Genomic DNA, 56,643 nt, shown 5'->3' with positions numbered 1-56,643 from the left:
ACGCCTTTACTTCAGTTGTTGAATCGACTCGATGGCCTCGTGGTTCATGCCAGGCATCATGTTGGTGTTCAGGTGGTACATCACCCAAATTGAACCCACCAGCGTAATCACGACCAGTATCAGTGTAAACATCAACGCCAGCATGGTCCAACCACCTTCGGACTTGCTATTCATGTGGAGGAAGTAAATCATGTGGACCACCATTTGGACAGCACCCAGACCAAGGATCACCAAAGCGGTGGTCACTGAACTTTCGATGAAACCACCCATCACCAGGGCAAATGGAATCACCGTGAGGATCACCGCCAGCACAAAGCCGATGGTGTAATCGCGCATGCTGACGTGGATTTCATCCTCGTTATCGTGGTGATCGTGATGGTCGTTGGAATTGTGTGGATGCGCGCTCATGGCAGTACTCCCATCAAGTAGACAAAGGTAAACACACCGATCCAGATCACGTCCAGGAAGTGCCAGAACATGGACAGGCACATGACGCGGCGGCGGTTTTCAACAATCAGACCGTGCTTTTTCAACTGAAACAACAGCACCACAAGCCACACGATACCGAAAAACACGTGCAGACCGTGGGTGCCCACCAAGGCAAAGAAAGCAGTCAGGAAACCGCTGGTTTGCGGCGTGGCGCCAATGCTGATGAAATGCCAGAACTCGTAGATTTCAACAGCAAGAAACGCCAGGCCCAACACGCCGGTGATGCCCAACCACAACAAAGTGGTATTGAGCTTGCGGTTTTGCATGCCCACCATGGCCACGCCGTAAGTGATGGAACTCAGCAACAGAAACGCTGTGTTCAAGGCCACCAGGTTCAGATCGAAAATTTCTGCCCCGGTGGGGCCACCGGCGTAGTTGCGTCCAATCACCGCGTAGGTTGCAAACAGGCAAGCGAAGATCAAACAATCGCTCATCAAGTAGATCCAGAAACCCAGCAGCGACCCGTTTTTTGGATGATGGTCTTTCACGTAGTAACGTGAACTGGGATCAATGGACGCACCTGCGGATGCATTCATGGCTGTATTCAAAGTCATCTCAGACATGGGATTGCTCCAGTTGTGTACGTGCAGCTTCAGTTTTGGCCACAACATCGGCCTTGATGTAGAAGTCGCGTTTGTAATTGAATGTGTGTGCGATCACAGCGGCCACCAGTGCAACGCTTGCGCCGGCAGCCATCCACCAGATGTGCCACACCAGTGCAAATCCGATCACCGCGCTGATACCGGCAATCACGAAACCAGCAGCAGTGTTCTTGGGCATGTGAATGTCCACAAATCCTTCAGTTGGGCGCTTGTAGCCGTTCTTTTTCATGTCAGCCCAGGCATCAGTGTCGTAGACCACGGGTGTGAAGGCAAAGTTGTAGTCTGCGGGTGGGCTAGAAGTGGCCCACTCCAGCGTACGGCCGCCCCAGGGGTCACCAGTGGTGTCACGCAACTTGGCGCGATCACGGAAGGTGACATAGAACTGCATGATCATGGCACCGATACCGACTGCGATCATCGCTGCTCCCAGCGCTGCAATCTGGAACCAGATCTGCAGTGAAGGATCTTCAAACTGGCTCATGCGGCGGGTTACACCCATCAGGCCCAGCACATACAGCGGCATGAAGGCGAAGTAGAAGCCGACAACCCAGAACCAGAACGACACCTTGCCCCAGAACTCGTCCAGCTTTACGCCCAAGGCTTTTGGAGCCCAGAAGTTGATGGCTGCGAACAGGCCGAACAACACGCCGCCAATAATCACGTTGTGGAAGTGGGCGATCAGGAACAGGCTGTTGTGCAGCACAAAGTCGGCTGGAGGTACGGCAAGCAATACACCAGTCATGCCACCGATCACGAAAGTGATCATGAAGGCAATGGTCCACATCATGGGCAATTCAAAACTGATTTTGCCTTTGTACATGGTGAACAACCAGTTGAAAATTTTCGCACCCGTGGGGATGGAAATAATCATGGTTGTAATACCAAAGAAGGCGTTCACACTGGCCCCACTGCCCATGGTGAAGAAGTGGTGCAACCAAACCAAGTAAGACAAAATGGTAATCACGACTGTGGCATACACCATGGAGCTGTAACCAAACAGGCGCTTGCGACTGAACGTGGACACCACTTCAGAGAACACACCAAACAGCGGCAGAATCAGAATGTAAACCTCGGGGTGACCCCAGATCCAGATCAGGTTCACGTACATCATGGAGTTGCCGCCCAGGTCGTTCGTAAAGAAGTTGGTGCCCAGGTAACGGTCCATGGTCAGCATGCCCAACACGGCGGTCAACACAGGGAAAGCGGCCACAATCAACACGTTCGCACACAGGGAAGTCCAGGTGAAAATTGGCATTTTCATCATTGACATGCCAGGGGCACGCATTTTGACAACCGTCACAATCAGGTTCACACCCGAAAGCAGTGTTCCAACCCCGGCTATTTGCAGCGCCCAGATGTAGTAATCAACCCCCACATACGGACTTTGCAATGCACCCGACAGCGGTGGGTAAGCCAACCAGCCAGTCATGGCAAATTCACCCACGAACAGGGACGCCATGATAAGTGCGGCACCCATGGCAGTCATCCAGAAGCTGAAGTTGTTCAGGAATGGAAAGGCCACGTCACGCGCACCAATCTGCAGCGGAATCAGGTAGTTCATCAAGCCCGTGATCAAGGGCATGGCCACGAAGAAAATCATGATCACGCCGTGGGCAGTGAAAATCTGATCGTAATGGTGAGGCGGCAGAAAGCCTTCATTGCCGTTGAAGGCCATGGCCTGCTGCGCGCGCATCATGATCGCGTCTGCAAAGCCGCGCATCATCATCACCAGGCCCAGAACCATGTACATGATGCCGATCTTCTTGTGGTCGATGCTGGTGAACCAGTCGTTCCAAAGCGTGCCCCACAAACGGTTTTTGTGGATCAGATACAGCAGTATCAAACCACCTGTCATGGCCACGGCCAACGTACCCATGATGATCGGGTCGTAGTACGGGATCGCATTCAGTGTTAGCCGCCCGAATATCGGGCTTGTTTCAATTGGATACTGAGTCATAGCCATTCTTCTTGGATGAAGTGATAAGTGGAAGTGCGTCGTCGTTGGGTGCGATCTGGCACATGGCGTCATTGATCAAAATTGCCAATTCGTCAGCAGACAAACCGGTACGGTTGCGCATGGAATCGGCCATCATTTGCATGTCCATACACACAGTGCCTTCAACCACACAACGATTTACAATCGCGTGGAACAAATCGTTTTCAACCGTTGCGAAACGTTCAACGGGGTGCTTGCTGGTGGGTTTTTCCAGCTCCAAGTAGGCAGCACGATCCAATGTTTTGGCAGCCGCCTTGTTGCTGGCCACCCAGTCATCAAACTCTTCCTGGCTCACCCCGTTGTACTTGAAGCGCATATGAGAAAAACCCGCACCGCTGTAGTTTGCGGAGAACCCTTCCCAACTTCCTTTCTCATTGATCACCGCGTTCAAGGTGGTCTCCATGCCCGCCATCGAATAGATTTGGCCAGCCAGCGCGGGAATGTAGAAAGAATTCATCACGGTGCTTGATGTGATCTTGAAACGCACCGGAACATTCACGGGTGTCACCAACTCGTTGACTGTGGCAATACCCTGTTCTGGATAAATGAACAACCATTTCCAGTCCAGTGAAACAACCTGCACCACCAAAGGCTTGTGGTCAGCCGGTAGCGGTGTGCTTGCATTGATACGGTCCAGTGGGCGATAAGGGTCCAGCTTGTGCGTACTGACCCAGGTCACCAGGCCCAGCACGATGATGATCAACAGGGGCGCACCCCAAATGACCAGTTCCAGTTTGGTGGAATGGTCCCACTCGGGATCATATTCCGCCTCGGTGTTTGCCTGGCGATATTTCCACGCAAAGAAACAGGTCAGGAAAATCACCGGCACAATGATAATAAGCATCAACACCGTAGACAGCACGATCAGGTCGGCTTGCTGCGACGCGATATCGCCTTTCGGGTTCATCACGATGGTGTTGCAACCTGCAAGCAGGAGAAGCGGCACCAACAAAAGACTTCGTTTCAGTGGCTTGAACATATTATCCAGCATGGTTAGGAATTGATTTCATGTTAATTTACTGACATGGGTGCCCCCTGGGCATTGGACATATTGTCCCACTTGACAGAAACCGCTGTTAAGCCATTGAAAATAAAAATAATATTGTCACAAGCAGAAGATTCGAGGAGAAGTACAAATGTCCGGCACCAACACAATTCAAGCAGAACAAGGCGTTACACCGGGCCATCACGGCAGCAACAGCAATGTCACACCCGGCGAGATCGCGATTGGTGTGGTTATCGGGCGTGCCTCAGAATATTTCGATTTTTTTGTATACGCGATCGCATCGGTCCTCGTATTTCCAAAAATATTTTTCCCCTTTGAAGACCCACTGACCGGAACGCTGTATTCGTTCATCATCTTTTCCTTTGCGTTCATTGCCCGGCCCCTGGGCACAGTGGCATTGATGATGGTGCAACAGCGGTTCGGACGTGAAACAAAACTGACAGTCGCCTTGTTCATGCTGGGCATTTCAACCGCTGGCATTGCCTTCCTGCCCACTTACGAATCACTGGGTGTTGCGGCAATCGTGCTGCTTTCCGTTTTACGGATTGGTCAGGGCTTGGCGCTGGGTGGTTCATGGGACGGCCTGCCTTCCCTGTTGGCCTTGAACGCCCCTGAGAACAAGCGCGGTTGGTATGCCATGCTGGGGCAGTTGGGCGCACCGGTGGGCTTCATCATTGCCGCGGGTCTGTTTGCTTACCTGCTGTCAGCCCTGTCCAGCGAAGATTTTCTAAGCTGGGGATGGCGCTACCCCTTCTATGTTGCCTTTGCAATCAATGTGGTGGCCCTGTTCGCGCGCTTGCGCTTGATTGCCACGAATGAATATTCCCGCATGCTCGAAGAACGCGAACTACAGCCTGTCAAGGTGACAGAGATGGTGGGCTCGCAAGGCTACAACATTTTGGTGGGTGCACTGGCCGCATTGGCCAGCTACGCCCTGTTCCACGTGGTCACCGTGTTTCCGCTTTCCTGGATTGCCCTGAACTCGGAAAGATCCATCTCCGAGTTTCTGGTGATCCAGATTGCAGGCGCGGCGCTTGCGGCCGGTGCTGTGGTGCTCAGCGGTGTGGTGGCTGACCGTTTGGGTCGCCGCAACACGCTGGGCTTTCTGGCCATCCTGATTGCGCTGTTCAGCTTTTTCGTGCCGCACATGATGGACGGTGGCGACAACGGACAAACTGCCTTCATCCTGATTGGTTTCGTGCTCTTGGGCTTGTCCTATGGTCAGGCTGCCGGTGCGGTTACTGCCAACTTCAAAGCCCAGTACCGCTACATGGGTGCAGCATTGACCGCTGACCTGGCCTGGCTGGTTGGGGCTGGTTTTGCACCCTTGGTGGCCTTGGGCCTGGCTGCGCATTTTGGCCTGGAATATGTCAGCCTTTACCTGCTCTCGGGCGCTGTGGGCTCATTGGCAGCACTTAGCCTGAACCGCGCACTGGAACTGAAAGACTAAGAATCAAAATACCCGCCACAGGCTGTGTGCGTGTGGTGGGGTTGTTCGATGAATCCAACAGTGGTTTGCGGAAGTAGAAGCTTCATATACATAATAAAATCCGCGAGACATGCATCACCTTTCCCTTTTGCGCAAACGCACCTTGGTCGTTTTGTGCGCTGCCGCCTTGCTGGCGGCCCTTGGCTATTGGGCTGATCACGCAAGGGGGTTGCTACACCAGCTCTTCCCTGGCCATTCCAGTGAACAGAATAAACCGCAAGTGGGCCCTGTTGATGCCGGCTTTGCTCGCAGCATGCTGTTGCACCACACCCAAGCCATCCAAATGTCCATGATGATGCGGGAAGCTGCATCCCCCGAAATTCAGGCCTTGGCGCAGTCCATCACCATCAAGCAAACACGTGAAATGGGCGTGATGGAAGGTTGGCTGACGGTGTGGAATGAGCCAGTCATGGTGGCTGGCCCGCCCATGGCCTGGGTTGAAGAGGCAAGCAATGTTCGCCACCTGGATGACAAGCTGTTTCAGGCCCGCTGCAAAGCGGAAGGCGGCGCCATGGCTGGTGTAGCCACAACCGAACAACTTGAACAACTCAAAAAGGCCACCGGTACTGACAAGGAAATTCTGTTTCTGGAGTTGATGCTGGCACACCACCGTGCGGCATTGCCCATGGCCTGGTTTGCCAGCCGAAATGGCGAATCCAGCCTGGTCAAGGCACTGGCCACCAGCATGATCCGCGACCAAGGCATGGAAATTGGCTGGATCCAGATGAAACTGCAACAACTTCAAAAAAATTGACCCGGAGACACACCATGTTGAACCTGTATCCATGCCGTCTGTTCGCGTCATTGCTGCTGCCCACCCTGATTGCAGGCTGCTTTGGTAGCTCGGACAGCCCGTCCACCGCCACAGGTAACCGCACCAACCCCAGCCAGGTGGTGGATGGCTTGAACATCACCGCGACTCCACAAGGGGTTTGCGGGCCTGGATCACGTGAAGAAACAGGTATGCAAGGCCGGGTTTCGCAGGCAGACCACGATGCAGGGCTTGCCGCTGCCGGTTTTTCCTGCAACACACAGATGGTGGGTTCGTTCGCACCCGAACGCGTTATTGGTACAGTGGGCGGCTTCAAGGTTGAACGCTACCGCGACAAGGCAGGCCGTGACTGCGCATTCGCCGACAGCACATTGCTGTTCCCCACCAACATCCTGGACCTTGAGCTGGGCGTGAATGTTTTTGACATGAGCGACCCCACCAAGCCAGTGCGCACAGCCCGGCTGATTACGCCTGCCATGCTGTCGCCGCATGAATCGTTGGTAGTAAGCCAGGAAGGTGGCGTGCTGGCTGCCGTGCTGGGCAACCCTGCTTTTGGCCCTGGCATTGTCGACATTTACGATGTGTCGGAAGACTGCCGCAAACCGGTATTGAAATCGTCGACACCGCTGGGTTTGTTCGGCCATGAAAGCGGCATTTCACCTGACGGAAAAACCTTCTTTTCAGGTTCTCCAAGCACCTTCACGCTGGTGGCGCTGGATATTTCCAACCCCAGCTTCCCTCGCCCGCTGTGGACTGGTTTTTACGCCTCGCATGGTTTGTCAATCAGCCCCGATGGCAACCGAGCCTACGTGGCCAGTTTCACCAACCCAGCTGGCATGCTGGTGCTCGACATTTCCGAAATTCAAGCCCGCAAAGCCAACCCACAGGTGAAAGAAGTATCGCGTCTGAGTTGGGACACTGTCACCATCCCACAGAACGCCATTCCGTTCACCAGCAACGGCAAAAAATACATCATGGAAGTCGACGAGTATTCGGGCAACCCAGGACCAATACCCGTCGCGATTCACGGCTCAAAAGTAGGTGCGGCGCGCATCATCGACATTTCAGACGAAACCAAGCCGAAGGTGATCTCCAACCTGCGTCTGGATGTCCACAATGTGGAGAACCGGGAAAAAATTGCCAGTGACCCCGGCGCACAAAACCCCACGGGTGGCTATGCTGGGCACTATTGCAACATTCCGACACGTGTCAACCCCACCATTGTGGCGTGCAGCATGATCTTGTCGGGCTTGCGTATTTTTGACATTCGCGACCCGGCCAACCCGGTTGAGGTGGCCTATTTCAACGCACCCGTCAAACCCCGGGTGCTGACGCTGCCCGCACCCGCCAGCAACTGGGCCATGTCCAGCCCGGCCTTTGTGCCGGAACGCAAGGAAATCTGGTATACCGACGGCTATCAAGGTTTTTACGTGGTCAAAGTGACCAACAACGCATGGAAATAAGAACAATGAGTTTTCAATATTTGAATCTGGACGTGTCAGAACGGGTAGCCACTGTCACCATCAACCGGCCAGACAAAGGCAATGCCCTGGCACCCGACGTACTGGAAGAAGTCACCCGCATGTTCAATGACTTGGGTGCACGCACGGATGTGCATGTGATCGCATTCACCGGCGGTGAACGTTACTTCTCCGCAGGTTTTGACCTGAATGAAATTCGCAAGCTGGAAAAAGTCAGCAACGAAGCCTACACCGCCCTGTTTCACCGCGCCTACCGCGCTGTTCTGTTTTGCGAACAGCCCGTGATTTGTGCAGTGGGTGGTGCAGCCATTGCGGGTGGATTCGATTTGACCATGATGTGCGACATTCGTTATGCCTCCACACGGGCCAAGTTCGGACAGCGCGAAATTGTGTTGTCACTGACCCCAATCATGGACCCGCTGTGGCGCATCATCGGCATGGGTCGTGCCAAGGAAGTAGCACTGACTGGCCGAATTTACGATGCAGCCGAGGCCGAACGCATGGGCTATGTCAGTGCAGTATTTCCCGAAGGCGAATTGCTGACATCGGTTTCTAAAATTGCCCGCGACATGGCGCAATATGACCGGGCTTGCCTGGCGGAAACCAAGCGCCTTTCCAATGTGGTGTTGAACCAGGACTTGGACATGTCCATGCGCACCCAGGAATGGCTGTTCAGAAGCTACATTGGCTCGGAAGAAAACCACCAGCGCATTGATGCGCTGCAGGCGCAGTTGGCTGCAGCGCGGAAGGCCAAAGGCTAATGTTTGACTCGGTAGCGGGACTTCCGATTCCCGCTATCGCCTACCGGTATCGCGCAAATTCAACCGGATCGTGCGCACAAAACAGCTCGACCTCTTCTCCGTTTTTCCTCACCAGTTCACGCAAACGCGCCTGCGTGGCCTTGCGTTGCGCAGGCAGGGTTTGAACCAGCGTTTCAAAAAATGCCAAACCGGGGGGAATGGGTTCATCGGGTTTCAAAGCCACTTCACTGCGATGGAAATAAGCGTCACCGCAATGCAGCAACCATTTTTCGCCCTTCTTCACAGCCACACCCACATGACCGCGCGTGTGGCCGATCAGCGGAACCATCAACAGATCAACATCGGCAATGGGGCGAATGGCCTGAAAACCAAACCAGGACTCGCTGGTGGCGGCATGGATGGACCACTTGGGCCCATGCGCAAACTGGGCTTTTCTGAATCGTAGCGAATCCCGCAAGCTGGGCTGAAGGGCATGGCGGTGTTCCGGTTCATACACATGCACTTGGGCACCTGGAAAATCACTCAAGCCACCGGCATGGTCCAGGTCCAGGTGGGTTGGCACTATGTGCTTGACATCGCTGGCCTGAAAACCCAGTGAAGCAAGCTGCTCCAGTGCGGTTTCCTGCCGCAACAGGCTAGGAGACAACATAGCCACAAAACCAGCACCCAAACGCTTCGCGGGTTGATCAATGTCATGGCTACCAATCCCGGTGTCCACAAGAATCAAACCCTGACTGCTTTCGACCAGCAAGCAATGACAAACCATTTTGGCGCGTTCAAAAAAGCCGCCATTGCCGTTGATCAGACGCCTGCAAACCGGGCACATGGTGCCGCAATTCAGGTGATGAAGTTTCATGTGTAATTTCCCGAAAAAAATGTCTTCGATTGATGTTCGACAGCTCTATTGATACACCGAAATTGCAGAATACAGATTCAAGTGCCAGGGCGTGCATCCACCCTGGCATGGCAGGTGTAGAAAAGAATCTACCCACCATGAATTAACAGGTTTGCACAAGGATCCACGCGATGTCACAGATCACCATTCCTCTTTTCCCATTGGGCACTGTACTGTATCCCGACGCACTGCTTCCACTTCAAATTTTTGAAGTCCGATACCTGGACATGATCCGAAGATGCCTCAAGGAAAACACTGGCTTCGGCATCATCAGTTTGAAAGCCGGCGCGGAAACCCGGCAGCCCGGTGAGAAGATCGACCTTGCAAAGTACGGCACGCTGGTCAAGATACAAAAAGCGGATGCGGCTGACAGCAACCTGATCAAGATCACCGTGGAAGGCACACAACGCTTTGAACTGCATTCCTATGAACAGCAGAAAAATGGCTTGTGGACCGGACAGGTCACATTGCTACCCGCGGACACAACCATTGAAATTCCAGAAGACCTGAAGAGCTGTGCCAATGCTTTGGCTGAGTTGATTGAATCGTTTGATGAAAAAGGAATTACACCCGAACAAATTCCCTTCTCCAAACCCTACCGCTTGATGGACTGCGGCTGGGTGGCCAACCGCTGGAGCGAGTTGCTGCCGCTGGACCCGACAACCAAGATTCAGTTCCTGACCATTGACAGTCCACTGTTGCGGCTGGAACTGGTATCCGACCAGCTTCAGGACTACGGTTTGATCAAACCATAAATACTTCATGTGGTTGTCATCAAATTAGACTATTATAAGAGTTGATTAAATTGATTAGACCTATCGGGTCGAAGTCGTTAATCTGAATTTGCTAGATAGCAATGAATAAACTCGAACAAGGAGAGGATCCACATGTCAAACGATGCAAAGTGCCCATTCACAGGCCATGGCCCAAAAACTGCCATTGCAGGTACACCAACCAACGCCAACTGGTGGCCGAATCAGCTCAACCTGAAACTGTTGAATCAGAACTCCCCTTTGACAGACCCCATGGGGGAAGACTTCGACTACGTGGAAGAAGTCAAAAAGCTAGACGTCAATGCCCTGTTGGCTGACCTGAAAGCCCTTTATACGAATTCACAAGACTGGTGGCCAGCCGATTACGGTCACTATGGCCCCTTCTTTGTCCGCATGACATGGCACGCTGCCGGTACTTACCGCATCGCTGATGGCCGTGGCGGCGCGGGCACCGGCATGCAGCGCTTTGCACCATTGAACAGCTGGCCAGACAACGGCAACCTGGACAAGGCACGTCGCCTGTTGTGGCCCATCAAGCAGAAATACGGCAAGCAATTGTCATGGGCCGACCTGATCACCTTGGCCGGTACCTATTGCATGGACACCATGGGTTTCAAGACCTTTGGTTTCGCATTCGGCCGGAAAGACGTTTATGAGCCTGAAGAAGTGTACTGGGGCCCTGAAACAGAAATGTTGGGCAACAAGCGTTACACCGGCAACCGCGAATTGGAAAACCCATTGGGCGCGGTTCAGATGGGTTTGATTTATGTAAACCCTGAAGGCCCGGACGGCAACCCCGACCCCAAGCTGTCAGCCCACGATGTGCGCACAACTTTCGCACGCATGGCCATGAATGATTACGAAACCGTGGCCCTGGTGGCCGGTGGCCACACCTTCGGCAAGGCCCACGGCGCAGGTAACCCTGCACTGGTCGGCCCCGAACCCGAAGGTGCACCGATTGAAGAACAAGGCCTGGGCTGGATCAACAAGCACGGCACCGGCAAAGGTGGCGACACCACCACCAGTGGAATCGAAGGTGCCTGGAAACCCAACCCAACCACTTGGGACATGGGCTACCTTGAAACCCTGTTCAAGTACGATTGGGAACTGACCAAGAGCCCGGCTGGAGCTCAGCAGTGGACACCCAAGAACGGCGCAGGCGACGGCACGGTTGTGGATGCACACGACCCCAACAAGCGCCACGCTCCCATGATGACCACGGCCGACATGGCGTTGCGGATGGACCCGGCTTACGAAAAAATTTCGCGCCATTTCCTGGCCAACCCGGACGAGTTTGCTGACGCCTATGCCCGCGCCTGGTTCAAGCTGACACACCGTGACATGGGACCAAAGGCACGTTACATCGGCCCATTGGTACCGGCAGAAGACCTTATCTGGCAAGACCCTGTGCCCGCAGTGGATCACCCACTGGTCAATGATGCCGATGTGGCTGCGTTGAAAGCAAAAGTTCTGGCTTCAGGCTTCAGCATTCCCCAACTGGTGCGTACAGCCTGGTCTTCTGCTGCAAGCTATCGCAACAGCGACAAGCGCGGCGGTGCCAACGGTGCCCGCATTCGCTTGGCACCCATGAAAAACTGGGAAGCCAACAACCCGGCTGAACTGGCCACGGTGCTGGAACAACTGGAAGGAATCCAGAAGGAATTCAATGCGGCAGCAACAGGCGGCAAGAAAATTTCTCTGGCCGACTTGATCGTGCTGGCAGGTGCTGCGGGTGTTGAAGCAGCCGCGAAAAAGGCAGGTCACCATGTGACTGTACCTTTCGCCCCCGGCCGCACTGACGCCAGCCAGGAACACACGGATGTGGATTCCTTCGAAGTGCTGGAACCCACAGCCGATGGCTTCAGAAACTACGCACGCAAAGGTCTGGAAGGCAGCACCGCCGAACGCCTGATCGACAAGGCCAGCTTGCTGGGTTTGACTGCACCTGAAATGACTGTGCTGGTGGGTGGCCTGCGTGCCATGAATGCCAATGCAGGCGGCTCGCAACACGGCGTGTTCACCAAGCGCCCTGAAGCATTGACCACTGACTTCTTCACCAACCTGCTCGACATGAGCACCAAGTGGACCAAATCAGCCAGTGCAGAAGGCGTATTGGAAGGCCGTGACCGCACAACAGGTCAGATCAAGTGGACAGGTACCTTGGCAGACATGTGTTTTGGTTCCAACTCGCAACTGCGTGCACTGTGCGAAGTGTATGCCGGAGCCGACGCAGAGAAGAAGTTCGTGAACGACTTCATTGCGGCCTGGAACAAGGTGATGAATGCAGACCGCTTTGACTTGAAGTAATTCAAATCAGTTTGCAAGTGAATGAAAATCCCGGAGCCGGTTCAGCTGGCCCCGGGATTTTTTTTATTGCCAATCAATTCGTAATCACCACCTTACCCACAACCTTTCTATCCAGCAGATCCTGCAAGGCCTGTGCGCCCTGCGCAAGGGAATAAGTTTTTGACACCAGCGGCTTGAGCTTGCCCTGTTCAATCAGCGCAAACATTTCACCCAGGTCTTTGATGAAATCGAAGAGTTGCCTGTTCACAAACTCACCCCAGAACACACCCACAATGGAAGCTCCCTTCAGCAGCGGCAAATTCAAAGGGATGCTGGGAATATCACCATCGGCAAAGCCCACCACGAGATACCGACCATTCCAGCCTATGCTTCGAAATGCAGGTTCCGCATACTTGCCACCCACCGGATCAAAAATGACATTGGGGCCTTTGCCTGCGGTCAATTCTTTCACGCGCTCACGCAAATCTTCAGTGCTGTAATTGATCAGTTCGTCAGCACCATTTTCTTTGCAAATGGCCAACTTTTCCGCGGTCGAGGCGGCGGCAATTACCTTTGCGCCCAATGCCTTGGCAATCTGAATGGCCGCCAAGCCGACACCGCCAGCTGCACCCAGCACCAAGAGGGTTTCGCCCTCTTTCAACTGCGCTCGGCCTTTCAGGGCATGGTAAGACGTGCCATAGGCCAACGTAAATGATGCTGCCGCCTCAAAACTGAGTGCTGGCGGCATGGGAATAATCTGTTTGGCTTGAACCAGCACTTGTTCAGCAAACGCGCCATGCGTGCAAGCAGCAATGACACGGTCACCGGGCCTGGTGTTTTTAACACCCTCGCCCACTTGCAGTACCACGCCAGCCAGTTCTGCACCCGGCGCAAACGGCAAGGCAGGCTTGAACTGGTACTTGCCTTGAATGATCAGCGCATCGGGAAAATTCACCCCGGCCGCCTTCATGTCGACCAGTACCTGGCCAGGGCCGGGTTTAAGGTCGGCAGTTTCTTCATAGACCAATGTGTCAGGCAGACCCAAGGTTTTGCAAAGCAATGCTTTCATGTTGTTTGTCTCCTTTGTATTCTTATTTGGGCAGTGTCGGGTTTTGCTGAGTCAGAATTTCCTTCATGCGGGTTTCAATAAATGGAAACATGTAGTCGTGGGGAATCACATAAAAACGCTTTTCGCCGATGGCTTTGAATGTTTCGCGCGCCATGTCGTCTGCGGTCAATTGCCCACCTGCAATGGCCTTGCCAATCCGCTTGTTCAGTTGGGCTGAAAGCCCTTCAATAGGCTGCGTGTGCGCCACATCAGCCGGGCGATTGCGTTCCGAACGACCAATTCCAGTGGGTACCCAACCCGGACACAGCAAAGAAATGCCAACTGGCGATTGGGTCATCTGCAATTCTAGGCTCAAGGTTTCACTCAAGGTGACCACACCATGTTTGCTGACGTTGTAAGCCGCCATACCGGGGTTGGAAACCAAGCCGGCTACGGAAGCGGTATTCACGATGTGAGCAGCCCCGCCCTGTGCCTGCATGCGGGGCAGGAATTCTGAAATGCCATGCACCACGCTCCACAGGTTGACCTGCAGTATCCATTCCCAATCTTCCACCGTGTGTTCCCAGGTGGTGCGGGCCAATGCCACGCCTGCGTTGTTGAACAACAGGTGCACTGCACCGAATTGGCTGTAGGCGGCATCGGCCAGTTTTTTGATTTCGGCAGCATGGCGCACGTCCGTGCGGACCGCCAGGGCTCGGCCTGCGGCCAAATCAAGTTGCTGCACGGCGCTGTTCAATGCCGCCTCATCGATGTCGGCCAACACCACATTCATGCCCACTGCGGCTGCATGCCGGGCCAGGGCCAAACCGATTCCACTGGCCGCTCCGGTAATGACCGCGGTCTTGTTTTCAAAATTGTTCATTGAATGCTGTCTCCATCTACTTGTTGTGCTTCTTCTGAGCCAATCCAGATTAGCAGAACAAGTGCCCGTAGAACGGCAGGCCGGGCATTGAGAAAATTGATTTCTTTACCTTTCCTTTAAAAATATTGAAAATCAAAAAATCAAAGGAAAAGCAATTAAATACAGAGAGTTGGACAACAAGCAACTTCGGTTTCTGACGTGGGCAAAGCCGATGCACAAGCGCGCCAAGCAGCCTGCGTAAATTGGTTGCGAGCCGCTGCGCCTAAGGGCAGGTCCCGACGATGGCTGGAGAGACCCCTGCATTGTAGAAGGCGCGGAACGCCGGATTGCCCGGCGACACGCTCTGGACAAGTGCGGCTACCTGTGGCTGCCCATCGTACTTGAGCGTCATCACGTCTCCCGTGTAAGCAGCAGGATTCTCGTTCACGAATATCGCGATCCGATACTTGAGATTCGGGTAAAACTGCTTCGGAAAGAACTGAGTTGCCGGGCTCAGCGAGAAGGCGCTGCGGGCAGCGTCCAGAACCTGGCTACTTTGCGAAGACATCACCACTGACGCGACGTTGACGTTGCCGGGATTTCCCGCACCGTACTTCGCAGACCCTCCGTCAATGAAGAACTTGCTGGCGTCGTAATTGAAACCAGTGAGTGCACTGCCCTGGATGTCAAGCGTACAGACGTCGAAAATGGCCCAGAAGCTGCCATTGGCTACACCCACCAGTTGAGCCTGGGAAGTGCCGACCTGCGTCTGAAAACTATTTACATTGGCGACATGCACATACTTCATCGCAATCGCCTTCTTGAGGTTGTCGTCCAGTTGCTTCTGTGCACTGGGAGTGCAACCCTGGATCAGCGTCAAAATCAGCAGTGCCAGAGAGAGTGAACCGATGTGGCGGGTGCGCGTGATCATGATCGACCTCCATTCCCTGTTGGTGTGCAGAATCGAGAAAAGAATTGGGGAAAGCAGCGACCCCCACGGATCGATTTCGCACTGCCTTGGTAAAACACGAGCTGTTGCCCAAGTATATTGCGAATAGAACCTGGATTCGTAAGCTAATTTGTAGTGGTTCCGGTCTGGTCTGACAGTCTCAATTTTTTCGAAAGTACGGATGTCGGCTTGGGTCAGAGCATTCACTTTTCCAGGCCATGTACTTGATCACAGCAAATTTGATTTCGATCTATAGGAATTGCAGATGAACCCTGTCGAAAAAAGAATATTGAAAGTTTTTACCCTGCTGGGCGCGTTGCTACTTGCCCCCACAGCATGGGCCGGCTGTGAATACAAAACCATTCCCAACCCCCACCCCGATGGAATTGCTAAATCCTATTGCGATCGCCCCATTTCAAAAGTCATGGGCTGGCAGGGTGCGCCGTGGCTGGAGCGGCCCCAACGCATTGAAGAAGAGCGAACCGATTTGCTGATCAAGCAACTGGAGTTGAAGCCGGGCATGGTGGTGGGCGACATTGGTGCAGGCACGGGCCACATCAGCCGCATGATGGCCGAAAAAATTTCCCCCAACGGCACCGTGTGGGCCGTGGACATTCAGCCGGAAATGATCAAGCTGTTGCGCAAGAAAGCTGAAAGTTTACCGAAGGGCCGCATGGAAATTCGGCAATCGCAAGCCACGTCCCTTAACCTGCCCGACCGGGTATTGGATATTGCTGTGATGGTGGACGTGTACCACGAACTGGAATACCCGCGTGAAACCCTGCAGTCGCTAATGAAAGCGGTGAAAAAAGGCGGGCGTATCGTGTTCGTGGAATACCGCGCATTGGATCCGGATGTGCCCATCAAGCCCCTACACACCATGAGCGTTGCGCAAGTTCAAAAAGAGGCTCAAGACCTTGGACTGAAGTTTGAAAAAACACAACTGTTGAGCTGGCAAAACATGATCAGTTTCATCAACCCGTAGACCCGTGAAAAAAGCGCTTCAATTTCCGCGCTGTTCGTTAATCCACCTCACTGCACCCTGCCCCGCAGCCTGCCCGGTTGCAAAGCAGGCTGTCAGCAAATAGCCACCGGTGGGTGCTTCCCAGTCCAGCATTTCACCGGCCACAAAAGTGCCGGGCTTGCAGTTCAACATGCTGTCGGCTGTCAAACTTTCAAAACACACGCCACCCGCGGTGCTGATTGCTTCCGCGATGGGCCGCACCGCATGCACAGTAATCGGCAGCGCCTTGAGAGTACAGGCCAGTTTCTCGTAATTGCGAAAATCTTCCTTGCTCAACACCTCGTGAAGAAGCGCCAACTTCACACCGGTTATACCCAACTTGTTCTTGAAATAAGCAGGAAGCGAGTGGCTGCTGCGTGCCAAACCAGCCACCTCGCTGCGAACACGTTCCAGCGAACGGCCAGGCAGCAGGTCAAGCTTGAAAGCGGCGCGGCTCTTGGCATTCAGGCACTGGCGTATTTCCCGTGAGAATGCGTAAACCAGGCTGCCTTCCACACCGTGCTGACCAATGACCATTTCGCCAGGGCGTTCTGTTTCATTTCCATTCAGATCGGTGAACTTCAGGCTGACTGATTTCAACGGTGCACCGGCAAATTTTTCACGAAGGTAATCGCTCCACTTCACCTCGAAACCGCAATTTGCACTTTCCAGTTCAGCAACCTCGGCACCTGCTGCGCGAAGCCACGGCACCCAGGCCCCATCGGACCCCAGCTTGGGCCAACTGGCCCCACCCAAAGCCAGCACTGTGGCCTGCGGCTTGAGTTCAATTTCGCCTTTGGGTGAAGAAAAGCGCAGGCTGCCATTTGCACCCCAACCCAACCACCTGTGGCGCACATGCATGCGCACACCACCTTGGCGCAATCGATGAAGCCAGGCACGCAGCAATGGTGCTGCCTTCATTTCCTTGGGAAATACACGCCCTGAAGTACCCACAAAAGTTTCAACACCCAAGCCGTGCACCCAGTCGCACAACTTGTCAGGGGTCATGGAATCAAGGGCAGTTTGCAAGTGGGGCTGCGATTCGGAATATCTCTTACAAAATTTCTCATATTCTTCGCTGTGCGTAATATTCAGCCCACCAATACCCGCCAGCAAGAACTTGCGCCCAAACGATGGCATGGCATCAAACACATCCACCTGGATACCTGCATTGCAGATTATCTCGGCTGCCATCAAACCCGCCGGGCCGCCGCCGATGACAGCAACGCTTGTTCGGGATGCATCAAACATGGGGTGGCTTCTTAAGGGAACTTGCATCACGCAAAGGTTTGAGCAAATGGCTTAAACCATTGTGATCAATTTCCTGCATCAAGGCCAACAGCCGGCCGATTTCCCCATTCGGGAAACCTTCACGGGCAAACCAGTTCAGGTAATTGCCGGGCAGGTCTGCAAGCAGTTTGCCTTGGTGCTTGCCAAACGGCATTTTGACGGTGACCAGTTTCTGTAGGTCTTCAGCATTCATGGGGTGGCGTGCATCCAAAACGGGGGTATTGATACCCCCGGATTATAAATGCAAGCAGCCTCAGATCTGTACCCGCGTTCCCAGCTCTACCACCGCGTTCGAAGGCAACCTGAAGAAATCCACCACGCCACCCGCGTTTCGGCTCATGGCGGCGAAAAGCTGTTCGCGCCACCTGACCATTCCCGACCCAGGTGTAGGCACCACGGTTTCCCGACTCAGGAAATACGTGGTTTCAAACAGGGATACCTTCAGACCCATGTCTTCCGTCAGGCTCAAGGCATGCGGAATATTGGGGGTGTTCATGAACCCATAACGCACGGTGACCTGCCAGAAGTCTTGGCCCAAAGGCTTGATTTCGACTCGATCTTTGGTACCCACCCAAGGCACGCTATCAAAAACCACCGTCAGAATCAGGTTTCTTGCGTGCAACACCTGGTTGTGTTTTAAATTGTGCAACAGGGCCATGGGTACTTTGCTTGGGTCCGCCACGGGATAAACCGCTGTGCGTTCAGCTTTGTTGATCTCGTTCACATTCAGGGTCGGCAGGAAATCGGCAATGTCGATGCCCTCTTTCTGGATACTTTGCATCAACAGTTTGCGACCACTCCACCAAGTCGCCATCACGGTGAACAATACCAGTCCCAACAAAATGGGGAACCAGCCACCATCCATCAGCTTGAGTGCACAACTGATAACCAAAACCAGATCAATGAGGACGAAAAAGCAGGTGGCAGACACGGACAGCCAGGCAGGCAGGCCCCAACTGCGGCGAATCACGAAGTAAGTCAGAATTGTGGTGATCAACATGGTCAGCGTGACGGCAATACCGTAAGCGCCAGCCAGGTTGGAAGAAGTTTTGAACAGCAGTACGGCCAGCAACACGCCCGCCAGCAACAGCCAGTTCACAGCAGGCATGTAAATTTGCCCAGACTCCTTGGCTGAAGTGTAATGAATTTTCATGCGTGGAAGAAAACCCAGTTGAATGGCTTGCTTGCTCATTGAATACGCGCCGGAAATCACAGCCTGAGAAGCAATGATTGCCGCCATCGTGGCCAGACACAATGCAGGAATGACCCAGGTTTCAGGGAATGAACGGTAAAACGGATTTTCGATCGCACTGGGATCAGCAATCAGCAAAGCACCCTGCCCCAGATAATTGAGGGCCAGGCAAGGAAACACCAGAAAGGTCCAGGCCAGTCGAATCGGTTTTTTACCGAAATGGCCCATGTCGGCATACAAGGCCTCAGCACCAGTCAAGGCCAGCACAATCGCGCCAAAAGCAGCAAACAGGGCCCAACCCCGCTCCATGACAAACTGAATCCCGTGAAGCGGGTTCAAGGCGTGCAGAATTTCGGGGGCCGCTACGATATTGAGAATACCAACACCCCCAAGCACCAGGAACCACAACACAATAATGGGTCCGAAGTACCTGCCCACTACCGATGTGCCAAGCCTTTGAACAGCAAACAAACCGATCAGGATCACCACACTGAGCGGGATGATGTACGGGGTCAGGGTTGGGGTGATCAGGGTGAGCCCTTCCATGGCACCCAACACTGAAATGGCTGGGGTGATTACGCTGTCGCCATAGAACAGGGTTGCACCAAACACGCCGATCAACAACAAGGCCCTTTTGAGCTGGGGATTGGCTCGCACTGCTTCAGAAGCCAGGGCTGTTAATGCCAGCCCCCCGCCCTCTCCGTTGTTATCTGCTTTCAAAATCAGAATGACGTATTTCAGGGTCACGACCAACATCAAAGCCCAGAAAATAACGGAAATTGCACCCGTCAAATTCTCAGGGTTCAACGGCACACCCGTGTTTTCCCCAAAAACCTCTTTGACCGTATACAGGGGGCTGGTACCGATGTCGCCATACACAACGCCAATTGCACCCAGTGTCAAGGCGGCCAAGCCTGCCTTGTGAGCTGCATTTGAATCTGGTTTGTCTGTCATCTTGTTGCTCGCGTAGTGATTACGAACGACAGGATGCACCGCCGGGTATCAGGAAGTTATAAGGAAATATTCAGACAACTGGTTCGTGCTTGGTTTCTGCTTGATTTGTGCTTGATTTGTGCTTGGTTTGTACTTAGTCAGCCGCCAGCATTCGGTAGCCCACACCGGTTTCCGTCAAAATAAAGTGTGGGTCGGCCGGGTTGGCCTCGATTTTTGCGCGCAACTGCCCTATGTACAAGCGGGTGTAGTGGGTGTGCTCAAGGTATTCCGGGCCCCAGACATCGGTCAGCAACTGGCGATGCGACACCGCTTGCCCCGCAGTTCTCACCAAACGGGCCAGCAATTCATACTCGGTCGGGGTTAATTTCACTGGCAGGCCATTCAGCAAAATTTCCCGCTTGATCAGATCAACATGAAGACCGTCTCTTTGATACAGCAAGGTGGCAGGCTGCGCCAGATTACCCCTGTACCGAAGCGCCACGCGAATACGCGCCAACAACTCGCCAATGCTGAAAGGCTTTACGAGGTAATCGTCGGCACCCGCATCCAGCAGTTTGATCTTGCTCTCTTCCTCTGGCCGGGCGGAAATCACAATCACTGGGATATGACTCGCTTTTCTCGCCACTTCCAGAAAGCTGTAACCGTCGCCATCGGGCAAACCCAAGTCAAGCAGTACCAAATCAAATGGCTGGGTGGTGTGCGTATTGTTGGGCTGAATCGCGGAATGATTGGCCAACAAAGCACGCGCTTCGGACAAACTGGCCGCGCTGACCACAGCATGCCCTTCCGTGGTCAGTGCTGTACGCAATGCACGGCCCAATTCCCGGTCATCTTCAATCAGTAAAATTCGAACAGCCATAGCGTGGTCTATCGGTTGTGAACAGCAATCGGCAAACAAAAAACAGCAGTAGTCCCTTTTTCAAGGCCAGCAGAAAAGTGAAGCCGACCGGAATGTACCTGGGCCACAGCGCGGCAGAGTTGAAGACCAATACCCAAGCCTCGAGACTGGTCACCAGGCTGAATTTGAGCCAGTGGCATGCCCTTGCCCAGATCAGACACCTGAAAACACACTTCACCCTGACCCTGAACCACATTCAGTTCAACACTGCCAGGCGCCCCCGAGTGCTGTAGCGCGTTGTCAATCAGGTTATCCAGAACCTGCTCGACAAGCACCATGTTGCACAGTACCAAGGGCAAGTCCTGCTCCACCTGAACTTTGGGCAAGTGCTTCTGTTTGCGTTGTCTCAAACGTTGAAGTACCGAAGCAACCATGTCTTCGACAGACTCATCCCGCATGGGCACCTGAACCTGCTCACCACTCAAACGCGCAAGGGTCAATGTGTTGTCAGTCAGGCGGCTGACCTGTTGCGATTCAGCTTGAATCAGCTCTGCATAATGTCGAATTTCATCTTTCGTCAAGCGCTCACCTTGCTCCAGCAACGCGGAGGCCGAGGTCATGATACTGGCCAAAGGCGTTCGCTGATCGTGAGCAATCGAAGTCAAAAACAGACTGCGCGTGGCCTGGTTTTGAGCCAGTTCACGCGCCTGTTGCGCCCGGCGGGCGCTTTCATGCCGTTCACAGGCCAAGCCCATTTGGTCCAGCAGCGCTTGAACATCTTGAATCCAGACCGCATCCAGAAAATCATCGCGCTTTCCAACAAACAGGCAAACCCCATACGCACCCGATTTTGCACGCATGGGCAGGTAGAGGTCATCCAGATTTTCATATCGCCCAGTACCACAACCCAAGGGTTTGTTGTCTTGAAGGCAAGCCCCAAACCCTTCCTGCTGAGTCGAATTGACCTTGAATGTGGGTGGATATTCCAGCGCGTGATAACCCAAGGCGATCGCCAGTTGATTGACCCCCAAGCCGCCGACAAGTCCGGCAATCAGGTCATGCAGAACAGGCAATAGCGTATGCGGATTGTCCACCTCACGAAGTTGCTCACTCCAACGCATCAACTGCAAGGTACGTCGCGCCAGCACATGTTCACGTTCTGCAATCTGCTTTTGACGCCTGAGCAGATAGGTGATGAGCCAGGACACGCCCATCACCGTAATCAGAAGAATGCCGTGTTCATGCAAATCGACATGAAATGTGTGCACGGGTGGCACCATTTCATAATTGAACATCAGTACAGCCAGTGCGCTGAGTGCCAGGGACCAGCCCAAAGGCATCAGCAGGGAATAAATCGAAGACACCAAAATGAGCAGCACGGGCGTGCTGCTCAGTGAAAGCCAACCTTGGGGGTACTTGATCAGCAGCATCATCGCTGCCCACAGGAAAAACCCCAAGGCTCCTGTCGAAATCGGGTTGAGTTTCATCACCCCATTCTACTCATTCACCCGGGGTGAATTAAACCCAACTCGGTACGCCAAGCGAATTTATCAAGCCTGCAATTTGAACCGGGCACTTTGCGATTGAACAATGTTGCAGACGGATTGAATATTGACCACCAGCTCATCGAGTCGGAAACAGGCATGCTGGCTTTCTTCCGTGGTGCGCGCAATCGATTCCACCTGCTGGGCAATTTGCAACGAAGCTTCAGACTGTTCAGCCATGGCCCGGTCTATTTCGCCAATGGCCACTTCCGCATTTTTGGAATTCTGGTCAATTTCACCCATCAATGCCTTTGCACCTTGGGCATGCTCCAGCCCGGTTGAAAGCACGGTGCCCCAACCCCACACCAACTCAGCTGCATTTCGGGTGTTCAACTGCAAGCTTGAAATCAGCTCGGCAATTTCCTGAGTCGATCCCGCAGTTTTCTCAGCCAGGCCACGCACCTCGTCGGCAACCACAGCAAAGCCCCTGCCTTCTTCACCGGCGCGCGCCGCTTCGATGGCCGCATTCAAGGCCAGCAAATTGGTTTGTTTGGCAATCGATCCAATAGTATCCACAATGCCGGAAATCGCCACCGAGCTTTTCTCAAGGTTTTTAATCAAGCCGGTGAGCTCAACCGACGAACTGTTGATGTCCTGCATGCTGTCTGTCACTGCCGCAACCCCACCAAACCCCGCACGCGCAGAAACACCCACCGATTCTGCCACCTGTCGGGTGCTGCGAACATTGTCTGAAATCTGGGTGATCGACACAGTCATTTCTTCGACAGTGGCCGCCACAGAAGACGACGAATCAGATTGACTGGAAGCGGATCCTTTGACCTCTTGAGACTGCTTGCGCAGCACGTCGGCTGCATCCGACAAATCTGCAGCAGAAAGCTGCATGGCCTTGGCAAAGGTGTGTTGAGACAGTCGCAACGCATTCAATGCATCAGAAATTTCACCAATTTCATCCTGACTGGTCGTTCGCGGAAATTCCCGCAAATCGCCCTGCACCAATCGTGCTGTTTGTTCCAAGACCTGCGTCACGCGCGACTTCAGGTCTGCAACGGTTAACCACGCAGTAATGCCAGCCATGCCAATACCCAAAACAAGTGCCACGGTGCTAAGCAACAAGTCAAAGCTGTAGCCGTCGGCCCGCTGTGTCAAGATATCCTGCAACATAAGCGAATTGGCCTGTGCCAAACTGATTGAAGTTTGAATCATTCCGGTTGCGGTGTTGAAAAACACCATGGGCGTTACTGCGGGGTCTTTCTGCTCGACACGCACCAACAGGGCTTTCAGCTCGCTGGCCTGCTTTTGCAGGGCATTGAATAGATCAACCTGAGTTCTGGGTAAACCTTCGGAATCCTCACCCACCTTGCTGTAGCTGCGAGCAACTGCATGCAGGGACTGATCCACCATGCCCAGTCGCATGTTACTCATCAACATCGAGTCCCGATCCACTGAACCACTGGCAATCAAGCCTGCAACCTGCCCGCGGATCTGGGCAATGGATTCCTGCAACTGGGGCAATTCAAAGTTGATCACGCTCATCAAGTAGTAGCTGGACAAAACCGGGTCAAGAGTTAACTCGCTGTCATCAGAAACTTGCTTGAGCAGCAAGACAAGGTTTGCAATCAACTCGCTGTGCAGCTTGAAACTGTCTGCCGGACTCAAACTTCTTAGCTTGCCCTGCAAGTCAGTCCAATCACGCTGGCTTTGGCTGGCCAGCTCACGAGACTGCGTCCAGCCGGCAGGCAAATTGGTTTGAAAGCCTGTCCAGGCGAGGGAAATTTCGGCCGCAACAGGCTGAATCTTGGATTGTGCTTCAGTGTCACCATTGAGCAATATATTGCTCAGACCACGGTGCACCTGCACTTTCGAGATCAGCGCAGTCAAGCGCTGCACTTCATCCACACCTTGATGTTCATTCAACACCGTGCCACGCAAGGCCGACAAGCTGCTGATGGCCTGCCAACTGAGTACCAACATCAACGCAGCCATCATGGCGCCAATCATCAAAAACTTTTGACCCAAACGGCGATTGGACATCAATCTTTTAATTGTGAACATTTAAACATTTCTCGAGTAACAATCTAACAGTCATTATTCTCCGAGGGGGTCGCACCAAAGGAAGAAGGAAGCCGATGAAAAGCCATCAATTCTGGGGATAGTCAACTGGGTCGATGACAGGTAACCAAACATTCCTGTTGAACGAATGGGTGTGATAACTTTGGTTATATGATCAAAAGATCATTCAATCATGTTCAGTTGTTTCACCCCCGCTTAACAGGACTGCTTCAATGAAAATACGCTTACCCTTGAGTTCCACGGCATTCGGCTTGTTGATTTTTGTTGGTAGCCCCGTTGCGCAGGCCAATACATCCTGGGATCAGTTGGATGGGAAAAAATCCATTGTGTTGAGTAATCCCGCGGGTGAACAAATCAGGATCGCGACGATTGAATTCACGCCGCTGAATAGCGAGAGCAAATCCTTCAAAGTCACTTTGGCCGAAGACAGGATACAGGAATATTTTCTGGCCATGCGGCCTTTCAAATGCGTGTCGGGCCCATCACAGCAGTACTGTCTTTTCCCGGTCAGCAATGAACCAGCGGTGATCAGTAAAACTGACTTCACCACGCTTGAATATCAGTTGATGTTCATGAAAACCAAGCCTAACGCTTTGCACGTGAACCCTTTCAACGGTTTGTACTACAGCCTGTCACTGGCTGAGAATGGAGAGATCACAGGTGTTCAGAAAGAACTGGACATGGACCCCTTCATCACGCCAGACGCCGTGCCTGCGACCAAAAGGTTGCGACCGGTGGATGGAAAGGATCTGAGTGCAGTCGACCTCAGGTCATCATGGATGCCGAACATGACGATTCGAAGGGATTAAAGCGAGAGAAAGAGATTGACGAATTCTCTAATACGAATGCAACAAGGGCTTGGGGTTTTACACCCAAGCCCTTGTCTTGTTTGGTCGGAATGAGAGGATTCGAACCTCCGACCCCTTGCACCCCATGCAAGTGCGCTACCAGGCTGCGCCACATTCCGAGAAGGCGTGATTATAACCACGAAACGCCTAGACTTTCAGAACTTCTCGCAAATTCAGCAATTGTTCTTTCAAAACTTCACGATCGATCAAAATTGGCAATGGTGCATCGCCGGCAGGGCCATTTTTTTCCTGGTCCAGGCGGTTGCGTGCACCGTTGATGGTGAAGCCATGTTCATACAGCAATTCGCGAATTCGCCGAATAAACAGCACTTCGTGGTGCTGGTAATACCGACGATTTCCCCGACGGGTGATCGATTTCAACTGGGTGAATTCTTGCTCCCAGTAACGAAGCACATGGGTTTTCACGCCACACAGATCTGACACCTCACCAATGGTGAAGTAACGCTTGGCCGGTATGGGAGGCAAGCTGGCTGTGGGTGGCGCACCGTCTACGTTCGCGGGTTTTTGCATTGAGTAATTGACTTGTACTTGAATCAGTTAGTAGGGACTATTCAACCAAAGCTTTAAGTTTCTGACTGGGATGAAAGGTTACCACTCTACGCGCAGCAATGGGGATCTCTTCACCGGTTTTTGGATTTCTACCCGGCCGCTGCGGCTTGTCACGTAACTGAAAATTGCCAAAACCTGACAACTTCACCGAGTCTCCACCTTCAAGGGTGGTACGGATTTCATCAAAAAACGCATCCACGAAATCTTTCGCTTCACGCTTGTTCAAGCCCAGGCTGTCAAACAGCATTTCGGCCAATTCGGCCTTGGTCAAAGAGCCTGAAGCAAGGCCATCTTCAATCAGGTCCATGCGGTCAGAGCGCGCATTCAGGTCATTTGATCGGTCGTCGTTCAACACAAATTGATCCACAGTGAGTTCTACCTATTTATCAATATTTATCGCAAGCGTGCTGTGCAACGCTGCCCAGCATGCTCAATCATTTTTGTCAACAATGGTTCAATGTCGGCGTCGGTCAGGCTGCGGTCACTCGCTTGCAGGGTCAGCCTCAAGGCCAAACTTTTCTCATTTAGATTCAGACCCTTACCCTCTTCTTTTGGCACGAATTCATCGAAAAGGATAACCGATTTCAACCACCCAAGGTTGTCGTCTTTCACTTCCAGCAAGGCTTTTTTAAGTTGCGCAGCAGCAATATTCTGGTCAACCACAAAGGCCAGGTCACGAACTACCACTGGCTGCTTCGACACCTCCTTGAAAGCGGGCAACTTGCGGGTGTTCAGTCCATCCAGAAGCAACTCAAACACGATTGGAGCCACGGGCAAGTCATACTCCTGGGCCAGTTTCGGGTGCAACTCACCAATGAAGCCGATCACTTGGCGGTTAACCAGCACGCGTGCACTGCGGCCCGGGTGCAAAGCAGGATGCGGGTTGGCAGTGTCAAACCGCTCGAAATCCACTTTCCGGCCATGGAGCAGTTGTTCCACATCACCCTTCACATCAAAGAAATCAAGCGGACGGTTGTTGTTCGCAGCCCATTGCAGTTGGTCGGCCAAGCCATAGGCCAAGCCACCCAGCTTCCAGGTTTGCTTGAAACCCGCCACGGTTTGGGCGCCGTCTTGCACTTTTTCATCATGTTCGAACACGCGAGCCACCTCAAACACCCGCAGGCGGTCCACACGGTGACCCAGGTTGTGTTTCAACACACCGGTCAAGCTACCAATCAGGGTGGAACGCATCACGCTCAAATGGCTTGCAATCGGGTTGAGCAAGCGCACGGGGTTCGTGTTGCTGTTGAAATCGGCTTCCCATTGTTCAGGAGTGAAGCTGTAGCTGACCACTTCCTGATAGCCCAAAGCAGCCACCTGGCGGCGAATGGCATGGCGGCTGACCTTGCCTTCAGGGGCGGGCAGCATTTTAAGCTTGCCCATGGGTGCACGCAAAGGCAGGTTGTCGTAACCGACCACGCGTATTACTTCTTCAATCAGGTCTTCTTCAATCTGAATATCGAAGCGATAGCTGGGTGGGTTCACCACGTATCGGGTTCCTGCAGCTTGACCCTCTGCGCCCTGCCCTTCGGTCGTGAACTCAAAGCCCAGCTTGGTAAATACGTCCTGAACCTGCGCCACGGTAAACGGCATGCCAATCACCATTTCCGCACGCGCATGGCGCAGGGTTACAGGCTTGCGTGCAGGCAAGTTCAATACCTGATCAACCACGGGGCCAACCTGGCCGCCACAAATCTCGATAATCAGCGCAGTGATGCGTTCCAGGTGCTCGGGAATGGTCTGGAAGTCCACGCCCCGCTCGAACCGGTGCGACGCTTCGGATGAAAAATTGAATTCACGAGCACGGCCCACAATGGCATTGGGGTGCCAGAAAGCCGCCTCAACAAAAATATTTACGGTGCCTTCGTTCACCGCTGTTTGGTCACCACCCATGATGCCGGCGAGTGCTTCAGGTCCGTTGTCATCACAAATCACGCCCATGTGCGGCTTCAGATTCACTTCCATGTCGTTTAACAGTTTCAGCTTTTCGCCTTCACGCGCCCAGCGCACGGTGAGGTCACCTTGCACTTTGTCGAGGTCGAACACATGACTTGGGCGACCCAACTCCAGCATCACGTAGTTGGAAATATCGACCAGTGCATTCAAGCTGCGTTGGCCAGCGCCTTCCAGGCGATCGACCATCCACTGCGGAGTTTTTACCGTGTTGTTCACACCGCGAATGACCCTGCCTGCAAAGCGGCCACACAGGTCGGTGTTTTCAACAGTCACATTCAAGGTGTCGTTGATGCTGGCTGCAACAGGTGAAAATGAAGGCGCGTTCAAGGTGGCACCAGTCAGTGCAGCCACTTCTCGGGCCACGCCCCACACGCTCAAACAATCCGCGCGGTTGGGTGTCATCTTGAGCGTGAACTTCATTTCATTCAGGCCCAACAGTTCGCGAACATTGCCACCGACGGGGAAGTCGCCATTCAGAATGTGCAGACCATCGACATCACTGGGAACACCCAGTTCTTTGCCGGAACACAGCATGCCACCACTTTCAACGCCGCGCATCTTGGTAGGCTTGATCTTGAAGCCACCGGGTAGTTCCGCACCAGGCAAGGCGCAAGGCACTTTCAGGCCTTCAGCCACATTGGGTGCGCCACACACGATTTGGCGCACATCGCCCTCGCCCACCTGCACCTGGCACACACTCAAGCGGTCAGCATCGGGGTGCCTGTCTTTTTTTACGACCAAACCCACCACCACGCCTGAAAACTCAGGGGCCAACGGTTCCAGTTCTTCCACCTCAAGGCCCGCCATGGTGAGCTTGTCACCTAACTCTTGGGTATTCAAAGGGGTGTTGACGAGTGACTTCAACCAGGATTCTGTAAATTGCATCTTGTAATATCCAATACCGGCTTGGTTAGACTTGATTGTGCTTAGTTGAATTGCTGCAGAAAACGAATGTCGTTTTCGTAGAACAGGCGCAGGTCGTTGATGCCATAACGCAACATGGTCAAGCGATCTGGGCCCACGCCAAAGGCAAAGCCGGTGTAGGTTTCAGGGTCAATGCCCACATGGCGAAGTACATTGGGGTGCACTTGGCCACAACCTGCAATTTCCAGCCACTTGCCCTTGTTGGGGCCACTGGTGAAGGCCATGTCGATTTCGGCAGACGGTTCAGTGAATGGGAAAAACGAGGGGCGAAACCGAATGGTGATGTCATCGGTTTCGAAAAAGGTTTTCAGGAAATCCATGAACACCGCTTTCAGATCAGCGAAGCTAACACCTTCATCAATCCACAAGCCTTCCACCTGGTGGAACATGGGCGAATGGGTTGCATCGCTGTCAACGCGATACACGCGGCCCGGCGCAATAATGCGAATTGGCGGCTTGTTGGTTTGCATGTAACGCACCTGCATGGGCGAGGTGTGCGTGCGCAAAAGGTTGCCACCCGTGCCTTCAACATAGAAGGTGTCATGCATGGAACGCGCAGGGTGATTTTCCGGCGTGTTCAATGCAGTGAAGTTGTGAAAATCGGTTTCAATTTCGGGGCCATCGGCCAAGTCGAACCCGATGGTCGTGAAAATTTCCTCAATGCGTTCCAACGTGCGCATGGCCGGGTGCAAGCCGCCGGTGCCGCGCATGCGGCCGGGCTTGGTCACATCAATGGCCTGCGCCTGCAACTTGGCTTGCATGGCTGCGTCCGCCAGCGCCTGGCGCTTCGCGTTCAAAACAGCCTCAACCTGTTGCTTGAGCTGGTTGATTTCAGCGCCACGGGTTTTCTTCTCTTCGGGCGACAATGCTGCCATGCCTTTGAGCAGCTCCGTGACCTTGCCTTGTTTGCCCAAAAACTGGGCCTTGATGTTTTCCAGACTGGCCGGGTCGGTTGCAGATGACATGGCCTGTTCGGCCTCGGTGAGAATGGCTAAAAGCGAAGCATCCATGGACATTGGGTCGATTCTTTTTGAGATTGGAACGGCTTTGATTGGAGCTGTGAATTGTACCGTCTGAAAACAAAAACGGAGCCCTAAGGCTCCGTTTTTATCAGTCTTTTCGTGTACTTAAGAGAAATACTTAAGCAACAAAAATGTTGACTTTTTTACTTAGGCTTGTGCTGCGCGCACTTGACCCACGATGGCGGCGAATGCTGCCTTGTCGGTCACTGCCAGATCAGCCAGCACCTTGCGGTCCAGACCAATGGCTGCTTTTTTCAAGCCATTGATGAACACACTGTAGGTCATGCCGTGTTCACGCACTGCTGCGTTGATACGGGTGATCCACAGTGCGCGGAATACGCGCTTCTTGTTGCGGCGGTCACGGTATGCGTACTGACCAGCACGCATCACCGCTTGCTTGGCAACGCGGAATACATTATTACGACGACCGCGGAAGCCTTTGGCTTGGGCGATAACTTTTTTGTGACGGGCGCGTGCCGTTACACCACGTTTTACTCTAGGCATTTATTGCTCCTACCAGTTATGCGTAAGGCATCATGTCGCGAACGCGGCCGATGTCAGACTTGTGAATCGTTTCCATGCCGCGAAGCTGACGCTTGCTCTTGGTCGTTTTCTTGGTAAGAATGTGGCGCTTAAAGGCGTGACCACGCTTGATCGATCCGCTTGAACGGACCAAGAAACGCTTTGCGGCGCTCTTTTTGGTCTTCATCTTGGGCATCTTGGTGCTCCTGATACTGTTCGGCAATTCAATTGCCAAACCTGCTTGCAGGTGGTTTCGACGAAACTCTTTTAAAACCTGGTGGGCAACTTGCTGTTATGCACAATACAGTGCATTCCGGCAAGCCCGCGATTATAACGCGGGATCGCCGAACTGGGCAAACTATTTGATGCGGAACGTGTAAGGGTCGATTATTTCTTGCGGGGAGCGATCATCATGACCATTTGGCGGCCTTCCATCTTGGGCATTTGCTCAACCACACCCATTTCTTCAAGGTCGGTTCGAACACGTTCCAGAAGGCGGGCACCAATGTCCTGGTGAGCCATTTCACGTCCGCGAAAGCGCAAAGTGACCTTGCATTTGTCGCCGTCTTCAAGAAAACGGGTCAAATTCTTCAGCTTGACGTTGTAGTCTCCGTCGTCAGTACCAGGACGGAACTTGATTTCCTTGATCTGGACCTGCTTCTGCTTGGACTTGGCTTCTGCTGCCTTTTTCTGCTCTTGGTAACGGAACTTGCCGTAATCCATCAGCTTGGCAACCGGGGGAACGGCCTGCGGCGCAATTTCCACCAAATCCACACCGCCTTCTTCTGCCATTCGCAAGGCGTCAGATGTTTTTACGATGCCTAACTGCTCACCCTCAATCCCGATGAGGCGCACTTCGGGGATTCTGATTTCCTCGTTGGTGCGATTTTTCTTTTCCGCTACGATATTTAGCCTCTTTTTTCTAGTTTAAAAAATCAGGCCCTGCTGCTGATTTCACCCAGCAGGCGCTGGAGGAATTCTTCAACAGGCAATGAGCCCAGGTTTTCATTGCCGCGCAAACGCACGGCAACTTGGTTTGCATCACGCTCTGCATCGCCGATTACGGCGATATACGGAGTTTTCTGCATGGTGTGTTCACGGATTTTACGATTGATCTTTTCATTACGCAAATCCGCCTCCACCCTAATGCCTTGTTTTTTCAACATTTGCACCACATTGTGGGCATATTCATTGTGGGCCTCGGTGATGGTGGCCACAACCACTTGGACGGGCGACAGCCACAAGGGCATGGCGCCGGCGTGGTTTTCGATCAAAATACCGATAAACCGCTCCATGGAACCCACGATGGCCCGGTGCAACATCACGGGTACTCGACGGCTGTTGTCTTCTGCCACGTACTCAGCACCCAGGCGACCTGGCAACTGAAAGTCCACCTGAATGGTGCCGCACTGCCAGGAACGGCCAATGCTGTCTTTCATGTGGTATTCAATCTTGGGTCCGTAAAACGCACCCTCGCCCGGTAGTTCAGTCCATTCCACGCCACAGGCTTTCAAGGCCTGGCGCAGCGAATCTTCAGCCTTGTCCCAGGTTTCATCAGTACCCAAACGGGCTTCCGGGCGCAGGGCCAACTTCACGTTGATTTCGCTGAAACCGAAATCGGCATACACCTGCATGGCCACCTGGTTGAACTGCGTGACCTCTTCGCGAACCTGGTCTTCAGTGCAGAAAATATGGCCATCGTCTTGTGTAAAGCCGCGTACGCGCATGATGCCGTGCAACGCACCTGAACTTTCATTGCGGTGGCATGCACCAAACTCACCATAGCGCATGGGCAAGTCACGGTAGCTGCGCAAATCGCTTTTGAATACTTCAATGTGGCCGGGGCAATTCATCGGTTTCAAGGCGTAGTCGCGCTTTTCCGACTCGGTGGTGAACATGTTGTCTTTGTAGTTGTCCCAGTGTCCTGATTTTTCCCAGAGCTTGCGGTCCAGAATCTGGGGGCAGCGGATTTCCTGATAACCGCCGTCCACGTACACGCGGCGCATATACTGCTCCACCTGCTGCCACAGGGCCCAGCCCTTGGGGTGCCAGAATACCAGGCCAGGAGCTTCATCCTGCATGTGGAACAGGTCAAGCTGCTTGCCCAGTTTGCGGTGGTCGCGCTTTTCGGCTTCTTCCAGGCGATGCAGGTAGGCGGCCAAGTCTTCTTTCTTGGTCCAGGCTGTGCCGTAAATGCGCTGCAGCATTTCATTGTTGGAGTTGCCTCGCCAGTAAGCACCTGCCACTTTCATCAATTTGAAGTGCTTCAGCTTGCCAGTGCTGGGCACGTGGGGGCCGCGGCACAGGTCAATGAACTTGCCTTCGCGGTACAGGGAAATGTTTTCATTGCTTGGAATGCTGGCAATGATTTCCGCCTTGTAGTGCTCGCCCTGGTCTTTGAAAAACTGAACGGCGTCATCGCGCACCCATTCTTCGCGGGTCACGACTTCATCCAGCCGTGCAAGCTCGGTCATCTTCTTTTCGATGGCTTCCAGGTCTTCAGGCGTGAAAGGACGTTCGTAGGAGAAATCGTAGAAAAAGCCGTCTTCGATCACGGGGCCAATGGTGACCTGTGCCGTGGGAAACAACTCCTTGACGGCATAGGCCAACAGATGCGCGGTGGAATGGCGGATGGTGTCCAGCCCTGCCTCGTCTTTTTCAGTGACGATGGCCAGGTTGCTGTCCGCAGTCATTGTGTAGGAAGTATCCACCAGCACGCCATTCACCGTACCTGCCAATGCGGCCTTGGCCAGGCCAGGGCCAATGCTAGCAGCCACTTGGGCCACGGTCACAGGGTGATCGAAAACACGTTCGGATCCGTCAGGCAGGCGGATAACTGGCATAAGTACTTCCCTTAGGTGGAATAAGCTTTTGGATCCAAAACAACAGGTCCGGACACAGCTCAAATTTTTCTCAACCCTGTATTTTAGCCTCTGGAAGCTTGCCTGAACATTCGCGGGCTGTTGATTCGGATCAAAAGCATGATCAATCAGGAGATTTTGGGCTTGTGGATGCCCTCCTTGATGTCTTTTTTCAATTTCTTGGCCACTTTTTTCTCTTTGGGTGTGCTCAAAGGTTTCTTCTTGTCCTGCTTGTTACTTTTCTGTTCATGCGTCATCGAACGGGCTCCTTTCTGGTTTCAAGACCGACAATTCAGCCCAGAACGGAATTGTCAGGTCAACGTACCCACAGGGTATGTACGTTACCGTACTCAGCAACATCAAACACTTGCACTATTGTTTCAAGTATTCACCCATCTGGCTTTGATTATCAGGCTTGGGCCAAACTTTTAGAACGTGGGGCACGATGACCAATCCATGCTGCAATCAATTGCTAAACGCATTGCCAAAAGAGGCATATTCGCGCATTGCACCCTTTCTGGTTCCTGTTGAACTGGAACTGGGCGAGGTTCTCTATGAATCCGGGGACCAACTGCGCCATGTGTACTTTCCAACCACTGCCATCATTTCGCTGCTGTATGTGCTCGAAAACGGGTCGTCTGCCGAAATTGCTGTGGTGGGTAACGAGGGCATTTTGGGTATTGCCTTGTTCATGGGCGGCAACACGACACCCAGCCGGGCTGTCGTTCAAAGCAAAGGCTTGGGATACCGCTTAAAGCCTCAGGTTCTACTTTCCGAATTTCATCTGGGTGGGCCAACACAGCAACTGCTGCTCCGGTATACCCAGGCCCTGATTACCCAGATGACGCAAACCGCCGTCTGTAACCGACATCACTCGGTTGAACAACAATTGTGCAGATGGTTGCTTCTAAGCCTGGACCGCCTTGAAGGCAATACCCTGAACATGACCCAGGAATTGATCGCCAACATGCTGGGGGTCAGGCGGGAGGGTGTAACCGAAGCGGCGGGCCGCTTGCAGCGGGAAGGCTTGATCCAGTATGCCCGTGGCCGCATTGAGGTATTGGACCGGCCGCGCCTCGAAGCGCGTGTTTGCGAGTGCTATCAGGTTGTAAAAACCGAATTCGAGCGCTTGTTGCCCCAGCCGGAGGCGAAAGATCACGCGCAGAGTGACATGGTCACATCTGCGCCCTGAAAGCAGACGGCGAGCTTTCCGTACGAGAACGAACAGACGCCGCCACTACAGAGAATTACCCTGAAATTTGTTTTTCACCACTTAAAGGAAATCAATTATGGAAAAGCTACCCGTTAATCCAGACCACTCCATCGGAAGCACTAACAGTAATCTCAGCAGTAACCGATGGCCTGATGTTGAACACGCTCTGGCAACCAAAAGCCGTGAAGTTGAAAACATGGGCCGGGATTACATCACCGAGTCTCCGTTCAAGGCTGCACTGGCTGTAGGGGCCTTCGGCCTGTTGATGGGCTTTTTGCTCTCGAAAATTCGCGCCTGATTTCATTCATCTAATCTAACAAGGACATCAATTCATGATTACAAACAAGCACGTTGTTCGCGTATTGGGCATATTTTCCTTGCTGTTCATGGTGGCCTGTGCTGCAGGTCCAGGCCAAAGCAGCACGGGTGAATACATTGATGACTCGGTCATTACAACCCGAGTCAAGGCAGCCATTTTCAATGATTCAACCCTGAAAGCCTCGGAAATCAATGTCGAAACCTTCAAGGGCGAAGTTCAACTCAGCGGTTTTATCAATTCCAAGGAAGACATGAACAAGGCTGTTGAGTTGACTCGATCGGTCAAAGGCGTGGAATCCGTAAAAAATGACATGCGCATGAAGTGATATCTGTTTTTGGCATTGGAGAAAATGATGGAAAAAAGAAAATTCTTTCACTCGGGCAACGTGGTGTTGTACGAAGACTTTCAACACATGTTTTCAGACGACATTACGCTCAACAACACGGTCAAGACAATCTTGCTGGGTGAGCCATTGTTGTTCGACTCCATTGTCAATGTGAATACATTCGGTCAGGTTGTTACCCTGAGCGGTTTTGTGGACTCGGAGATTGAACTGGACCACCTAAATAAAATTGCCACAGAGCTGCGCAAATTTGTTTACGTAGAGAATATTGTGCAGGTCATTCCTGTGCTGTGGGTCAGGTCTGGTTCGGCTGTTCAACACAGAGAGAACTAAAAGCCCAGATCAAGGATCCGCTACAAAAAACCCCTGAGCCTCTTGAAGGTGACTCAGGGGTTTTTTCTTGGGCCTCTAACAATGTGGTGATTCGCTCAATCGAGAATGGTGGCCTCAACACGTCGGTTCAACTGGCGCCCGGCAGCACTGTCATTGCCGGCAACCGGTGCAGTCTCGCCAAGGCCTTGAACAGTCATTCTTTTGCGGGAAATACCCTTGCCCTCCAAGTAGCTGCTCACCGCAAAAGCCCTGCTTTGTGACAGCGCCAGATTGGCCTCACTTGCACCTACGTTGTCAGTGTGGCCTTCGATAGCCAAACGACTTTCAGGGTTGCTGTCCAGAAAACTGAACAGCTTGTCCAGATTGGCATCCGCATTGGGACTGATGTTGTATTGGCCAGTAGAAAACAGGACATCGCCCAAGGTCACCAACATGCCACGGGGGCTGGGCTTTGCATTCATGGCCGCCAATTCAGCCTTCAAGGCTGCCGCACGGCGGTTGGCGTCATCTGCCTCGGCAGTGCGAGAGGCCAAACGCGCAGCGGCTGTGTCATCGGACATGGCGTTCTGACGCTCCAGCAAATGGGCTTCACGTGCTTTCACTTCCGCAATTTCAATTTTGTGATACGCAATGAATTCATTGTGCGTTCTGTCCTGCAGGCTAGCTTGTGGCTGGTCCATCCGGGCCACTGCGGATTCAGCTTCTGCCCTCGCTTGTGGTGAATATCGGCTTAGCACCGGGTCATTTTGCAGTGCTGCAAGCTTGTTGCGTAATTCGATCTGCCGGTCGGTGGCTTCCGGGGGCGAAGCACAAGCGGAAAACAAGCCTATGACCAGTGCGCCCAATATGGTGTAACGGGGGAAGTTGTTCATGGTGTGGCCTTTAAATTGCGACGCATTTCCTGTTGCAGGGCCTTGTTCTGGTTCTGCATGTCTTCGCTTGTGGCGGTGACCTTGCCAAGGGATGTTTTGGCAACCGCAAGGTCGGCGCTCACTTGAGATTCAACAGCCAACATTTCTGCCAGCTCGGGCTTTCCGTCCAGGGCAGCAAATCGAGAGGCTTCGAGCTTTTGCCGTGCAACGGTCAATTCCTGATTGCCATAAGTGAATACTGGCAGTTTCTCGGCATTGGCAACGGCCACTTGGGCCGCCACATACGACCTTCCCGGAGGGGAAGGCGTGGTGGCACACGCGGCAAGAATGCCAGCGCCCACGATTAAGCTTGAGATAGCAATCTTCATTGTGTTTCCACCTGTGTATGAGTCGATTAGTGCTTGTTGAAAAAAGCTTCCACTTGTTTGTCTGCGTCGGCCTTGTTCATGGAATAGCGCTTTTGCACCAGGCTGGAAAGCTGGTCACTGTCACCAGCAGTGGAGACAAGCTCTTCTTGCTGAAGTTTGCTCCACTGCTGCTTGGCGCCATTGATCTTGGCTTTCCAATGATCACCGTCGGGTATATCGGTGTTGGTATTGCCCTTGGCTTGGTTCTGATTCTTGTTTTGGTTCTGGTTTTTTCCGGTACCGGCTGGTGTTTGATTGTTCATGCAATATTCTCCGTCGTTTTGTGCCTGGGTCGCAGAAGGCGAAAAGGCGGCTTCAGGGAAGCCAAAGTCACGATAAACAAACGGACGCAAAAGTTCGGTGCGCTGACACACACAGATTGGAGCGGCAAACAACGGGGGGCTAACCAGAGGGAAATGTGGTAGGACCGACTGGAATCGAACCAGCGACCTCTGCCATGTCAAGGCAGCGCTCTAACCAGCTGAGCTACGGTCCTAAAGAAGAGTGCGAAATATACACCAGCTCGGCCGCGGGGGCAAGTCCAAATGCGCTTGACAACGTTTCTGACAAGAACTATTGTCATATTCACGATTTTTCAAGCTTTGCATTTACTACAACCGCTTTACTTCAACCACCAAGGATCACCATGGCCATTAAAGTCAGCCCCCAGTCGTTCGAATCCATACGCAAAGTCATGAACGGCTTCTGGATCGTTGTACCTGCGTATTTGTTGATCAGCCTTGTCATGCCTTTCCTGCTGGTGCTGGCTGCTTTGTTGCTGGTGGCCCACACGCTGGAACTACCGATTGCCTTCCTGCGTTTGCGCGGCAAGAACCTGCCCCCCCTGGAAGTGGTGTCAAAAACACTGCTGTATGGATTCACCTGGTGGCTTCCCAAGAGCCTTGAGACCACACGGGCGAGATAAGCAAGCCGACACACTTTGGCTCTTTGTCAAAAAAGAGTCATCTCTCTGTCACATGCCGGTCAAATCGGGCGCGTCTAATCGGTTCCATGACAAAAACATGGACATTGAAAATGCGCCCGAACCAGTTGAACTTCAAGCAGCAATTTGCAGAGCAACTGTTTTCCAAAGCGACCCGCGAAGAAAACTCCGGTGAGCTCGCCAGCCCCCCCTCGATGGAACCCGTTGATCCTTTTGACGAGGAACAAGGCTCCAACAGATACCGCACCATCTGGATTTCAGACATCCACCTGGGCACTGCCGGATGCCAGGCCGACGCCCTGCTCCACTTTCTCAAACACAATGAAAGCGATACGCTTTACCTGGTTGGCGACATCATTGACGGTTGGCAACTGCGCAAGAACTGGTTCTGGCCGCAAAGCCACAACGATGTAATCCAGAAGGTGTTGCGCAAGGCGCGCAAAGGCACTCAGGTTGTGTTCATCCCCGGTAACCACGATGAGGCGGCCCGGCAATTTGCCGGCATGACTTTCGGCGACATCCCGATTCTTGACAGCGCAGTGCACGTGACAGCCGATGGCAAACGCCTGTGGGTAGTACATGGCGATGAATTTGACCAGGTGGTGCGTTACGCGAAATGGCTGGCTTACCTGGGCGACACGCTGTACACCTTTGCGCTGACCCTGAACCGGATGTTGAACAATGTTCGAATCAAACTGGGTTACCCATATTGGTCGCTGTCGCAGTTCCTGAAACAGCAGGTGAAAAATGCAGTGAACTTCATTCTGGAATTCGAGCACGCCCTGATTCATGAAGCCAAACACCGAGGCTACGACGGCGTGGTGTGCGGCCACATTCACAAAGCCGAGATCAAGCAGGTAGACGGCTTGCTGTATTGCAACGATGGTGATTGGGTTGAAAGCCTGACCGCCTTGGTTGAACACCCCTGCGGAAAACTGGAAATTGTGCACTGGCCCCACCGGGATCTGCCAGCCCGCAAACAAAAGGCGCTTGAACACGCCAACGCGGAGTAAGCAGCATGCGTATATTGATCGCTACAGATGCATGGGCACCCCAGGTCAATGGTGTGGTTCAAACACTCAGCCAGGTGGTGAACAGGCTAATTACACAGGGCCATGAAGTCCGGGTGATTCACCCCGGACTGTTCAAGACAATACCCTGCCCTACCTACCCTGAGATCAGGCTTGCAGTGTGGCCGTTTGGCCGCCTGCGGCGCGAACTGCGTGAATTCAAGCCACAGGCCGTTCACATCGTGACCGAAGGACCAATTGGCCTGGGCATGCGCCTGCTGGCCAGGTACGCCGGGTTACCGTTTACCACGGCATACCACACCCAGTTCCCCGAATATGTGAAAGCGCGTTCGGGCATTCCCATCCGGTTTACTGCGGCACTGCTTCGCTGGTTTCACAAGCCCTCGAGGGCGGTGATGGTACCCACACAATCGGTCATCGACACATTGAAAAGTCGTGGTTTGAACAATTGCGTGCTGTGGCAGCGCGGGGTTGACTTGAAGCGTTTCAACCCCGACAAATCACCGGTCAGCAAACATTTGAGTTACAGCCCCTGCGAGCTGGCCTCAGACGATCCGCAGCAAGTTGAATTGTTGCAACGCCTGAATGCGTGCAGCGTTGAAAAGCCAGTGTTTCTTTACGCAGGGCGTGTGGCTGTGGAAAAGAACCTGGAAGCGTTTTTGTCACTGGAGCTGCCCGGTGAAAAATGGATTGCAGGCGACGGCCCTGCCCGCAAAGCGCTTGAAAAACAGTTTCCTGAGGCACGCTGGTTTGGCATGCTCAATCACGCGGCTTTGTCCGAAATTTACAAACGGGCGGATGTTTTCGTATTTCCAAGCCTGACCGATACTTTCGGGCTGGTTTTGCTGGAAGCAATGGCCAGTGGTTGTCCGGTTGCAGCTTTTCCAGTGAATGGTCCACTGGACGTGGTAGGCCAGTCCGGCGCAGGGGTGCTCGACTGGAATTTGAAGAATGCTGCCCTTTCAGCCCTGCAAATTGATCGGGAACGCCCACGTCAGCACGCCAGTACCTTTACCTGGGAAAACTGCGCAAGCCAGTTCCAGGGTTACCTGGCTCCAATCGTCTACAGTGCAGGCACCGTGCGGCAGTTGACTGGCCACAAACAACCTTTGCAGGACTGAAAGCTGAAGAAGGAAAGTGAAGCGCAGAAAGTAAAGCGCAGATAGCACCCAACCGAGCGCTTGAAGCCCTTTGAGAAACCCATGCCCTGTGAATTGCCTATAATAGGCACAAACTGAAAACCTATAAAACATTCTCAGGAGCAATTCAAATTGGGATTCCTAGCCGGTAAAAAAATTCTCATCACGGGCCTGCTGTCAAACCGTTCCATCGCCTACGGCATCGCAAAAGCCTGCCATGCACAGGGTGCTGAACTGGCCTTCACCTACCAGACTGAGCGCTTCATTGACCGGGTTACCGACATGGCCGCCGAGTTTGATTCCAAGTTGGTATTCCCGCTGGATGTGGCTGAAGACACCCAAATTGAAAGCCTGTTCACCGAACTGGCCAAGCACTGGGATGGGCTGGACGGCCTGGTGCACGCCATTGGTTTTGCTCCACGTGAAGCGATTGCAGGTGATTTCCTGGAAGGAATTTCCCGTGAAGCATTCCGCATTGCACACGATATTTCTGCATACAGCTTCCCTGCGTTGGCCAAGGCAGCCTACCCGATGATGCAGGGCCGTGAAGGCGCGCTGCTGACACTGAGTTACCTCGGTTCTGTGCGTATGGTACCCAACTACAACACCATGGGCTTGGCCAAGGCATCGCTTGAAGCCTCCGTGCGCTACCTGGCCGAATCACTGGGCCCAAAAGGTATTCGGGTCAACGGCATTTCCGCAGGCCCCATCAAAACCCTGGCAGCTGCGGGCATCAAGGGGTTCAGCAAGATTTTGCATGCCGTTGAAGAAGCAGCACCACTGCGCCGAAATGTGACCATTGATGATGTGGGCAACACAGCCGCCTTCATGTTGTCCGATTTGGCACGCGGAATTACCGCTGAAATTACGTATGTCGACGCGGGCTACAGCACCGTGGTGGGCGGCATGGCAGAATAAGGACTCTGTTCCATAAACGTTTCACCACAAGGCGGTATTCGGGTGAACCCACAGCAAGCAAATCAAACAACCCTCACACTGGTGGGGGTTTCCAAAACACTCGGTGGCGTAAAACTGTTCACCGGGGTGAATCTCCAGTTGCACAAGGGGCAGTCTCTGGCTGTTGTGGGTGAATCAGGGTCTGGAAAGTCCACCCTGCTTCACCTGATGGCTGGCCTGGACCAGCCAGACAGCGGCGAGGTGTTCTGGGCAGGAAAGGCGATTCAACACCTGAACAGCAATGCCATTGCGGCCATGCGCCTGCAACACATCGGCCTTGTGTTCCAAGCCTATTACCTGATGCCACACCTCACGGCACAACAAAACATTGAGTTGCCATTTTTACTGGCCAACAAGAAACCAGACACCCAACGTTGCAAACATTTGCTGGAACAGGTTGGCATGGCGCACAAGGCAGCAAGCTTTCCACGGGAAATGTCGGGTGGCGAACAACAACGGGTGGCCATTGCAAGGGCATTGGCGTTGAACCCACCCTTGATACTGGCCGACGAACCCACGGGAAACCTGGATGAAGACAATGCCGAACGCGTGCTGCAGGTGTTGCTGACGGCATGCAGTGCTCAAGGTTGCTCGCTGGTCATGGTGACCCACTCAGCCAAAGCGGCCAGCCACTTGAACCACGTGCTGAATTTGACCGATCACCAACTGGCGGAACTGCAACCGGCGAACAAGGCTTAAAGCATGCACCTGTTATCCAAATGCTTACCAGGCCTGTACCCCGCCTTGCTGCTGAAGCTGCAGCTGTTTTCAGGCGCCCTGCGGGATCAACCCGTGAAATGGCTGATCGCCACCCTGTCTATCGCTGTGGGTGTCGGTTTGGGCTTCGCAGTGCATTTGATCCACAAACAGGCACTGGACCAGTTCAACAACGGGGTACGCCAGTTCTCAGGGCAAGCCGATTTGCAATTGCTGCCGCACAGCAACCTTCTGCCTGAAACGGTATTGGATACCTTGGTGACGCTGCCCGAAGTAGCCGTGGCCTCGCCGGTGATTGACTTGCAAGTTACCGTGGATGGTTTTGACAAACCGGTTCGATGGCTGGGTCTTGACGTATTCACCGCCGCTGCGGTGACACCCAACTTCATTGGTCAAGCTGACACAAAGGCACAAGAGGAAGCCACACAGGGCGATATTCCTCTACTGAACAGCAGCAATGTGTTTACAAGCCCGGCCTTGCGTGAACAACTCCCGGGAGGAAGCGTCAACTTAAGTACCCTCCACAACAGCCAGGCTCAGCAATGGAAAATCGCAGGTAGCGTACCTGCAGCGGGTACTGGCCAACTGCTGGCCGTTGCAGACATTGCTGCCGTTCAATGGCGTCTTGGTACCTTGGGCCAGATCTCCCGCGTGGACTTGAAACTTCAGGAAGGTACAAGCCCGGCTGCATTCCAGGCCAGATACGCCACCCAATTCAAGGCATTGGGCCGGCTGGAAACGCCCAGTGAACAAGGCACACGCGGGGCCAGTGTGTCACAGGCTTACCGCGCAAACCTTTCCATTCTGGCCATGGTGGCCTTGCTGACAGGCGGTTTCCTTACCTTTTCAACGCAAATGCTGGCGGTTGCGCAGCGTTCACGCCAGTGGGCCCTTCTGGCAGCATTGGGCGCTCGTGCATCGTCGTTGCGCACGCAGGTTCTGTTCGAATCCATGTGCTGTGGGGTTGTAGGTGGCACGCTGGGCGTGGCCATGGGTTGGGGGCTGGCCACGGCTGTGGTGCACACCCTGGGTGTGGATCTGGGTGCAGGATACTTTCAGGCTGCGCAGGATGGCGTTCCCTTGACCGTGGTGGATGCATTGCTGTTTGGTGGATTCGGCGTTCTTGCAACCTTGCTGGGTGGCTTGTCACCGGCTTTTCAAACCGGGCAAATGGCCTTGCACCAACGGCTGCGAGCAGGCACGGAAGAAGCGGGCCTGCAGTTTGCAAACAAAGCCCATTGGCTTGGCATGGTGCTGTGCTTGTTGGCTGTGGCCTGCTTGTGGATTCCACCTTACGGCAACATTCCCGTAGGCGGTTACCTGGCTGTGGCATTCGGGCTGTTTGGTGGCATCGCGATGATTGGCCTCGTGGTGCGGGCCTTGATTCGTCCGCCTGCACAGTTGGCGGCATTGGCAGACCTGGCCAAATCAAGGCTGGCCAGCACCCCCAATTTGCTGGCAGTCGGCCTTTCCGGCGTAGTGGCCAGCTTCGCACTGGTTGTGGCCATGCACGTGATGATCTACAGCTTTCGCTTTTCACTGGACAACTGGCTGACCCAGGTACTGCCTGCACCTCTGTATGTGAAGTTGAACAACGCCACCATTCCAGCTTTTCCCGATGACTTTCAAAGTGCCGTTGCGGCCTTGCCGGGCGTCGACCTGCTTGAATTCTGGGGACAGCAATCGATCGTGCTGGACCCAAAACGCCCTGCTGTTGAATTGATCGCCCGCCCTGTTTCGCTGGAAGCCGCGGCGCAACGCCTGCCCATGACAGGCAACACGCTGGATGTGCCAAACACGGGCACGCTGCCGGTGTGGGTCAGCGAACCAATGACGGACCTGTATGGCCTGAAAGCGGGCAGCGTGTTTGAACTTCAGCTGGATCAAGGCAAGCGTGTACCTGCGACTGTGATGGGTGTGTGGCGAGACTACACCCGCCAGCATGGTGCCATTGTGCTGCCCAAAGCAGAACTGCTTGAACAATTCGGAATCCAGTTCAAAGACACGCAAGGTGCAGTTTGGCCCGCGAGCGGGGTATCAGTTCAAGATATGGTGTTGCGTATTCAGCAGGCCAGCAGCAACACCCCATTGGATGGGAAAATTGACTTTGCTGAACCGGGTGAAATTCGCCAGTTGAGCCTGGATATTTTTGACCGAAGTTTTGCAGTCACTTACCTGCTTGAAATTGCCGCCGTGGTCATTGGCCTGTTTGGCGTGGGTACCACCTTCTCGGCCATGGCCTTGCAGCGCAAGCGTGAATTTGCCTTGCTCGGCGCCATGGGTGCAAGCCCAAGCTGGATGCTCAGGCTGATTGCCCGTGAGGCCTTGATCGCATCCGCCGTGGCTGCGCTGGTGGGGCTGATAATTGGGCTGGCCTTTGCAGCCATTCTGATTTTCGTAGTCAACCCGCAATCCTTTCACTGGACCATGGAATGGTTCACCCCATGGCGAGACCTGTTCATCATGGTGGCAGTGCTGATCGCAATGAGCAGCGCGACCGTGACCCTTTCCCTGCGCAATACATTGAACACACAACTGGTGAACCAATTGAAAGAGGACTGGGCATGAAGCGGCGCAACATTCTGAAAGCGGGCCTGGGCCTGCCTGTTGCGTTGCCTCTGTCGGGATGGTCTGGCATTGCAAGGGCAGCACAACCAGCAAACACTGTAACCCGTCAATACGCGCAACCCACGCCAGAAGTACTTCCTGCCTTGCCCCGAGACCACGGCCCGCACCCGGATTTTCGAACAGAATGGTGGTACTTCACAGGTTGGTTTGACAGCCCTGCATTGAACAAACCGCTGGGCGTACAAATTACATTTTTCCGTTCGGCCCCGAATGTTAGCACTGACAACCCCAGCGCTTTTGCACCGACACAGTTGCTGTTCGCACATGCTGCAGTGGCTTTACCCGAAAAGGGCAAACTGGAGCACACGCAAATCATTCGGCGTGCTGGCACAGGGGGCAGCACAATCAAAGGCAATGCTCAGGAAGTGTTGAATATTCAAATGCCCGGCTGGAATTTGAACAGCGCCCAAGGCGATGCATGGGAATGTACAGTTCAAACGCCCCAACTGGCCTTGAACCTGCGGATGGAGCAGACTCAAACGCCATGGTTACAAGGACGCAACGGGTTTTCACAAAAGGGACCATTGCCGGCACAATCAAGCTACTACATCACATTGCCGCACATGAAAAGCAGCGGCACGATACGGCTGGATGGCAAGAACATACCCGTCACTGGCAGGTTCTGGATGGACCATGAATGGTCCAGCACAGTGCTGGCGCCCAATGCCCAGGGCTGGGACTGGGTGGGCCTGCATGGCGATCAAGGTGAAGCGCTGATGGCCTTTCAAATTCGCGACCGCGACCCCTCCAAGGGTGCAGTGTGGACCCACGCTGCCCTCCGCAATGCCGATGGCACCGTGCGCGAATTCAAGCAGGTGAAATTTGAGGTAATGCGCCGGTGGAAATCCACCAGAACAGGCATTGAATACCCGGTTGAGCAGCAACTTGTTCTGGATGGACAGGCATTCAGCCTGGCCCCCCTTTTTGACGACCAGGAACTGGATGCCCGCGCCAGCACTGGCACCTTGTACTGGGAAGGTGCAGTGCGTGTCAAAAGCGCGGGCGGATCGCCCTGGGGCAAGGGCTATCTTGAAATGACGGGGTATGATCGCCCCATGCAACTTTAAGCAGTACCCACTGAACTCATGAGCCAAACCAACAAGATTCAAACCCTCGGTTCCACCTTGGGCTCCCTGGTCAAACCCCACAGGACCTGGGCCCTTGCCGCCTTGGGTGCCCTGCTGCTGGGGTCGGCCATGTCGCTGACCATGCCGGTAATGTTTCGCTGGCTGATTGACAGCGGGTTTCTGGCTGGCGAGAACCCCGAGGGATTGAACAGCGCATTTGGCTACCTCTTGGTGCTTGTGTTTGTGCTGGCCATGGCCAGTGCCGTGCGTTTTTACCTGGTGACCACGCTTGGGGAACGTATTTCCGCCGACTTGCGCAACCGGGTTTACAGCCATTTGCTGGTGCAACGGCCGGAATTTTTTGAAACCCTGAAAGTGGGTGAAGTGTTGTCGCGCCTCACTGCCGATACCACGCTGATTCAAACCTTGATTGGCAGCAGCCTTTCCTTTTTCCTGCGCAACAGCCTGACCACCCTGGGTGGTCTGGTGATGTTGCTACTGACCAGCCCCCTGCTTTCAGGTGCTGTGCTGTTGCTGGTTTTGGTGGTTATGGTGCCGGTGGTCATTCTGGCGCGCCGGGTTCGTAAACTGTCGCGGGCCAGCCAGGACAAGCTGGCCGACAGCAGCGCCATTGCACAGGAAGTGTTGAACCAAATCACTACTGTTCAAGCCTTCAACCAGGAACACACCGAAGCAGCAAAATTCACCACATCCAGTGAACAAACCTATCGAACAGCACGCCGGCGAACCATCAACCGGTCCGCCTTGTTGTTTGTCGCGATTGGTTTGGCGTTTGCTGGCCTGGTGGCCGTGCTGTGGATGGGCGCCAAGGCAGTGGCCAGCGGTGAAATGAGTGCCGGTGAACTGGCACAGTTCGTAATGTATGCCGCCTTTGTGGGCGCAGGGTTTGCAGCCCTTTCCGAGGTACTCGGGGAATTTCAGCGCGCTGCAGGTGCAGCGGAGCGCCTGATCGAACTGTTGAACCTGGACACCACCATCCACAAGCAAGGCCTGCCAGCCCCCGCGAAACAAGGTGGCTTCCTGATTGAATTCAAGCACGTGGATTTTGCCTATCCTTCCGCGCCTGAGAAATTCGTGCTGGAAAATTTCAACCTCAGTATTCAGCGTGGAGAAACGCTGGCAGTTGTAGGCCCCTCCGGTGCGGGCAAGTCCACCTTGTTCAGCCTGTTGCTGCGCTGGTATGACGTGAATCAGGGTCAAGTTTTGATTGAAGGACAGGCGCTGGAAAGCCTTGACCTTGAACAATGGCGCGCCAATTGTGCCTACGTGGCTCAGGAAGCGGTGATTTTTTCCGGCAGCCTCAAAGACAACGTGCGCTACAGCAAACCCGACGCCACAGCCGAAGAAATCGACAAGGCAATGGCTGATGCAGCGGCCACACAATTTGTGCGCCGCATGCCTGATGGCCTGGACACCTCGGTGGGTGAAAAAGGCGTGCGCTTGAGCGGTGGCGAACGCCAGCGCGTATCCATTGCCCGTGCTGTGCTGCGCGATGCAGGCCTGCTGCTGCTGGATGAAGCCACAGCCAGCTTGGACGCTGAAAGCGAACAACTGGTACAACAGGCCATCGAGAAAAGCCGCCATGGGCGAACCACCCTGATTATTGCGCACCGCCTGGCCACCGTGATGGCAGCTGACCGGATCGTCGTGATGAACGAAGGCAAGATCGTTGAAATGGGCACCCACAAAGACCTGATGGCGAAACAGGGTTTGTATGCGAAGCTGGCCTCGCTTCAATTCATTGATGAGAATGCGCAGAAGTTAATGGCGAATGTGGCGAACTGAACCAACATTTCACCGCGTTTGAATCAAACTCTGTGCTTGAGCCAAAATTCGCACTTGAACCAAACTTTCAGTGTCGCCGCTGACCGAAAACTTGGCATCTCGACTTGGTCGCTTGAGCCATCACTAAGCCCGACCCGACAAAAAATCGTGGTCGGGTCTGGCTTTCGCTGACGCGAACGTTTGGCCCTGCACGCCAAGCCGGCAAGTTTTCTGATTGGTCAGCAAGCGAGCACTTGGAAGTTTGGTTCTGCGCAAGTCCGGTTCTACGCAAAGTTCGGTTCTGCACGAAGTCCAGTTCTGGAGCACTGCCTGCTACCTGCGAACAAGGTTGCCCAAGCGTTCAACGCGATGTTCTCCACACCTCACTGTTGCACTGCCCGAGCAGTCACTGCGGCGTTCCGGCCACCTCGGCAGCGAGGTTTTCAGTCGCTTCGCCATTCAAGAAAACCTGCCCGTTTGAATTCACATGCAACGTTTGAATTCACATGCAACGTTCGGCTGCAAGCCGACACCGAGACTCGGCCATGTTTTTTGCCGAGTCTCGGTGAGTTAGTGTGAACTTCAAAAGGGAATGACAGGTTTTCTGGCGAGCGATTGGAATTCGCGCCGAGGTGGCAAAAGTGTCCACCTGACTGTCAAATCAGCAATTGGAATTAGGTTTGGGCAGAGGTGGGTAACGCTGCCAGTTCAGTCAAGGTAAACTGAAGGGCTAATCGAATGACGAATTTACGCGAATTGACACCATGCAACAGTACCTTGACTTGATGCAGCATGTGCTGGACCACGGCACCGAAAAAATGGACCGCACCGGCACGGGCACGCGTTCCGTGTTTGGTTACCAGATGCGCTTCAATCTGCAAGACGGCTTTCCCATGGTGACCACCAAGAAACTGCACACCCGCTCGATTATTCACGAGTTGCTGTGGTTCCTGATGGGTGACAGCAACATTCGCTACCTCAAGGAAAACGGTGTCAGCATCTGGGATGAATGGGCCGATGAAAACGGCAACCTGGGCCCGGTGTATGGTGTGCAATGGCGCAGTTGGCCCACGGCAGATGGCCGTCACATCGACCAGATCAGTCAGTTGGTCGAGCAAATCAAAACCAACCCCGATTCCCGCCGCCACATTGTGAGCGCCTGGAACGTGGCTGAAATCAACAACATGAAGTTGCCGCCCTGCCATGCCCTGTTTCAGTTCTACGTGGCCGAGGGCAAGCTGAGTTGCCAGCTTTACCAACGCAGTGCCGATATTTTTCTTGGTGTGCCCTTCAATATCGCAAGTTATGCCCTGTTGACACACATGGTGGCGCAGCAATGCAATTTGGAGGTCGGGGACTTTGTCTGGACGGGTGGCGACTGCCATTTGTACAGCAATCACATGGAACAGGTGGCGGAGCAGCTCAGCCGCAAACCATACCCCTTGCCCACCTTGAGCATCAAGCGCAAACCGGCAAGCCTTTTTGAATACACCTTCGACGATTTTGAAATTCTGAATTACACCTGCCACCCGCACATCAAAGCACCCGTGGCCGTCTAAGCGCATGAAAGTAACCATTGTGGCTGCCGTGGCCCAGAACGGAATTATTGGAATCGACAACCGCCTGCCTTGGCACTTACCCGAGGACCTGGCCTTTTTCAAGCAAACCACGCTTGGTTGCCCAGTACTCATGGGTCGAAAAACCTATGAATCAATCAATCGCCCCTTACCAGGCCGCTTGAACGTGGTGCTCAGCAGTGACCCAAGCTGGCAACCCGCTCCGGCAAAAGACGGCACACCCAGAAGCCTGATCGCCTATCCGGCTGAATTGCCTGCTGGCAGTACTACTCAAATTGCAAGTGCCACCAATCTGCCAAATGCCTTGAGCTGGCTCAACGGCTTCGATCAGGTTTTTTTGATTGGCGGCAGCAACCTCTATCAGCAGGCGCTGGACCAGAACCTTGTGGATGAACTGATCCTGACCGAAATTCACGAAAGCTTTGACGGCGACGCAAGTTTTCCTGACTGGGACCGCACGCGTTTCATTGAAGTGGGACGAACTGTCAATCCAGCGAGCGCCGAGCGCACATGGGGTTTTGATTTTGTAAAATACGCCCGAGTCAATGTGGCAACCAACACTGCAATTTAAGGAGTTTTAAAATGGCACGTACAGTCAATTGCGTCAAACTGGGCAAGGAAGCGGAAGGCCTGGACTTCCCGCCAGCACCGGGTGAACTGGGAAAAAAGATTTTCGAGAACGTGTCCAAGCAAGCCTGGCAAGACTGGTTGAAACACCAAACCATGTTGGTAAATGAAAACCGACTGAGCCTGGCAGACGCGCGCGCTCGCAAATACCTGATGGAACAAATGGACAAGCACTTCTTTGGTGACGGTGCTGAGCAAGCCGCAGGTTACGTGCCACCAAGCAACTGATTTTGTTGCGAACATTGCCTCTGGCCAAGCAGCCAAACGGCATGTGACGGAATGACAGAAATTGAAAAGCCCCTTTTTCAGGGGCTTTTCTTATTGCGGACACCGTTGCATACTAAGCCTGTTTAGCGGAGGTTTTGGCATGGACAACTTCCAGAGCAGCGTGCTGTTTCGTTATTTCTTTTTCCAGTGGCTGTTTCACGACGCCAATGTCAACGAGTTGTATCAGCGAGCTGCTGCCATTGCGCACAACAAGGCCCAACGCCATTACCTGCTTATCTACCTTAGAAGATGGATCGCGCTGACTATGCTCATGCTTTTTTTGGGCATCATGCTAGAACAAATGTATGCACTTGCCTGTGTGTTCTTCTACACCACCGCAGCGCTGTGTGCATGCACAATTTGCAACATTGCGGTGGCTTGGGTTTTTCTGGGCCAGAAAAACCTGTAGATCAGTTGCCTGAAGCTTCCTGTGCAACAACGTCAGGGCCTTGGTGACGCACATCACGCCCCTTGACCATGTAAACCACGTGCTCTGACATGTTCTTGGAGTGGTCACCAATGCGCTCAATTGCCTTGGCAATGAACAGAATCTCGATTGAGCGGGAAATGGTGCGCGGGTCTTCCATCATGAAGGTGATCAACTGGCGCAGAATTGCCTTGAATTCGTCATCCACCTCAATGTCAGCCTTGACCACTTCGGCAGCTGAAACAGCGTTCACGCGCGCATAGGAATCCAGCACCTTGCGCAACATGGCAATGGCGTTGCTCGCAATTCGGTGCAAATCTACCTTGGGAACAAAATGCTTGCCAGCGTCGGCAATCATCATCCCCATGCGAGCGACTTTTTCAGCCTCGTCGCCGATGCGCTCAAGATCACGAATCATCTTGATGGCCACAATCACCGAACGCAAATCAACAGCGGCGGGTTGGCGACGAGCCAGAATGTGGTTGCACAGTTCGTCGATTTCCAGCTCGATCTGGTTGACTTCCTGCTCGCGGCGGATCACTTCCTTGAAAATATTGGTATCAGGGGCGCCCAGACCTTCGATGGCTGACACGATTTGATTCTCCACCAATCCACCCATCTGTAGAACACGGGTGCGCAGTGACTCCAGTTCTGCGTCGTACTGTTTGGAGGTGTGTTCAGTCATTTGTCTTCCTTAAGCTGATATTTGTTGTAACAATGCAATGTGACACAGACACATGACAGAAATTTGTCAAAGCTGGTGAATTCTCAACTTTATTCTGCCATGTTCTTTGACGCTCTTCAGGGCTTCTTTTCGCCGATTCCCCCATTAGAGGGTTTTAATGCCGTCCGCTGTCGCAATTAACACCACATCTGCCCGTCGAATGGCGAAAAGTCCATTGGTGACCACCCCTGGCCAGTGATTAATGACTTTTTCCATGGCCACAGGGTCGGTAATTTTCAACCCTGAAACATCAAGAATGGCATTGCCATTGTCAGTGGTGAAGCCTTCACGCAATCTCACGTGGCCACCCAGTGCGGTCAATTTGCGCGCAATTGCATTGCGCGCCATGGGCAACACTTCAACCGGCAAGGGAAATGCACCCAGCACCTGCACCAGTTTCGATTGGTCGGCAATGCAGACAAACTTTTCGGAAATGTCAGCCACGATTTTCTCTCGAGTGTTGGCGCCACCGCCACCCTTGATCAGGCAATTGACAGGATCCACTTCATCTGCGCCATCCACGTACACAGACAGACTTTCAACGTCATTCATGTCGACGATTGGCACACCAATTTCACGCAGCTTTTTCTCAGACCGCACGGAAGACGACACCGCGCCTTTGAGCTGGATACCTGACTCGGCCAAGGCATCAATAAAACAGTCCACGGTAGAACCTGTACCCACGCCCAGAACCGTGCCTGGCTGAACATACTCAAGTGCAGCCTTGGCCACCATTTTTTTTAAACTTAAAGCATCCATGAATGGGTCAATGTCCTGTTGGGTGAATTGCAAGCCTTTCCATTTTAAAGGCAGTTTGTCCGAATGCCCTGCGGCAATGCCGAAAAGAAAAAACCAACTGCACGCAGTTGGCTTTTCAGAAAAACTAATGCGATACAACAAGGGTCTACTTTTTCTTTTGCGCAGGCAAATCGGTACAAACACCTTTATAAACTTCTGCAGCCATGCCCACACTTTCACACAAGGTTGGGTGTGGGTGAATGGTTTTGCCAATGTCAACCGCGTCTGCACCCATTTCCACGGCCAAACAAACCTCGCCGATCAAGTCGCCGGCATTCATGCCGACAATGCCGCCGCCGACAATGCGTTTGGTTTCTTCATCAAACAACAGTTTGGTGAAACCATCGTCTGCGTTGTTGGCAATGGCACGGCCAGAAGCAGCCCAAGGGAATACGGCTTTACCCACTTTGATGCCCTGGTCTTTGGCCTGGTCTTCAGTCAAGCCGACCCAAGCCACTTCGGGGTGTGTGTAAGCCACACTTGGAATAACCCGCGCGTCGAAATAAGCTTTTTCATCTGCCGCAGCTTCAGCAGCCACGTGGGCTTCGTGAACGGCCTTGTGAGCCAACATGGGTTGGCCTACTACGTCACCAATGGCAAATATATTGGATACATTGGTGCGCATTTGCTTGTCCACAGGAATGAAACCGCGGTCGGTTACAGCGACACCTGCTTTGTCAGCCCCGATTTTCTTGCCGTTGGGCGTGCGGCCCACAGACACCAGCACCATGTCATACAACTGTGGTTCCTTGGGTGCCTGTTCACCTTCGAAAGTCACCAAAATGCCTTTCTTGGTGGCTTCCACACCCACGGTCTTGGTTTTCATCAGGATGTTGTCGAAGCGCGGCGCATTACGCTTTTGCCAAACCTTGACCAAGTCGCGATCAGCGCCCTGCATCAAGCCGTCCAACATTTCCACCACGTCCAGACGTGCACCCAGGGCTGAATAAACCGTGGCCATCTCCAGGCCAATGATGCCACCACCAATAATCAGCATGCGCTTGGGGATGAACGGCAATTCAAGTGCGCCGGTGGAATCCACAATGCGTGGGTCTTCTGGAATAAAGGGCAAATGCACGGGCTGTGAACCCGCCGCAATAATCGCCTTGTTGAACTGCACCACCTGTTTGCTGCCATCCGTTGCCACCACCTCAAGATGATTTGCACCGACAAAGCTGCCCACGCCCTGCACCACTTTCACCTTACGGCCTTTGGCCATGCCAGCCAGGCCACCGGTGAGCTTGCCCACTACACCTTCCTTGTGGGCACGCAGTTTGTCCAGATCAATTTTCGGCTGCGCAAAAGCAATGCCATGGTCGCCCATGTGTTGCGCTTCTTCCAGAACCTGCGCGGTGTGCAACAGGGCTTTGGATGGAATACAGCCCACATTCAGGCATACACCGCCCAAGGTGGGGTAACGTTCAACCAACACAACGTTCATTCCCAAATCGGCACTGCGGAAGGCGGCAGAATAGCCGCCAGGGCCTGCGCCCAACACCACGACATCACAAGTGTGATCCACCTGACCGCTGTAGCTGCTGGCTGGGCCTGCAGACACCGCTGACACCGCCGGTGCACTGCTTGCTGGCGCGGAAGGCTTGGTTTCACTTGCGGCTGCGGGTTTGGTCTCAGCCACTGCTGCTGCCGGTGCGGCAGCAGACTCAGTTGACGACGAACCACCAGGAGTGATTTCACAAATTTCGCTGCCCTTGGACACCTTGTCGCCCACCTTGACCAACAGCTTCGTCACCACGCCATCATCAGAGGCAGGAATTTCCATGCTGGCCTTGTCGGACTCCACGGTAATCAAGGATTGCTCTTTACTGACTTTGTCGCCTTCCTTGATCAACACTTCAATGATTTCCACGGTGTCGAAGTCACCAATATCCGGAACGATCAATTTCATGTGTTCGCCCCCTTAAAGCAGAACTTTGCGCATGTCGGCCAACACGCCAGCAAGCTCAGTGGTGAATCGGGCCGCCATGGCACCGTCGATGACTCGGTGGTCATAACTCAGGCTAAGCGGCAACATCAAGCGGGGCTCAAACTCCTTGCCGTTCCAGACCGGTTTCATGGCCGATTTCGACAAACCCAGAATAGCCACTTCCGGCGCATTGATGATTGGTGTGAACAAGGTTCCACCCACCCCACCGAGTGAGGACACTGTAAATGTAGCGCCTTGCATGTCAGCGCCTTTCAACTTGCCGTCACGCGCCTGTGCTGACAATTCGCCCAGTTCATTGGCAATTTGTGAAAAGCCTTTCTGGTCCACACCCTTGATGACGGGTACAACCAAGCCGTTGGGCGTGTCTGCCGCAAAACCGATATTCCAGTACTTCTTCAGAATCAACTTGTCGCCCTCTTCGCTCAAAGACGCGTTGAAAGCGGGGTATTTTTTGAGCACTGCAACGCAGGCTTTCATGACGAAAGCAAGCATCGTCAGCTTGACACCCTGCTTGGCCAGTGCGGCATTGGTGTCTTTGCGGAATTGCTCCAGGTCGGTAATGTCGGCTTCGTCGAACTGCGTGACGTGCGGAATCATGACCCAATTGCGGTGCAGGTTGGGGCCTGACAATTTCTTTATGCGGGAAAGGTCTTGTTCTTCAATTTCACCAAACTTGGTGAAATCAATTTTTGGCCAAGGCAGCAGATCAAGGCCCACGCCACTGCCGCCTTTGGCAGTACTTGAAGAACTTGAACCCACGCCTGCCACTGCGGCTTTTACAAAATTGCGTACGTCGTCAGGTGTAATTCGACCTTTGGGACCTGTACCAGCAACCATGCCCAGGTTGACACCCAACTCACGCGCAAACTTGCGCACCGAAGGGCTTGCATGCGGTGCATTTGTTGTCGCCTTGGTGGGGTCGTGTGCTTCTGCGGGTACAACTGCTTTTGGCGTTTCAGCGGCCTTGGGCTGTTCTGCCTTGGGTGCTTCAACCTTGGGCACATCCGCTTTTGCTTCTGGCGCAGCGGGTTCGGCCTTGGCTGCCGGTTCCGCCTTCGCGGCGGTTGCACCACTTTCAGCCGGTTCCAGAATCAGCATCAAGGTGCCTTGCGCCACCTTGTCACCGATTTTCAATTTCATTTCTTTCACCACACCGGCTTGCGGGCACGGAATTTCCATGCTGGCTTTGTCCGATTCAACTGTGATGATGGATTGCTCCGCCGCAACAGTGTCACCTGCCTTCACCAGCACTTCAATAATTTCCACCCCGTCAAAATCACCAATGTCGGGTACCTTGATTTCGATTGTCATGTCGCTCGTCCTTTTCTTGTGCGCTGCCAGTTATGCGTAAGCTGGGTTGGGCTTGTTGGGGTTGATGCCATATTTCTTGATTGCTTCACCCACGATGCTCAGCGGGATATCGCCCTGATCGGCCAGGGCCTTCAGTGCAGCAACAGTGACGAAATGGCGGTTCACCTCAAAATGCTCGCGCAGTTTGGAACGGAAATCGGAGCGACCAAAACCGTCGGTGCCCAATACCTTGTATTCACGGCCTTTGGGCATGAAGGGGCGAATCTGGTCGGCAAACAACTTCATGTAATCGGTTGAAGCCACAATCGGGCCTTCGGTTTTCGACAGCAGGGTTTCCACATAGCTGGGCTTGGACTTTTGCTCGGGGTGCAGCATGTTTTCACGTTCTACATCCAGACCTTCGCGGCGCAGTTCGGTGAAACTGGTCACTGACCACACATCGGCTGCAACGCCCCAGTCTTTTTCAAGCAACTCGGCCGCTTCAAGCGATTCGCGCAAAATCGTGCCGGAACCCAGCAACTGCACTCGCTTTTTGCCTGCCTTTTTCAAAGCTGATTCACGGCATACATACATGCCCTTGATGATGCCTTCCTCTGTGCCTTTTTTCAGGCCAGGCTGGGCGTAGTTTTCGTTCATCACGGTGAGGTAATAGAACACGTTTTCCTGATCTTCCACCATGCGTTTCAAGCCATGCTGAATGATCACGGCCAGTTCATGCGCAAACGTAGGGTCGTAGCTGACGCAGTTCGGAATGGTTGAAGACAGAATATGGCTGTGGCCATCTTCGTGCTGCAAGCCTTCGCCGTTCAATGTGGTGCGCCCGGCGGTACCGCCCAGCAGGAAACCACGCGCCTGCATGTCACCCGCAGCCCAGGCCAAATCGCCCACGCGCTGGAAGCCGAACATGGAGTAATAGATGTAGAACGGAATCATTACCCGATTGTTGGTGGAATATGATGTGGCCGCTGCGATCCAGGAACTGAAAGCACCTGCTTCGTTAATGCCCTCTTCCAGAATCTGACCGGCTTTGTCCTCGCGGTAGTACATCACCTGATCTTTGTCGACTGGCTCGTACAACTGGCCTTGAGATGAGTAAATACCCAACTGGCGGAACATGCCTTCCATACCAAAAGTACGGGCTTCGTCGGGCACAATCGGCACAATGCGCTGGCCGAGTTCCTTGTCTCGCACCAGGGTGGTCAACACACGTACAAAGGCCTGGGTGGTAGAAATTTCACGGCCTTCCTTGGTGGGTTCAAGCACGGCTTCAAAAGCATCCAGACCAGGTACCTTCAGTTTTTCATCGGCCTCGCGGCGGCGCTTGGGCAGGTAACCGCCCAAAGCTTTGCGGCGTTCGTGCAGGTACTTGATTTCAGGTGAATCTTCGGCGGGCTTGTAGAAAGGCACATCATCGATGATGTCATCAGAAACCGGAATGTTGAAACGGTCGCGGAATTCCTTGATGGACTGAATGTCCAGCTTCTTTTGCTGGTGGGTGGTGTTCTTGCCCTGCCCAACCTTGCCCATGCCGAAACCTTTCACGGTTTTGGCCAGAATCACAGTGGGCTGACCTTCGTGTTTCATGGCTGCATCGTAGGCAGCGTGCACCTTGTGGGGGTCGTGGCCACCACGGTTCAAGCGCCAGATGTCTTCATCCGTCATGCGGGCAACCATTTCCAGCAGCTTGGGGTGCTTGCCAAAGAAATTTTTGCGAACATAAGCGCCGTCATTGGCCTTGCAGTTCTGGTATTCGCCATCCACCATTTCAAGCATGACCTTGCGCATCAAGCCGTCTTTATCACGCGCCAGCAATTCATCCCAGTAGCCGCCCCAAATCACTTTGAGCACGTTCCAGCCGGAACCACGGAATTCGCCTTCCAGTTCCTGAATGATTTTGCCGTTCCCACGCACCGGTCCATCCAGGCGCTGCAGGTTGCAGTTCACCACGAACACCAGGTTGTCGAGCTTTTCGCGCGCGGCCATGCCGATTGCACCCAGAGACTCGGGTTCGTCCATTTCGCCATCACCGCAGAATACCCAGACCTTGCGCTGTGACGTGTCACAAATACCGCGAGCGTGCAGGTACTTCAGGAAGCGCGCCTGGTAAATGCCCATCAATGGGCCCAAGCCCATGGACACGGTGGGGAATTGCCAGAAATCGGGCATCAGCTTGGGGTGCGGGTAACTTGAAAGGCCTTTGCCGTCCACTTCCTGGCGGAAATTGTTCAACTGGTCTTCTGTCAGGCGGC

Annotated in this window: 55 protein-coding genes and 2 tRNA genes (1 of these 57 only partly in view); 24 read left to right on the top strand and 33 right to left on the bottom strand. The window is 53.6% G+C overall.

The window, feature by feature from the left end; all coding sequences use genetic code 11:
* Nucleotides 1-6: 6 nt before the first annotated feature.
* Genes cyoD through cyoA form a run of 4 tightly spaced genes read right to left on the bottom strand, consistent with a single transcriptional unit; the run spans nt 7 to nt 4,066 of the window.
* Complete coding sequence (gene cyoD / locus RGQ30_RS07075) at nt 7-408, bottom strand: cytochrome o ubiquinol oxidase subunit IV (protein ID WP_130556588.1); 402 nt, start codon at nt 406-408, stop codon at nt 7-9.
* Nucleotides 405-1,052: a cytochrome o ubiquinol oxidase subunit III gene (cyoC, locus tag RGQ30_RS07070; protein WP_130556589.1), complete on the bottom strand. Its 648-nt coding sequence runs from the start codon at nt 1,050-1,052 to the stop codon at nt 405-407. The genes cyoD and cyoC overlap by 4 nt, the downstream gene beginning before the upstream one ends.
* On the bottom strand, nt 1,045-3,048 hold the full coding sequence (gene cyoB, locus RGQ30_RS07065; RefSeq protein WP_130556590.1) for a cytochrome o ubiquinol oxidase subunit I: 2,004 nt from the start codon (nt 3,046-3,048) through the stop codon (nt 1,045-1,047). Before cyoB ends, cyoC begins: the two co-directional genes overlap by 8 nt.
* Complete coding sequence (gene cyoA, locus RGQ30_RS07060) at nt 3,029-4,066, bottom strand: ubiquinol oxidase subunit II (RefSeq protein WP_130556991.1); 1,038 nt, start codon at nt 4,064-4,066, stop codon at nt 3,029-3,031. The genes cyoB and cyoA overlap by 20 nt, the downstream gene beginning before the upstream one ends.
* 157 nt (nt 4,067-4,223) lie before the next feature.
* Between cyoA and RGQ30_RS07055 the strand changes: the two genes are divergently transcribed.
* The 4 genes from RGQ30_RS07055 (at nt 4,224) to RGQ30_RS07040 (ending at nt 8,596) form a co-directional block, all read left to right on the top strand.
* On the top strand, nt 4,224-5,543 hold the full coding sequence (locus RGQ30_RS07055) for an MFS transporter (RefSeq protein WP_130556591.1): 1,320 nt from the start codon (nt 4,224-4,226) through the stop codon (nt 5,541-5,543).
* Nucleotides 5,544-5,652: 109 nt separating this feature from the next.
* Entirely contained in the window at nt 5,653-6,336 is a 684-nt protein-coding gene (locus RGQ30_RS07050) for a DUF305 domain-containing protein (RefSeq protein WP_130556592.1), read from the top strand.
* A 14-nt stretch (nt 6,337-6,350) separates the two neighbouring features.
* Nucleotides 6,351-7,817 (top strand): LVIVD repeat-containing protein, encoded by a 1,467-nt coding sequence (locus RGQ30_RS07045; protein WP_130556593.1) that lies wholly within the window; start codon nt 6,351-6,353, stop codon nt 7,815-7,817.
* A 5-nt stretch (nt 7,818-7,822) separates the two neighbouring features.
* Nucleotides 7,823-8,596 carry an enoyl-CoA hydratase/isomerase family protein gene (locus RGQ30_RS07040; RefSeq protein ID WP_130556594.1) on the top strand — a complete coding sequence of 258 codons (774 nt, stop codon included), beginning with the start codon at nt 7,823-7,825 and terminating at the stop codon, nt 8,594-8,596.
* Between the two features lie 40 nt (nt 8,597-8,636).
* Here RGQ30_RS07040 and RGQ30_RS07035 read toward each other — a convergent pair whose 3' ends face one another.
* On the bottom strand, nt 8,637-9,452 hold the full coding sequence (locus tag RGQ30_RS07035; RefSeq protein WP_130556595.1) for an MBL fold metallo-hydrolase: 816 nt from the start codon (nt 9,450-9,452) through the stop codon (nt 8,637-8,639).
* A 170-nt stretch (nt 9,453-9,622) separates the two neighbouring features.
* Between RGQ30_RS07035 and RGQ30_RS07030 the strand changes: the two genes are divergently transcribed.
* Nucleotides 9,623-10,246, top strand: a complete 624-nt coding sequence (locus RGQ30_RS07030; RefSeq protein WP_130556596.1) for an LON peptidase substrate-binding domain-containing protein — start codon at nt 9,623-9,625, stop codon at nt 10,244-10,246.
* A gap of 132 nt (nt 10,247-10,378) precedes the next feature.
* Nucleotides 10,379-12,571, top strand: a complete 2,193-nt coding sequence (gene katG, locus RGQ30_RS07025) for a catalase/peroxidase HPI (protein WP_130556597.1) — start codon at nt 10,379-10,381, stop codon at nt 12,569-12,571.
* Nucleotides 12,572-12,644: 73 nt separating this feature from the next.
* On the opposite strand, the gene RGQ30_RS07020 is transcribed toward katG, so the two are convergent.
* From RGQ30_RS07020 to RGQ30_RS07010, 3 genes are all read right to left on the bottom strand, one after another.
* Nucleotides 12,645-13,619: an NADPH:quinone oxidoreductase family protein gene (locus tag RGQ30_RS07020; protein WP_130556598.1), complete on the bottom strand. Its 975-nt coding sequence runs from the start codon at nt 13,617-13,619 to the stop codon at nt 12,645-12,647.
* Between the two features lie 22 nt (nt 13,620-13,641).
* Entirely contained in the window at nt 13,642-14,481 is an 840-nt protein-coding gene (locus RGQ30_RS07015) for an SDR family NAD(P)-dependent oxidoreductase (protein ID WP_130556599.1), read from the bottom strand.
* 262 nt (nt 14,482-14,743) lie between these two features.
* Entirely contained in the window at nt 14,744-15,391 is a 648-nt protein-coding gene (locus tag RGQ30_RS07010) for a hypothetical protein (RefSeq protein WP_130556600.1), read from the bottom strand.
* Between the two features lie 283 nt (nt 15,392-15,674).
* Here RGQ30_RS07010 and RGQ30_RS07005 point away from each other — a divergent pair, with 283 nt between their 5' ends.
* A complete protein-coding gene (locus RGQ30_RS07005) occupies nt 15,675-16,394 on the top strand; it encodes a class I SAM-dependent methyltransferase (RefSeq protein WP_130556601.1) in 720 nt (239 codons plus the stop codon).
* Between the two features lie 18 nt (nt 16,395-16,412).
* Here RGQ30_RS07005 and RGQ30_RS07000 read toward each other — a convergent pair whose 3' ends face one another.
* The 6 genes from RGQ30_RS07000 to RGQ30_RS06975 form a co-directional block, all read right to left on the bottom strand.
* Nucleotides 16,413-17,663, bottom strand: coding sequence for a TIGR03862 family flavoprotein (locus RGQ30_RS07000; protein ID WP_130556602.1), 1,251 nt, complete (start codon nt 17,661-17,663; stop codon nt 16,413-16,415).
* Nucleotides 17,656-17,895 (bottom strand): DUF3820 family protein, encoded by a 240-nt coding sequence (locus RGQ30_RS06995; protein WP_130556603.1) that lies wholly within the window; start codon nt 17,893-17,895, stop codon nt 17,656-17,658. Before RGQ30_RS06995 ends, RGQ30_RS07000 begins: the two co-directional genes overlap by 8 nt.
* Before the next feature lie 60 nt (nt 17,896-17,955).
* Nucleotides 17,956-19,848, bottom strand: coding sequence for a potassium transporter Kup (locus RGQ30_RS06990; RefSeq protein ID WP_130556604.1), 1,893 nt, complete (start codon nt 19,846-19,848; stop codon nt 17,956-17,958).
* A gap of 133 nt (nt 19,849-19,981) precedes the next feature.
* Entirely contained in the window at nt 19,982-20,707 is a 726-nt protein-coding gene (locus RGQ30_RS06985; RefSeq protein WP_130556605.1) for a response regulator, read from the bottom strand.
* Nucleotides 20,708-20,715: 8 nt separating this feature from the next.
* Nucleotides 20,716-22,173: a sensor histidine kinase gene (locus tag RGQ30_RS06980; protein WP_130556606.1), complete on the bottom strand. Its 1,458-nt coding sequence runs from the start codon at nt 22,171-22,173 to the stop codon at nt 20,716-20,718.
* 63 nt (nt 22,174-22,236) lie between these two features.
* Entirely contained in the window at nt 22,237-24,243 is a 2,007-nt protein-coding gene (locus RGQ30_RS06975; protein ID WP_130556607.1) for a methyl-accepting chemotaxis protein, read from the bottom strand.
* Nucleotides 24,244-24,473: 230 nt separating this feature from the next.
* Here RGQ30_RS06975 and RGQ30_RS06970 point away from each other — a divergent pair, with 230 nt between their 5' ends.
* Nucleotides 24,474-25,070, top strand: a complete 597-nt coding sequence (locus RGQ30_RS06970) for a hypothetical protein (RefSeq protein WP_338284856.1) — start codon at nt 24,474-24,476, stop codon at nt 25,068-25,070.
* A gap of 81 nt (nt 25,071-25,151) precedes the next feature.
* Here RGQ30_RS06970 and RGQ30_RS06965 read toward each other — a convergent pair.
* The 10 genes from RGQ30_RS06965 to RGQ30_RS06920 form a co-directional block, all read right to left on the bottom strand.
* Nucleotides 25,152-25,228, bottom strand: a tRNA-Pro gene (locus tag RGQ30_RS06965).
* A gap of 28 nt (nt 25,229-25,256) precedes the next feature.
* Nucleotides 25,257-25,640 carry a MerR family transcriptional regulator gene (locus tag RGQ30_RS06960; protein WP_130556608.1) on the bottom strand — a complete coding sequence of 128 codons (384 nt, stop codon included), beginning with the start codon at nt 25,638-25,640 and terminating at the stop codon, nt 25,257-25,259.
* A gap of 37 nt (nt 25,641-25,677) precedes the next feature.
* Nucleotides 25,678-25,986, bottom strand: coding sequence for an integration host factor subunit alpha (locus RGQ30_RS06955; RefSeq protein WP_335618416.1), 309 nt, complete (start codon nt 25,984-25,986; stop codon nt 25,678-25,680).
* An 86-nt stretch (nt 25,987-26,072) separates the two neighbouring features.
* Nucleotides 26,073-28,520: a phenylalanine--tRNA ligase subunit beta gene (pheT, locus tag RGQ30_RS06950; protein ID WP_130556610.1), complete on the bottom strand. Its 2,448-nt coding sequence runs from the start codon at nt 28,518-28,520 to the stop codon at nt 26,073-26,075.
* Nucleotides 28,521-28,561: 41 nt separating this feature from the next.
* Entirely contained in the window at nt 28,562-29,524 is a 963-nt protein-coding gene (gene pheS, locus RGQ30_RS06945; RefSeq protein WP_369745970.1) for a phenylalanine--tRNA ligase subunit alpha, read from the bottom strand.
* A 204-nt stretch (nt 29,525-29,728) separates the two neighbouring features.
* Nucleotides 29,729-30,085 carry a 50S ribosomal protein L20 gene (rplT, locus tag RGQ30_RS06940; protein ID WP_008249959.1) on the bottom strand — a complete coding sequence of 119 codons (357 nt, stop codon included), beginning with the start codon at nt 30,083-30,085 and terminating at the stop codon, nt 29,729-29,731.
* Nucleotides 30,086-30,101: 16 nt separating this feature from the next.
* Nucleotides 30,102-30,299 carry a 50S ribosomal protein L35 gene (gene rpmI / locus RGQ30_RS06935; RefSeq protein WP_105029855.1) on the bottom strand — a complete coding sequence of 66 codons (198 nt, stop codon included), beginning with the start codon at nt 30,297-30,299 and terminating at the stop codon, nt 30,102-30,104.
* Between the two features lie 191 nt (nt 30,300-30,490).
* Nucleotides 30,491-31,009: a translation initiation factor IF-3 gene (infC, locus tag RGQ30_RS06930; RefSeq protein WP_130556612.1), complete on the bottom strand. Its 519-nt coding sequence runs from the start codon at nt 31,007-31,009 to the stop codon at nt 30,491-30,493.
* A gap of 29 nt (nt 31,010-31,038) precedes the next feature.
* On the bottom strand, nt 31,039-32,946 hold the full coding sequence (gene thrS / locus RGQ30_RS06925) for a threonine--tRNA ligase (protein WP_130556613.1): 1,908 nt from the start codon (nt 32,944-32,946) through the stop codon (nt 31,039-31,041).
* A 146-nt stretch (nt 32,947-33,092) separates the two neighbouring features.
* Entirely contained in the window at nt 33,093-33,221 is a 129-nt protein-coding gene (locus tag RGQ30_RS06920; RefSeq protein WP_298217343.1) for a hypothetical protein, read from the bottom strand.
* Between the two features lie 188 nt (nt 33,222-33,409).
* On the opposite strand from RGQ30_RS06920, the gene RGQ30_RS06915 reads away from it, so the two are divergent.
* The 4 genes from RGQ30_RS06915 to RGQ30_RS06900 all read left to right on the top strand — a co-directional run bounded on the left by RGQ30_RS06915 (nt 33,410) and on the right by RGQ30_RS06900 (nt 35,172).
* A complete protein-coding gene (locus RGQ30_RS06915; protein ID WP_130556614.1) occupies nt 33,410-34,156 on the top strand; it encodes a Crp/Fnr family transcriptional regulator in 747 nt (248 codons plus the stop codon).
* A 97-nt stretch (nt 34,157-34,253) separates the two neighbouring features.
* On the top strand, nt 34,254-34,475 hold the full coding sequence (locus tag RGQ30_RS06910) for a DUF883 C-terminal domain-containing protein (RefSeq protein WP_130556615.1): 222 nt from the start codon (nt 34,254-34,256) through the stop codon (nt 34,473-34,475).
* A 34-nt stretch (nt 34,476-34,509) separates the two neighbouring features.
* Entirely contained in the window at nt 34,510-34,821 is a 312-nt protein-coding gene (locus RGQ30_RS06905) for a BON domain-containing protein (protein WP_130556616.1), read from the top strand.
* Between the two features lie 27 nt (nt 34,822-34,848).
* Entirely contained in the window at nt 34,849-35,172 is a 324-nt protein-coding gene (locus tag RGQ30_RS06900) for a BON domain-containing protein (RefSeq protein ID WP_130556617.1), read from the top strand.
* A gap of 95 nt (nt 35,173-35,267) precedes the next feature.
* On the opposite strand, the gene RGQ30_RS06895 is transcribed toward RGQ30_RS06900, so the two are convergent.
* From RGQ30_RS06895 to RGQ30_RS06880, 4 genes are all read right to left on the bottom strand, one after another.
* Nucleotides 35,268-36,044, bottom strand: a complete 777-nt coding sequence (locus tag RGQ30_RS06895; protein ID WP_130556618.1) for an OmpA family protein — start codon at nt 36,042-36,044, stop codon at nt 35,268-35,270.
* Nucleotides 36,041-36,412, bottom strand: a complete 372-nt coding sequence (locus tag RGQ30_RS06890; RefSeq protein ID WP_130556619.1) for a DUF4398 domain-containing protein — start codon at nt 36,410-36,412, stop codon at nt 36,041-36,043. The genes RGQ30_RS06895 and RGQ30_RS06890 overlap by 4 nt, the downstream gene beginning before the upstream one ends.
* A 26-nt stretch (nt 36,413-36,438) precedes the next feature.
* A complete protein-coding gene (locus RGQ30_RS06885; RefSeq protein ID WP_130556620.1) occupies nt 36,439-36,714 on the bottom strand; it encodes a CsbD family protein in 276 nt (91 codons plus the stop codon).
* Nucleotides 36,715-36,870: 156 nt separating this feature from the next.
* Nucleotides 36,871-36,947, bottom strand: a tRNA-Val gene (locus RGQ30_RS06880).
* Nucleotides 36,948-37,097: 150 nt separating this feature from the next.
* On the opposite strand from RGQ30_RS06880, the gene RGQ30_RS06875 reads away from it, so the two are divergent.
* The 12 genes from RGQ30_RS06875 (at nt 37,098) to RGQ30_RS06820 (ending at nt 49,598) form a co-directional block, all read left to right on the top strand.
* The gene (locus tag RGQ30_RS06875) at nt 37,098-37,376 is read left to right on the top strand and encodes a hypothetical protein (protein ID WP_130556621.1); all 279 of its coding nucleotides are present in this window, start codon (nt 37,098-37,100) and stop codon (nt 37,374-37,376) included.
* A 110-nt stretch (nt 37,377-37,486) separates the two neighbouring features.
* Nucleotides 37,487-38,407: a UDP-2,3-diacylglucosamine diphosphatase gene (locus RGQ30_RS06870; RefSeq protein WP_130556993.1), complete on the top strand. Its 921-nt coding sequence runs from the start codon at nt 37,487-37,489 to the stop codon at nt 38,405-38,407.
* Nucleotides 38,408-38,412: 5 nt separating this feature from the next.
* Nucleotides 38,413-39,546: a glycosyltransferase family 4 protein gene (locus RGQ30_RS06865; protein WP_130556622.1), complete on the top strand. Its 1,134-nt coding sequence runs from the start codon at nt 38,413-38,415 to the stop codon at nt 39,544-39,546.
* A 150-nt stretch (nt 39,547-39,696) separates the two neighbouring features.
* Nucleotides 39,697-40,482 carry an enoyl-ACP reductase FabI gene (gene fabI, locus RGQ30_RS06860; protein WP_130556623.1) on the top strand — a complete coding sequence of 262 codons (786 nt, stop codon included), beginning with the start codon at nt 39,697-39,699 and terminating at the stop codon, nt 40,480-40,482.
* A 42-nt stretch (nt 40,483-40,524) separates the two neighbouring features.
* On the top strand, nt 40,525-41,220 hold the full coding sequence (locus RGQ30_RS06855) for an ABC transporter ATP-binding protein (protein ID WP_130556624.1): 696 nt from the start codon (nt 40,525-40,527) through the stop codon (nt 41,218-41,220).
* 3 nt (nt 41,221-41,223) lie between these two features.
* Nucleotides 41,224-43,806 carry an ABC transporter permease gene (locus RGQ30_RS06850; protein ID WP_130556625.1) on the top strand — a complete coding sequence of 861 codons (2,583 nt, stop codon included), beginning with the start codon at nt 41,224-41,226 and terminating at the stop codon, nt 43,804-43,806.
* The gene (locus tag RGQ30_RS06845; protein ID WP_338284855.1) at nt 43,803-44,933 is read left to right on the top strand and encodes a lipocalin-like domain-containing protein; all 1,131 of its coding nucleotides are present in this window, start codon (nt 43,803-43,805) and stop codon (nt 44,931-44,933) included. Before RGQ30_RS06850 ends, RGQ30_RS06845 begins: the two co-directional genes overlap by 4 nt.
* 18 nt (nt 44,934-44,951) lie before the next feature.
* Nucleotides 44,952-46,739 (top strand): ABC transporter transmembrane domain-containing protein, encoded by a 1,788-nt coding sequence (locus RGQ30_RS06840; protein WP_130556627.1) that lies wholly within the window; start codon nt 44,952-44,954, stop codon nt 46,737-46,739.
* 743 nt (nt 46,740-47,482) lie between these two features.
* Entirely contained in the window at nt 47,483-48,277 is a 795-nt protein-coding gene (locus RGQ30_RS06835; protein ID WP_130556628.1) for a thymidylate synthase, read from the top strand.
* A 4-nt stretch (nt 48,278-48,281) separates the two neighbouring features.
* Nucleotides 48,282-48,866, top strand: coding sequence for a dihydrofolate reductase (locus RGQ30_RS06830; RefSeq protein ID WP_130556629.1), 585 nt, complete (start codon nt 48,282-48,284; stop codon nt 48,864-48,866).
* An 11-nt stretch (nt 48,867-48,877) separates the two neighbouring features.
* The gene (locus tag RGQ30_RS06825; protein ID WP_130556630.1) at nt 48,878-49,150 is read left to right on the top strand and encodes an oxidative damage protection protein; all 273 of its coding nucleotides are present in this window, start codon (nt 48,878-48,880) and stop codon (nt 49,148-49,150) included.
* 139 nt (nt 49,151-49,289) lie between these two features.
* Nucleotides 49,290-49,598 (top strand): hypothetical protein, encoded by a 309-nt coding sequence (locus RGQ30_RS06820; RefSeq protein WP_130556631.1) that lies wholly within the window; start codon nt 49,290-49,292, stop codon nt 49,596-49,598.
* A 1-nt stretch (nt 49,599) separates the two neighbouring features.
* On the opposite strand, the gene phoU is transcribed toward RGQ30_RS06820, so the two are convergent.
* From phoU to aceE, 5 genes are all read right to left on the bottom strand, one after another.
* On the bottom strand, nt 49,600-50,301 hold the full coding sequence (gene phoU, locus RGQ30_RS06815; RefSeq protein WP_130556632.1) for a phosphate signaling complex protein PhoU: 702 nt from the start codon (nt 50,299-50,301) through the stop codon (nt 49,600-49,602).
* 144 nt (nt 50,302-50,445) lie between these two features.
* Nucleotides 50,446-51,099: a ribose-5-phosphate isomerase RpiA gene (rpiA, locus tag RGQ30_RS06810; RefSeq protein WP_130556994.1), complete on the bottom strand. Its 654-nt coding sequence runs from the start codon at nt 51,097-51,099 to the stop codon at nt 50,446-50,448.
* 145 nt (nt 51,100-51,244) lie between these two features.
* Nucleotides 51,245-53,044: a dihydrolipoyl dehydrogenase gene (lpdA, locus tag RGQ30_RS06805; RefSeq protein WP_130556633.1), complete on the bottom strand. Its 1,800-nt coding sequence runs from the start codon at nt 53,042-53,044 to the stop codon at nt 51,245-51,247.
* Nucleotides 53,045-53,056: 12 nt separating this feature from the next.
* A complete protein-coding gene (gene aceF / locus RGQ30_RS06800; RefSeq protein ID WP_130556634.1) occupies nt 53,057-54,394 on the bottom strand; it encodes a dihydrolipoyllysine-residue acetyltransferase in 1,338 nt (445 codons plus the stop codon).
* 30 nt (nt 54,395-54,424) lie between these two features.
* Nucleotides 54,425-56,643: the 3' portion of a pyruvate dehydrogenase (acetyl-transferring), homodimeric type gene (gene aceE / locus RGQ30_RS06795; RefSeq protein ID WP_130556635.1), read on the bottom strand. The gene runs 487 nt beyond the window's last position; 2,219 of the gene's 2,706 nt are visible here — the last part of the coding sequence; its start codon lies off the right edge, out of view; its stop codon occupies nt 54,425-54,427.

It is taken from the genome of Limnobacter thiooxidans, assembly GCF_036323495.1.
GTDB classification, from domain to species: Bacteria; Pseudomonadota; Gammaproteobacteria; order Burkholderiales; family Burkholderiaceae_B; genus Limnobacter; species Limnobacter thiooxidans.
This window is presented reverse-complemented; position numbering and strand designations above follow the sequence as displayed.

What these genes read in the sequence shown, in the direction of transcription:
- cyoA (WP_130556991.1), bottom strand. Translation starts at nt 4,066, where the DNA reads ATGTTCAAGCCACTGAAACGAAGTCTTTTGTTGGTGCCGCTTCTCCTG.
- RGQ30_RS07010 (WP_130556600.1), bottom strand. Translation starts at nt 15,391, where the DNA reads ATGATCACGCGCACCCGCCACATCGGTTCACTCTCTCTGGCACTGCTG.
- RGQ30_RS06895 (WP_130556618.1), bottom strand. Translation starts at nt 36,044, where the DNA reads ATGAACAACTTCCCCCGTTACACCATATTGGGCGCACTGGTCATAGGC.
- RGQ30_RS06870 (WP_130556993.1), top strand. Translation starts at nt 37,487, where the DNA reads ATGCGCCCGAACCAGTTGAACTTCAAGCAGCAATTTGCAGAGCAACTG.
- pheT (WP_130556610.1), bottom strand. Translation starts at nt 28,520, where the DNA reads ATGCAATTTACAGAATCCTGGTTGAAGTCACTCGTCAACACCCCTTTG.
- RGQ30_RS07020 (WP_130556598.1), bottom strand. Translation starts at nt 13,619, where the DNA reads ATGAAAGCATTGCTTTGCAAAACCTTGGGTCTGCCTGACACATTGGTC.
- RGQ30_RS06980 (WP_130556606.1), bottom strand. Translation starts at nt 22,173, where the DNA reads ATGAAACTCAACCCGATTTCGACAGGAGCCTTGGGGTTTTTCCTGTGG.
- RGQ30_RS06990 (WP_130556604.1), bottom strand. Translation starts at nt 19,848, where the DNA reads ATGACAGACAAACCAGATTCAAATGCAGCTCACAAGGCAGGCTTGGCC.
- thrS (WP_130556613.1), bottom strand. Translation starts at nt 32,946, where the DNA reads ATGCCAGTTATCCGCCTGCCTGACGGATCCGAACGTGTTTTCGATCAC.
- RGQ30_RS06905 (WP_130556616.1), top strand. Translation starts at nt 34,510, where the DNA reads ATGATTACAAACAAGCACGTTGTTCGCGTATTGGGCATATTTTCCTTG.
- RGQ30_RS06835 (WP_130556628.1), top strand. Translation starts at nt 47,483, where the DNA reads ATGCAACAGTACCTTGACTTGATGCAGCATGTGCTGGACCACGGCACC.
- RGQ30_RS06885 (WP_130556620.1), bottom strand. Translation starts at nt 36,714, where the DNA reads ATGAACAATCAAACACCAGCCGGTACCGGAAAAAACCAGAACCAAAAC.
- RGQ30_RS06920 (WP_298217343.1), bottom strand. Translation starts at nt 33,221, where the DNA reads ATGACGCATGAACAGAAAAGTAACAAGCAGGACAAGAAGAAACCTTTG.
- RGQ30_RS06975 (WP_130556607.1), bottom strand. Translation starts at nt 24,243, where the DNA reads ATGTTCACAATTAAAAGATTGATGTCCAATCGCCGTTTGGGTCAAAAG.
- RGQ30_RS06995 (WP_130556603.1), bottom strand. Translation starts at nt 17,895, where the DNA reads ATGAATGCTGAAGACCTACAGAAACTGGTCACCGTCAAAATGCCGTTT.
- RGQ30_RS07030 (WP_130556596.1), top strand. Translation starts at nt 9,623, where the DNA reads ATGTCACAGATCACCATTCCTCTTTTCCCATTGGGCACTGTACTGTAT.
- RGQ30_RS06910 (WP_130556615.1), top strand. Translation starts at nt 34,254, where the DNA reads ATGGAAAAGCTACCCGTTAATCCAGACCACTCCATCGGAAGCACTAAC.
- RGQ30_RS06850 (WP_130556625.1), top strand. Translation starts at nt 41,224, where the DNA reads ATGCACCTGTTATCCAAATGCTTACCAGGCCTGTACCCCGCCTTGCTG.
- rpiA (WP_130556994.1), bottom strand. Translation starts at nt 51,099, where the DNA reads ATGGATGCTTTAAGTTTAAAAAAAATGGTGGCCAAGGCTGCACTTGAG.
- RGQ30_RS06900 (WP_130556617.1), top strand. Translation starts at nt 34,849, where the DNA reads ATGGAAAAAAGAAAATTCTTTCACTCGGGCAACGTGGTGTTGTACGAA.
- RGQ30_RS07045 (WP_130556593.1), top strand. Translation starts at nt 6,351, where the DNA reads ATGTTGAACCTGTATCCATGCCGTCTGTTCGCGTCATTGCTGCTGCCC.
- RGQ30_RS06890 (WP_130556619.1), bottom strand. Translation starts at nt 36,412, where the DNA reads ATGAAGATTGCTATCTCAAGCTTAATCGTGGGCGCTGGCATTCTTGCC.
- cyoC (WP_130556589.1), bottom strand. Translation starts at nt 1,052, where the DNA reads ATGTCTGAGATGACTTTGAATACAGCCATGAATGCATCCGCAGGTGCG.
- aceF (WP_130556634.1), bottom strand. Translation starts at nt 54,394, where the DNA reads ATGACAATCGAAATCAAGGTACCCGACATTGGTGATTTTGACGGGGTG.
- RGQ30_RS07000 (WP_130556602.1), bottom strand. Translation starts at nt 17,663, where the DNA reads ATGTTTGATGCATCCCGAACAAGCGTTGCTGTCATCGGCGGCGGCCCG.
- pheS (WP_369745970.1), bottom strand. Translation starts at nt 29,524, where the DNA reads ATGTCATCTGCAACCGACCCGGCCAGTCTGGAAAACATCAAGGCCCAG.
- RGQ30_RS06915 (WP_130556614.1), top strand. Translation starts at nt 33,410, where the DNA reads ATGACCAATCCATGCTGCAATCAATTGCTAAACGCATTGCCAAAAGAG.
- RGQ30_RS06845 (WP_338284855.1), top strand. Translation starts at nt 43,803, where the DNA reads ATGAAGCGGCGCAACATTCTGAAAGCGGGCCTGGGCCTGCCTGTTGCG.
- cyoB (WP_130556590.1), bottom strand. Translation starts at nt 3,048, where the DNA reads ATGACTCAGTATCCAATTGAAACAAGCCCGATATTCGGGCGGCTAACA.
- rplT (WP_008249959.1), bottom strand. Translation starts at nt 30,085, where the DNA reads ATGCCTAGAGTAAAACGTGGTGTAACGGCACGCGCCCGTCACAAAAAA.
- phoU (WP_130556632.1), bottom strand. Translation starts at nt 50,301, where the DNA reads ATGACTGAACACACCTCCAAACAGTACGACGCAGAACTGGAGTCACTG.
- RGQ30_RS06825 (WP_130556630.1), top strand. Translation starts at nt 48,878, where the DNA reads ATGGCACGTACAGTCAATTGCGTCAAACTGGGCAAGGAAGCGGAAGGC.
- lpdA (WP_130556633.1), bottom strand. Translation starts at nt 53,044, where the DNA reads ATGAAATTGATCGTTCCGGATATTGGTGACTTCGACACCGTGGAAATC.
- RGQ30_RS07050 (WP_130556592.1), top strand. Translation starts at nt 5,653, where the DNA reads ATGCATCACCTTTCCCTTTTGCGCAAACGCACCTTGGTCGTTTTGTGC.
- RGQ30_RS06820 (WP_130556631.1), top strand. Translation starts at nt 49,290, where the DNA reads ATGGACAACTTCCAGAGCAGCGTGCTGTTTCGTTATTTCTTTTTCCAG.
- katG (WP_130556597.1), top strand. Translation starts at nt 10,379, where the DNA reads ATGTCAAACGATGCAAAGTGCCCATTCACAGGCCATGGCCCAAAAACT.
- RGQ30_RS06865 (WP_130556622.1), top strand. Translation starts at nt 38,413, where the DNA reads ATGCGTATATTGATCGCTACAGATGCATGGGCACCCCAGGTCAATGGT.
- RGQ30_RS06955 (WP_335618416.1), bottom strand. Translation starts at nt 25,986, where the DNA reads ATGGACCTGATTGAAGATGGCCTTGCTTCAGGCTCTTTGACCAAGGCC.
- RGQ30_RS06985 (WP_130556605.1), bottom strand. Translation starts at nt 20,707, where the DNA reads ATGGCTGTTCGAATTTTACTGATTGAAGATGACCGGGAATTGGGCCGT.
- RGQ30_RS07005 (WP_130556601.1), top strand. Translation starts at nt 15,675, where the DNA reads ATGAACCCTGTCGAAAAAAGAATATTGAAAGTTTTTACCCTGCTGGGC.
- RGQ30_RS07055 (WP_130556591.1), top strand. Translation starts at nt 4,224, where the DNA reads ATGTCCGGCACCAACACAATTCAAGCAGAACAAGGCGTTACACCGGGC.
- RGQ30_RS07040 (WP_130556594.1), top strand. Translation starts at nt 7,823, where the DNA reads ATGAGTTTTCAATATTTGAATCTGGACGTGTCAGAACGGGTAGCCACT.
- RGQ30_RS07015 (WP_130556599.1), bottom strand. Translation starts at nt 14,481, where the DNA reads ATGAACAATTTTGAAAACAAGACCGCGGTCATTACCGGAGCGGCCAGT.
- RGQ30_RS06970 (WP_338284856.1), top strand. Translation starts at nt 24,474, where the DNA reads ATGAAAATACGCTTACCCTTGAGTTCCACGGCATTCGGCTTGTTGATT.
- rpmI (WP_105029855.1), bottom strand. Translation starts at nt 30,299, where the DNA reads ATGCCCAAGATGAAGACCAAAAAGAGCGCCGCAAAGCGTTTCTTGGTC.
- RGQ30_RS06960 (WP_130556608.1), bottom strand. Translation starts at nt 25,640, where the DNA reads ATGCAAAAACCCGCGAACGTAGACGGTGCGCCACCCACAGCCAGCTTG.
- RGQ30_RS06875 (WP_130556621.1), top strand. Translation starts at nt 37,098, where the DNA reads ATGGCCATTAAAGTCAGCCCCCAGTCGTTCGAATCCATACGCAAAGTC.
- RGQ30_RS07035 (WP_130556595.1), bottom strand. Translation starts at nt 9,452, where the DNA reads ATGAAACTTCATCACCTGAATTGCGGCACCATGTGCCCGGTTTGCAGG.
- RGQ30_RS06830 (WP_130556629.1), top strand. Translation starts at nt 48,282, where the DNA reads ATGAAAGTAACCATTGTGGCTGCCGTGGCCCAGAACGGAATTATTGGA.
- RGQ30_RS06840 (WP_130556627.1), top strand. Translation starts at nt 44,952, where the DNA reads ATGAGCCAAACCAACAAGATTCAAACCCTCGGTTCCACCTTGGGCTCC.
- cyoD (WP_130556588.1), bottom strand. Translation starts at nt 408, where the DNA reads ATGAGCGCGCATCCACACAATTCCAACGACCATCACGATCACCACGAT.